This is a genomic window from Aeromonas sp. 84A (assembly GCF_051919345.1).
In the GTDB taxonomy this organism is placed as follows: Bacteria; Pseudomonadota; Gammaproteobacteria; order Enterobacterales; family Aeromonadaceae; genus Aeromonas; species Aeromonas veronii.
Map to the genome: position 1 here is coordinate 4,277,501 of NZ_JBQBEW010000001.1, position 57,671 is coordinate 4,335,171.

Annotated in this window: 48 protein-coding genes and 1 pseudogene (2 of these 49 running past the window's edge); 24 read left to right on the forward strand and 25 right to left on the reverse strand. The window is 50.0% G+C overall.

Annotated features, from left to right (window positions below; genetic code table 11):
- From ACTG20_RS19375 to ACTG20_RS19390, 4 genes are all read right to left on the reverse strand, one after another.
- Positions 1–763, reverse strand: the start of a protein-coding gene (locus tag ACTG20_RS19375; RefSeq protein WP_194494693.1) for a putative bifunctional diguanylate cyclase/phosphodiesterase. Its footprint begins 1,169 nt before the window's first position; only the first 763 of its 1,932 coding nucleotides appear in the window; its start codon is at positions 761–763; its stop codon lies beyond the left edge, outside the window.
- 23 nt (positions 764–786) lie between these two features.
- Entirely contained in the window at positions 787–1,287 is a 501-nt protein-coding gene (locus tag ACTG20_RS19380; protein WP_005349099.1) for a molybdopterin-binding oxidoreductase, read from the reverse strand.
- 102 nt (positions 1,288–1,389) lie between these two features.
- Complete coding sequence (gene groL, locus ACTG20_RS19385) at positions 1,390–3,024, reverse strand: chaperonin GroEL (protein ID WP_005340575.1); 1,635 nt, start codon at positions 3,022–3,024, stop codon at positions 1,390–1,392.
- A gap of 43 nt (positions 3,025–3,067) precedes the next feature.
- The gene (locus ACTG20_RS19390; RefSeq protein ID WP_005340573.1) at positions 3,068–3,361 is read right to left on the reverse strand and encodes a co-chaperone GroES; all 294 of its coding nucleotides are present in this window, start codon (positions 3,359–3,361) and stop codon (positions 3,068–3,070) included.
- A 260-nt stretch (positions 3,362–3,621) separates the two neighbouring features.
- Here ACTG20_RS19390 and ACTG20_RS19395 point away from each other — a divergent pair, with 260 nt between their 5' ends.
- Entirely contained in the window at positions 3,622–4,956 is a 1,335-nt protein-coding gene (locus tag ACTG20_RS19395) for an MATE family efflux transporter (protein ID WP_234915276.1), read from the forward strand.
- A gap of 34 nt (positions 4,957–4,990) precedes the next feature.
- Here the strand turns inward: ACTG20_RS19395 and ACTG20_RS19400 are convergent, their stop codons facing one another.
- The gene (locus ACTG20_RS19400; RefSeq protein WP_139747103.1) at positions 4,991–5,467 is read right to left on the reverse strand and encodes an FxsA family protein; all 477 of its coding nucleotides are present in this window, start codon (positions 5,465–5,467) and stop codon (positions 4,991–4,993) included.
- A 442-nt stretch (positions 5,468–5,909) separates the two neighbouring features.
- Between ACTG20_RS19400 and aspA the strand changes: the two genes are divergently transcribed.
- Both aspA and ACTG20_RS19410 read left to right on the forward strand, forming a co-directional pair.
- Positions 5,910–7,352, forward strand: a complete 1,443-nt coding sequence (gene aspA, locus ACTG20_RS19405) for an aspartate ammonia-lyase (protein WP_005340569.1) — start codon at positions 5,910–5,912, stop codon at positions 7,350–7,352.
- 125 nt (positions 7,353–7,477) lie between these two features.
- Positions 7,478–8,797, forward strand: coding sequence for an anaerobic C4-dicarboxylate transporter (locus ACTG20_RS19410; RefSeq protein ID WP_021229055.1), 1,320 nt, complete (start codon positions 7,478–7,480; stop codon positions 8,795–8,797).
- 242 nt (positions 8,798–9,039) lie between these two features.
- Here ACTG20_RS19410 and tsaD read toward each other — a convergent pair whose 3' ends face one another.
- A complete protein-coding gene (tsaD, locus tag ACTG20_RS19415) occupies positions 9,040–10,053 on the reverse strand; it encodes a tRNA (adenosine(37)-N6)-threonylcarbamoyltransferase complex transferase subunit TsaD (RefSeq protein WP_194494691.1) in 1,014 nt (337 codons plus the stop codon).
- 179 nt (positions 10,054–10,232) lie between these two features.
- Here tsaD and rpsU point away from each other — a divergent pair, with 179 nt between their 5' ends.
- The 4 genes from rpsU (at position 10,233) to rpoD (ending at position 14,862) form a co-directional block, all read left to right on the forward strand.
- On the forward strand, positions 10,233–10,448 hold the full coding sequence (gene rpsU / locus ACTG20_RS19420; RefSeq protein WP_005309452.1) for a 30S ribosomal protein S21: 216 nt from the start codon (positions 10,233–10,235) through the stop codon (positions 10,446–10,448).
- A 15-nt stretch (positions 10,449–10,463) separates the two neighbouring features.
- Complete coding sequence (locus ACTG20_RS19425) at positions 10,464–10,907, forward strand: GatB/YqeY domain-containing protein (protein WP_033136006.1); 444 nt, start codon at positions 10,464–10,466, stop codon at positions 10,905–10,907.
- Between the two features lie 88 nt (positions 10,908–10,995).
- On the forward strand, positions 10,996–12,783 hold the full coding sequence (gene dnaG / locus ACTG20_RS19430) for a DNA primase (protein WP_194494690.1): 1,788 nt from the start codon (positions 10,996–10,998) through the stop codon (positions 12,781–12,783).
- A gap of 183 nt (positions 12,784–12,966) precedes the next feature.
- The gene (rpoD, locus tag ACTG20_RS19435; protein WP_263718854.1) at positions 12,967–14,862 is read left to right on the forward strand and encodes an RNA polymerase sigma factor RpoD; all 1,896 of its coding nucleotides are present in this window, start codon (positions 12,967–12,969) and stop codon (positions 14,860–14,862) included.
- Between the two features lie 770 nt (positions 14,863–15,632).
- Here rpoD and ACTG20_RS19440 read toward each other — a convergent pair.
- Positions 15,633–16,196: a hypothetical protein gene (locus ACTG20_RS19440; protein ID WP_194494689.1), complete on the reverse strand. Its 564-nt coding sequence runs from the start codon at positions 16,194–16,196 to the stop codon at positions 15,633–15,635.
- A gap of 208 nt (positions 16,197–16,404) precedes the next feature.
- On the opposite strand from ACTG20_RS19440, the gene ACTG20_RS19445 reads away from it, so the two are divergent.
- The 3 genes and pseudogenes from ACTG20_RS19445 to ACTG20_RS19455 all read left to right on the forward strand — a co-directional run bounded on the left by ACTG20_RS19445 (position 16,405) and on the right by ACTG20_RS19455 (position 18,121).
- On the forward strand, positions 16,405–16,614 hold the full coding sequence (locus ACTG20_RS19445) for a DUF3289 family protein (protein WP_439987859.1): 210 nt from the start codon (positions 16,405–16,407) through the stop codon (positions 16,612–16,614).
- A 610-nt stretch (positions 16,615–17,224) separates the two neighbouring features.
- A pseudogene (locus ACTG20_RS19450) lies at positions 17,225–17,458 on the forward strand (DUF4172 domain-containing protein); the annotation flags it as partial.
- Positions 17,459–17,524: 66 nt separating this feature from the next.
- Complete coding sequence (locus ACTG20_RS19455) at positions 17,525–18,121, forward strand: Fic family protein (RefSeq protein ID WP_439987860.1); 597 nt, start codon at positions 17,525–17,527, stop codon at positions 18,119–18,121.
- Here the strand turns inward: ACTG20_RS19455 and ACTG20_RS19460 are convergent.
- Positions 18,052–19,214, reverse strand: a protein-coding gene (locus ACTG20_RS19460; protein ID WP_194494941.1) for an IS3 family transposase whose coding sequence is annotated in 2 segments (ribosomal slippage) — positions 18,052–18,959 and positions 18,959–19,214 — 1,164 coding nt in all. Because the reading frame shifts where the segments join, the coding sequence is not laid out codon by codon here. The genes ACTG20_RS19455 and ACTG20_RS19460 overlap by 70 nt on opposite strands.
- A gap of 176 nt (positions 19,215–19,390) precedes the next feature.
- On the opposite strand from ACTG20_RS19460, the gene ACTG20_RS19465 reads away from it, so the two are divergent.
- Positions 19,391–19,594 carry a hypothetical protein gene (locus ACTG20_RS19465; protein WP_376787905.1) on the forward strand — a complete coding sequence of 68 codons (204 nt, stop codon included), beginning with the start codon at positions 19,391–19,393 and terminating at the stop codon, positions 19,592–19,594.
- Positions 19,595–19,991: 397 nt separating this feature from the next.
- On the opposite strand, the gene ACTG20_RS19470 is transcribed toward ACTG20_RS19465, so the two are convergent.
- From ACTG20_RS19470 to ACTG20_RS19480, 3 genes are all read right to left on the reverse strand, one after another.
- On the reverse strand, positions 19,992–20,399 hold the full coding sequence (locus tag ACTG20_RS19470) for an H-NS family histone-like protein (protein ID WP_042024860.1): 408 nt from the start codon (positions 20,397–20,399) through the stop codon (positions 19,992–19,994).
- A 595-nt stretch (positions 20,400–20,994) separates the two neighbouring features.
- On the reverse strand, positions 20,995–21,186 hold the full coding sequence (locus ACTG20_RS19475) for a hypothetical protein (protein WP_042083548.1): 192 nt from the start codon (positions 21,184–21,186) through the stop codon (positions 20,995–20,997).
- 215 nt (positions 21,187–21,401) lie between these two features.
- Positions 21,402–22,564 (reverse strand): IS3 family transposase gene (locus ACTG20_RS19480; RefSeq protein WP_194494941.1). Its coding sequence is split into 2 segments (ribosomal slippage): positions 21,402–22,309 and positions 22,309–22,564, totalling 1,164 coding nucleotides; the frame shifts between segments, so codons are not numbered across the junction.
- An 80-nt stretch (positions 22,565–22,644) separates the two neighbouring features.
- On the opposite strand from ACTG20_RS19480, the gene ACTG20_RS19485 reads away from it, so the two are divergent.
- Positions 22,645–22,992: an antitoxin Xre/MbcA/ParS toxin-binding domain-containing protein gene (locus tag ACTG20_RS19485; protein WP_320628407.1), complete on the forward strand. Its 348-nt coding sequence runs from the start codon at positions 22,645–22,647 to the stop codon at positions 22,990–22,992.
- Positions 22,993–23,364: 372 nt separating this feature from the next.
- Here ACTG20_RS19485 and ACTG20_RS19490 read toward each other — a convergent pair whose 3' ends face one another.
- The gene (locus tag ACTG20_RS19490; RefSeq protein ID WP_194495198.1) at positions 23,365–24,930 is read right to left on the reverse strand and encodes a sensor domain-containing diguanylate cyclase; all 1,566 of its coding nucleotides are present in this window, start codon (positions 24,928–24,930) and stop codon (positions 23,365–23,367) included.
- A gap of 815 nt (positions 24,931–25,745) precedes the next feature.
- Between ACTG20_RS19490 and ACTG20_RS19495 the strand changes: the two genes are divergently transcribed.
- From ACTG20_RS19495 to ACTG20_RS19510, 4 genes are all read left to right on the forward strand, one after another.
- Positions 25,746–26,702 carry a diguanylate cyclase domain-containing protein gene (locus ACTG20_RS19495; RefSeq protein ID WP_439987338.1) on the forward strand — a complete coding sequence of 319 codons (957 nt, stop codon included), beginning with the start codon at positions 25,746–25,748 and terminating at the stop codon, positions 26,700–26,702.
- A 144-nt stretch (positions 26,703–26,846) separates the two neighbouring features.
- Positions 26,847–28,250, forward strand: a complete 1,404-nt coding sequence (locus ACTG20_RS19500; protein WP_194495195.1) for an amidohydrolase — start codon at positions 26,847–26,849, stop codon at positions 28,248–28,250.
- Positions 28,251–28,417: 167 nt separating this feature from the next.
- The gene (locus ACTG20_RS19505) at positions 28,418–29,218 is read left to right on the forward strand and encodes a transporter substrate-binding domain-containing protein (RefSeq protein ID WP_194495193.1); all 801 of its coding nucleotides are present in this window, start codon (positions 28,418–28,420) and stop codon (positions 29,216–29,218) included.
- A 204-nt stretch (positions 29,219–29,422) separates the two neighbouring features.
- Positions 29,423–30,382 (forward strand): sensor domain-containing diguanylate cyclase, encoded by a 960-nt coding sequence (locus ACTG20_RS19510; protein WP_194495191.1) that lies wholly within the window; start codon positions 29,423–29,425, stop codon positions 30,380–30,382.
- Positions 30,383–30,477: 95 nt separating this feature from the next.
- Here ACTG20_RS19510 and ACTG20_RS19515 read toward each other — a convergent pair whose 3' ends face one another.
- The 5 genes from ACTG20_RS19515 to ACTG20_RS19535 all read right to left on the reverse strand — a co-directional run bounded on the left by ACTG20_RS19515 (position 30,478) and on the right by ACTG20_RS19535 (position 39,502).
- Positions 30,478–31,995 (reverse strand): EAL domain-containing protein, encoded by a 1,518-nt coding sequence (locus ACTG20_RS19515; RefSeq protein ID WP_194495189.1) that lies wholly within the window; start codon positions 31,993–31,995, stop codon positions 30,478–30,480.
- Between the two features lie 697 nt (positions 31,996–32,692).
- On the reverse strand, positions 32,693–34,018 hold the full coding sequence (locus ACTG20_RS19520) for a hypothetical protein (RefSeq protein WP_194495187.1): 1,326 nt from the start codon (positions 34,016–34,018) through the stop codon (positions 32,693–32,695).
- Positions 34,019–34,376: 358 nt separating this feature from the next.
- Positions 34,377–34,982: a hypothetical protein gene (locus ACTG20_RS19525; protein ID WP_194495185.1), complete on the reverse strand. Its 606-nt coding sequence runs from the start codon at positions 34,980–34,982 to the stop codon at positions 34,377–34,379.
- A 7-nt stretch (positions 34,983–34,989) separates the two neighbouring features.
- Positions 34,990–38,163, reverse strand: coding sequence for a hypothetical protein (locus ACTG20_RS19530; RefSeq protein ID WP_194495183.1), 3,174 nt, complete (start codon positions 38,161–38,163; stop codon positions 34,990–34,992).
- A complete protein-coding gene (locus ACTG20_RS19535; RefSeq protein WP_194495181.1) occupies positions 38,156–39,502 on the reverse strand; it encodes a tyrosine-type recombinase/integrase in 1,347 nt (448 codons plus the stop codon). The genes ACTG20_RS19530 and ACTG20_RS19535 overlap by 8 nt, the downstream gene beginning before the upstream one ends.
- Before the next feature lie 565 nt (positions 39,503–40,067).
- On the opposite strand from ACTG20_RS19535, the gene ACTG20_RS19540 reads away from it, so the two are divergent.
- A complete protein-coding gene (locus tag ACTG20_RS19540; protein ID WP_194495179.1) occupies positions 40,068–43,601 on the forward strand; it encodes an SIR2 family NAD-dependent protein deacylase in 3,534 nt (1,177 codons plus the stop codon).
- Between the two features lie 436 nt (positions 43,602–44,037).
- Here ACTG20_RS19540 and ACTG20_RS19545 read toward each other — a convergent pair whose 3' ends face one another.
- From ACTG20_RS19545 to purH, 4 genes are all read right to left on the reverse strand, one after another.
- The gene (locus ACTG20_RS19545; protein ID WP_107683754.1) at positions 44,038–44,595 is read right to left on the reverse strand and encodes a cytochrome b/b6 domain-containing protein; all 558 of its coding nucleotides are present in this window, start codon (positions 44,593–44,595) and stop codon (positions 44,038–44,040) included.
- Complete coding sequence (locus ACTG20_RS19550) at positions 44,576–44,950, reverse strand: cytochrome b562 (RefSeq protein ID WP_005349056.1); 375 nt, start codon at positions 44,948–44,950, stop codon at positions 44,576–44,578. The genes ACTG20_RS19545 and ACTG20_RS19550 overlap by 20 nt, the downstream gene beginning before the upstream one ends.
- Positions 44,951–45,227: 277 nt before the next feature.
- Positions 45,228–46,514, reverse strand: coding sequence for a phosphoribosylamine--glycine ligase (purD, locus tag ACTG20_RS19555; RefSeq protein ID WP_005341242.1), 1,287 nt, complete (start codon positions 46,512–46,514; stop codon positions 45,228–45,230).
- Between the two features lie 114 nt (positions 46,515–46,628).
- Positions 46,629–48,221 carry a bifunctional phosphoribosylaminoimidazolecarboxamide formyltransferase/IMP cyclohydrolase gene (purH, locus tag ACTG20_RS19560; protein WP_439987341.1) on the reverse strand — a complete coding sequence of 531 codons (1,593 nt, stop codon included), beginning with the start codon at positions 48,219–48,221 and terminating at the stop codon, positions 46,629–46,631.
- Positions 48,222–48,636: 415 nt separating this feature from the next.
- On the opposite strand from purH, the gene zntR reads away from it, so the two are divergent.
- The 3 genes from zntR (at position 48,637) to ACTG20_RS19575 (ending at position 49,718) form a co-directional block, all read left to right on the forward strand.
- Positions 48,637–49,089: a Zn(2+)-responsive transcriptional regulator gene (zntR, locus tag ACTG20_RS19565; RefSeq protein ID WP_041209144.1), complete on the forward strand. Its 453-nt coding sequence runs from the start codon at positions 48,637–48,639 to the stop codon at positions 49,087–49,089.
- Positions 49,090–49,219: 130 nt separating this feature from the next.
- Positions 49,220–49,471 carry a hypothetical protein gene (locus ACTG20_RS19570; protein WP_194495175.1) on the forward strand — a complete coding sequence of 84 codons (252 nt, stop codon included), beginning with the start codon at positions 49,220–49,222 and terminating at the stop codon, positions 49,469–49,471.
- Positions 49,472–49,517: 46 nt separating this feature from the next.
- The gene (locus tag ACTG20_RS19575; RefSeq protein ID WP_144715055.1) at positions 49,518–49,718 is read left to right on the forward strand and encodes an alternative ribosome-rescue factor A; all 201 of its coding nucleotides are present in this window, start codon (positions 49,518–49,520) and stop codon (positions 49,716–49,718) included.
- Between the two features lie 215 nt (positions 49,719–49,933).
- Here the strand turns inward: ACTG20_RS19575 and hemW are convergent, their stop codons facing one another.
- On the reverse strand, positions 49,934–51,079 hold the full coding sequence (hemW, locus tag ACTG20_RS19580) for a radical SAM family heme chaperone HemW (RefSeq protein WP_194495173.1): 1,146 nt from the start codon (positions 51,077–51,079) through the stop codon (positions 49,934–49,936).
- A 90-nt stretch (positions 51,080–51,169) separates the two neighbouring features.
- A complete protein-coding gene (gene rdgB, locus ACTG20_RS19585; RefSeq protein WP_005340539.1) occupies positions 51,170–51,766 on the reverse strand; it encodes an RdgB/HAM1 family non-canonical purine NTP pyrophosphatase in 597 nt (198 codons plus the stop codon).
- Between the two features lie 238 nt (positions 51,767–52,004).
- Between rdgB and ACTG20_RS19590 the strand changes: the two genes are divergently transcribed.
- From ACTG20_RS19590 to ACTG20_RS19600, 3 genes are all read left to right on the forward strand, one after another.
- A complete protein-coding gene (locus ACTG20_RS19590; RefSeq protein ID WP_194495171.1) occupies positions 52,005–53,168 on the forward strand; it encodes a multidrug effflux MFS transporter in 1,164 nt (387 codons plus the stop codon).
- A gap of 135 nt (positions 53,169–53,303) precedes the next feature.
- Positions 53,304–54,353: an oxidoreductase gene (locus ACTG20_RS19595; RefSeq protein WP_194495169.1), complete on the forward strand. Its 1,050-nt coding sequence runs from the start codon at positions 53,304–53,306 to the stop codon at positions 54,351–54,353.
- A gap of 309 nt (positions 54,354–54,662) precedes the next feature.
- Positions 54,663–54,911: a hypothetical protein gene (locus ACTG20_RS19600; protein WP_005340533.1), complete on the forward strand. Its 249-nt coding sequence runs from the start codon at positions 54,663–54,665 to the stop codon at positions 54,909–54,911.
- Between the two features lie 62 nt (positions 54,912–54,973).
- On the opposite strand, the gene rimJ is transcribed toward ACTG20_RS19600, so the two are convergent.
- Both rimJ and ACTG20_RS19610 read right to left on the reverse strand, forming a co-directional pair.
- The gene (gene rimJ, locus ACTG20_RS19605) at positions 54,974–55,525 is read right to left on the reverse strand and encodes a ribosomal protein S5-alanine N-acetyltransferase (RefSeq protein ID WP_194495168.1); all 552 of its coding nucleotides are present in this window, start codon (positions 55,523–55,525) and stop codon (positions 54,974–54,976) included.
- On the reverse strand, positions 55,525–56,079 hold the full coding sequence (locus tag ACTG20_RS19610) for a GNAT family N-acetyltransferase (protein ID WP_005340529.1): 555 nt from the start codon (positions 56,077–56,079) through the stop codon (positions 55,525–55,527). The genes rimJ and ACTG20_RS19610 overlap by 1 nt, the downstream gene beginning before the upstream one ends.
- Before the next feature lie 346 nt (positions 56,080–56,425).
- Between ACTG20_RS19610 and ACTG20_RS19615 the strand changes: the two genes are divergently transcribed.
- A protein-coding gene (locus ACTG20_RS19615) for a M4 family metallopeptidase (protein WP_194495166.1) crosses the window boundary here: on the forward strand, positions 56,426–57,671 show its 5' portion. It continues 530 nt past the right edge of the window; only the first 1,246 of its 1,776 coding nucleotides appear in the window; its start codon is at positions 56,426–56,428; its stop codon lies off the right edge, out of view.

Below are 57,671 nucleotides of genomic sequence, written 5' to 3' on the forward strand. Positions count from 1 at the left end.
TGTCATAGCCAAACTTACTGTTGATATCTCTGAAGTCGTTGATGTCGACCAGCACCAGTCCAAACGGCACTTCCTGTGTGGCGTACAGCTCCATCCGTTCCAGTAGGGCAACCCGATTGGACAACCCGGTCAGCGGATCCCGTCTGGCCGCTCTGAAATGACGACGCCCTTCATATATAAGCAGCATGCTGAGCAGCAACACTGACATGACCAGACCGGAGACCATCAGCAACAAGGCATTGCGCAATTGGCCAAAATGACGATCGTTCTCGGAATAGACGTTAATGTTCTTCTGCATCACAGAAGCGAGGGAGTAGGAGAGCGGCTCTTGCAGCGGGGCAAGGCGCATCATGATCTGCTGATAGTCAGATGCCCCGCTTTGCAACTTGGTGATGTCGGGCTCTATTTGGCGAATATTGCTTTCAATCAGCTGCACCAGACGCAAGGTTTTCTGCTTGTCCTGCATGCTCTTGCGCAGCTGGCCGCTCAACAGGATGGGCGTTCTGCTCCAGAGAATGTCATAACGCAACATCAAGGTGTCATGATCAATCCCGCCATAGTGATAGACCTCTACCGCATTGAGGAAACGACCGAGCTCCAGCTGCAACTGCATCAGCGCCCAGGAGACATCATAGGTGTATTTCTCCATCGCTCTGGTCGCATTCTGGATCTGCATCAGGCAATAGAGGGTGCTCCCGGTAAACGACAGGATGGATACATACAGAATGACGAGCAGTGGCCACGCCCTAGTCTTTCCTTTCACCCCATGCTCCCGTGCTGTTTTTATCAGTGCTGAATGTCTATCAAATCCAGCTGCCAGATCATCATGTCGGTATATTCGGATCGCTTCAATTCCGGATATTGATCAAGAGGCAGCATAAACCAGACCGGCCCCTTGTCACGCACCCGCATGACAGCACCATTGTCTTCCCATGCGAGGATGGGCTCGTATTTGGCAACCTTGTCCCATTCAATGCGGATCTGGAAACTGTTCAGTGCCGTCAACGTAATGGTCTTGCCATCCGCACCGACTGCAGCCAATACATCGGCCAGTTTTGGGCCTCTGTAGGTGTGCGGCTTATCCACCCACGGGTTGCCTGTCACTATCTCATGTTGCGGCAGAGCCTGTAGTTTTGCCAGATCAAACAACACCTTGCCATCAACTTCGTCTGCCGACCTGATGTTACCACCGACTTTCAGGATCACCGGCCCCGTCAGCGCCTCAGCAGCCATCACCGGCATGATGACCAATGAACACAGTAGTGTCAGCCAACCAAACATTTTCATATCGCCCCCAGATTTGCTGTCTCAACAGACTCAGTTTAGCCAGATATAAAAAAACGGCTCGCCTTGAGCGAGCCGTTTGTCAAACAGAGCAAGGGGGGAGGATTACATCATGCCCATGCCACCCATGCCGCCCATGTCAGGCATGGCAGGGGTATCTTTCTTCGGCAGTTCGGTGACCATGCACTCGGTGGTGATCATCAGACCGGCGATGGAAGAGGCAAACTGCAGGGCGGAACGGGTTACCTTGGTCGGATCCAGGATGCCCATGGCCAGCATGTCGCCATACTGTTCGCTATAAGCGTTGTAACCGAAGTTGCCTTCGCCGTTCTTCACTGCGTTGGCAATGACGGAGGCTTCTTCACCGGCGTTGATGACGATTTGACGCAGCGGGGCTTCCATGGCGCGCAGGGCAACCTTGATACCGACGTTCTGGTCTTCGTTGTCACCACGCAGACCAGCCAGTTTGGCTGCAACGCGAACCAACGCAACACCACCACCGGCAACCACACCTTCTTCAACCGCGGCGCGGGTAGCGTGCAGGGCATCTTCAACGCGTGCTTTCTTCTCTTTCATCTCGACTTCGGTGGCTGCGCCAACCTTGATCACGGCAACACCGCCAGCCAGCTTGGCTACGCGCTCTTGCAGCTTCTCACGATCGTAGTCGGAAGAGGTCTCTTCGATCTGCTGACGGATCTGGGCAACACGACCTTCGATCACACCGGCATCACCCACGCCATCGATGATGGTGGTGTTCTCTTTGGTGATGACGATGCGCTTGGCACGACCCAGATCTTCCAGCGTCGCTTTTTCCAGCTCCATGCCAACTTCTTCAGAGATGACGGTACCGCCAGTCAGTACGGCGATATCCTGCAGCATGGCCTTGCGACGGTCACCGAAGCCAGGCGCCTTGACGGCAGCCACTTTCACGATACCGCGCATGGTGTTGACCACCAGAGTCGCCAGGGCTTCGCCTTCTACGTCTTCAGCAACAATCAGCAGCGGCTTGCCAGCTTTGGCAACGCCTTCCAGCACCGGCAGCATTTCGCGGATGTTGGAGACTTTCTTGTCAACCAGCAGGATGAACGGGTCGTCCAGTTCAACGGAACCGGTCTCTTGCTTGTTGATGAAGTAGGGGGACAGGTAGCCGCGGTCGAACTGCATACCTTCAACAACTGCCAGCTCATCTTCCAGACCCTGACCATCTTCAACGGTGATGACGCCATCGCGACCCACTTTGTCCATGGCTTCAGCAATTAGCTTGCCCACTTTCTCGTCGGAGTTGGCGGAGATGGTGCCCACCTGAGCGATGGCATTGCTGTCAGCGCACGGCTGGGACAGCGCCTGCAGTTCAGCAACAGCAGCCACAACGGCTTTGTCGATACCGCGCTTCAGATCCATCGGGTTCATACCGGCGGCAACGGCTTTCAGACCTTCGTTGACGATGGCCTGAGCCAGAACGGTTGCAGTAGTGGTACCGTCACCGGCGGCATCGTTCGCCTTGGAAGCCACTTCCTTGACCATCTGGGCGCCCATGTTCTGGAACTTGTCTTCCAGCTCGATTTCGCGCGCAACAGACACACCATCTTTAGTGATGGTCGGGGCACCGAAGGACTTGTCCAGCACCACGTTGCGGCCTTTCGGGCCCAGAGTCACCTTGACGGCATCAGCCAGGATGTTTACGCCTTCCAGCATCTTGATGCGGGCTTCGTTACCAAACTTAACGTCTTTAGCTGCCATTTTTCTTCAATCCTTAAATCAATTCGGGGAAAAGGAGGATGGATTACTCTTCGACAATCGCCAGGATGTCGGTTTCGGAGAGGATCAGGACGTCCTGACCATCCAGCTTCTCGGTCTTAACACCGTAGCCTTCGTTGAAGATAACCTTGTCACCAACCTTCACGGCCAGCGCTTTGACTTCGCCATTATCCAGGATGCGACCAGTCCCCACGGCAAGCACTTCACCACGGGTGGACTTCTGGGCCGCAGTACCAGTCAAGACGATACCGCCGGCAGATTTGGCTTCAGCTTCGATGCGCTTGATGATGACGCGGTCGTGCAGTGGACGAATTTTCATCGATAACTCTCCCAAAATGAGTCTCATTGTTGCTTTGAGGAATGGCCGTTCCAGGCCAAATTAGATATGTCCCTGATGTGGGGCAGAGTTGCTAACCCTTCAAGGGCAAATACAAAAAAAATTTTTTCACGTACTATAAACATCTTCGATGGTTCAGCCATATCCGCCCCCTGGTGCAAGGTCGGTTCAAGCCGCCCGTTTTCGATGCCAGAACCTTCAAAGCCAGCTGTAGAGACGAGCCCTTGACCCGCACCAACCCCATGCTGACAGCCCCTATTCCGGTCGTACTGCGCCAGATGACGGGCCCCATGATCTTCGGCATCATCGCCATTCTGGCCTTCAATCTGGTCGATACCTTTTTTATCGGTATGCTGGGAACCGAAGCTCTGGCCGCCATCAGCTTTACCTTTCCCGTCACTTTTGTGGTTACCTCGCTGGCGATGGGATTGGGCGCCGGATTGTCAGCGGTGATCGGTCATACCCTGGGGCAGGGCAAACACGATGAGGCAGCCCATCTCGCCACCGACAGCCTGTTTCTGGCGGTGATCATGGTGGCCCTGCTCTCCGCGGGGGGCGCTCTCACCATCAAGCCTCTGTTTACCCTGTTGGGCGCCAGTGCCGAGCTTATCTCCCTCATCCATGACTACATGCTGATCTGGTATCTCACCGTCCCCATGCTGGTGCTGCCCATGGTGGGCAATGCCGCCATCCGGGCGACCGGCGATACCAAAACCCCCAGTCTGGTGATGGCCGTAGCCGGGCTGGTCAACGGGGTACTGGATCCTCTGTTGATCTTCGGTATCGGCCCCTTTCCCGAGTGGGGGATCCGCGGGGCCGCCATCGCGACCTCTCTCTCCTGGTTGATGGCGATGCTGGTCAGCCTCTATATCCTGCGTCATCGGGAGGGCTTGCTGCTGTGGCGCCTCTCGCCGCGGGCCCGGTTGCTGTCCCACTGGCGGGCGCTGCTCCATGTCGCCGTCCCCGCCTCTTTTACCAATATGCTCAACCCCCTGGCCAATGCGGTGCTGATGACGATCTTTGCAGGACTGGGTACCGAGGTGGTGGCCGCTTACGGCGCCGCGTCGCGGGTCGAGGCGCTGCTGCTGATTGTGATGATGGCCCTTGCCTCCGTACTGGCCCCTTTCATCTCGCAAAACTGCGGCGCCGGCAATCCGGCCCGCGCCAAAGCCGCACTTCAGAGCTGCCTGCGCTTTGCCCTGCTGTTCCAGCTCGCCATCTATGGCCTGACCTGGCTACTGGCGCCACTCATCGCCAACCTGTTCAGCGATCATCCGCAGGTCATTCGCCTCATCATTCTCTATCTGCATCTGGTGCCGATCGGTTACGGCTTTCAGGGCATGGTGATGCTGCTGGCCTCGGCGCTAAATGGCGTGCGAGCATCCAGTATTTCGTTCTTGTTCAACGGATTGCGACTGTTTGGTTTTCTGTTGCCAGGAGCCTGGCTGGGGGCAAAGCTGGGGGGAGAACAGGGGATATATATGGGAATACTGCTGGCCAATCTGGCGGCGGGCACCCTCGCATGGTGGTATGCCCGACACCGCTTCGAGGCCTTGTGCCATCAGGGCAAACCCTGATTCAGTCACTCGCCTCGGGTTTTCGTCTCGTCGATTACTCTTTGCGCTCAAATTCGCCTTCGATGGTGGTGCCGCCCTGCTTGGCGTTCCCCAGATGATCATCGGACGGTGCGTTGCCAAACGGCGATTGAGTAGGCTGGAAACCGCCCATCTGCATCCGGAACTGGCTGCTGCCGATCAGCTTGTCAGCCAGTTTGTTACGCAGCCAGGGTTGCAGCAACAGCACACCGAAAATGTCGGTCACGAAACCCGGGATAACCAGCAGCAAGCCGGCCAACGCCAGCATCATGCCCCCCATCACCTCGCGGCCCGGCATCTCGCCCATCTGCATCTTTTGCTGGGCGCTGAACAGGGTTTTGATCCCTTCACTGCGCACCAGCGAGGAGCCCAATACCGCAGTCAGGATGAGCAAGCCGACAGTCGGCAGCGCCCCGATTACCGAGCCGACCTCGATCATCACGGTGAGCTCCAGCACAACCAGACCCACCAACAACAAAAACAACTTGCCCATATCCACTCCAGCACCGGTAAATTGAGAAAAAGTAGCGCCCATCCAACGATGGTCAGAGGCGATTTTGCCGCCCCGTCATCACCACTTTCTGCTCTGAATAAATGGGGGCAGCCCCCCTATTTTCAAGTTGGTCAACTGACTCCTACGTCATCAGCAATCTAAAAAATCAGCAAAAAGTCACAAAAACTTATAAAAATCATCATGATAAAAACTTCTTAACATATGTGTACTTTCCTCAAAGTAATTTGAAAATGTCGCAAATTTAGTGATCCACCTCTAATAACCGATACCTCAATTGGAGTAGTATATTGATTAGTTTTTCGGGAGGTCATTCTCCCAACCGCCCCACTCGATGTGTGGTGCTTCAGGATGAGCTGTGCGCAAGGAACTCGCGACCACTCGGTGAGGATTTTTCCATTTATCTGATTTCTGAGGCATTACAATGAGCGACATCAAGAACGTCCGCATTGAAGAAGACCTGCTGGGCACCAAAGAAGTTTCCAATGATCTCTACTACGGTGTGCACACCCTGCGCGCTGTCGAGAACTTCAAGATCAGCTCTCAGAAGATTTCTGACGTTCCGGAATTCGTCCGCGGTATGGTGCTGACCAAGAAGGCCGCTGCGCTGGCAAACGGTGAACTGGGTACCATCCGTCCTGAAATTGCTGACAAGATCGTAGAAGCCTGCGACCTGATGCTGAACACCGGAAAATGCTTCGACCAGTTCCCGGTCGACGTTTACCAGGGTGGTGCCGGCACCTCCGTCAACATGAACACCAACGAAGTACTGGCCAACATCGCCCTGGAAATCATGGGTCTGGAGAAAGGCCGTTACGACGTCATCAACCCGAACGACCACGTCAACAAGTGCCAGTCCACCAACGATGCCTACCCGACCGGTTTCCGCGTTGCTGTGGTCAACAGCACTGACGTGACTCTGCACGCGCTGGAGCACCTGATCGCGGCATTCGATGCCAAAGCGAAAGAGTTCAAAAACATCCTGAAGATGGGCCGTACCCAACTGCAAGATGCAGTCCCGATGACCCTGGGTCAGGAGTTCCACGCGTTCGCCGTGACCCTGCGTGAAGAGATCAAATCCATCAAGCGTTGCCAGGAGCTGCTGCTGGAAGTGAACCTGGGCGCGACCGCCATCGGTACCGGTCTGAACACTCCGCCCGAGTACTCTGCACTGGCCATCAAGCGTCTGGCCGAGATCACCGGTCGTGCCTATGTGCCGGCAGAAGACCTGATCGAAGCGACCTCAGACTGTGGCGCCTACGTCATGCTGCACGGCGCCATCAAGCGTCTGGCCATGAAACTGTCCAAGATCTGTAACGACCTGCGTCTGCTCTCCTCCGGCCCGCGCACTGCACTGAAAGAGATCAACCTGCCGGAAATGCAGGCGGGTTCCTCCATCATGCCGGCCAAGGTCAACCCGGTTATCCCGGAAGTGGTCAACCAATCCTGCTTCAAGGTATTCGGTAACGACATCACCATCACCTTCGCCGCCGAAGCCGGTCAGCTGCAGCTGAACGTCATGGAGCCCGTGATTGGTCAGGCGATGTTCGAATCCCTGAGCCTGATGGAAAAAGCCTGTATTTCCCTGCGCGAGAAGTGCGTGGAAGGTATCACCGCCAACCCGGAAATCTGCATGAATCACGTGCTGAACTCCATCGGTATAGTGACCTACCTGAACCCCTTCATCGGCCACCACGAAGGGGATATCGTCGGCAAGATCTGTGCCCAGACCGGCAAGAACGTCCGTGAAGTCGTTCTTGAGCGCGGTCTGCTGAGCGCCGAGCAGCTGGACGAAATTCTCTCCATCGAGAACCTGATGAACCCGCAATACAAAGCCAAGCGTTTCACCCGCGAAGCTGCCGTATAAGCGAGTGTGGGCCGGGATCTTCCCGGCCCATAAAGTCAGTTCCCGATTGGTCTTTATCCCCAGCCCGATCGGGAATTGGCTTTTTGCCAAATAAAAACCAAAAACTAAAAAATGGAGTTATCGCTATGATTGGAATCGAGTTACTTGTCGTGCTCGCCGCTATCTATCTGGGGGCCCGGATAGGCAGTATCGGCATCGGCTTTGCCGGTGGTCTGGGGGTACTGGTATTGACGTGGGGTCTGGGCATGCCCATCCCGAGCGATCAACTAGTCAGCTACATCCCTTGGGATGTGATCATGATCATCGCGTCCGTCATCTGCGCCATCGCCTGTATGCAACTGGCTGGCGGGATGGACTATCTGGTCTTCCTGGCAGAAAAAGCGCTGCGCAAGAACCCCAAATACATCACCTTCGCCGCTCCGGTGGTTACCTATCTGATGACCATGCTGGCCGGTACCGGTCATACCGCCTTCTCCACCCTGCCGGTGATCGCTGAAGTGGCCAAAGAGCAAGGGATCCGCCCATCCCGTCCGCTCTCCATCGCGGTTGTCGCCTCCCAGATCGCCATCACAGCCTCCCCGATCTCTGCCGCTGTGGTTGCCTTCTCCGGCATGCTCGAACCGTTTGGTGTTGACTACCTGACCCTGCTGGCCATCTGCATCCCCTCTACCTTCCTGGCCTGTATCCTGGGCGCCTTCATTGCCAACATGATGGGCAAGCCGCTGGAGCAGGACGAAGTCTATCTGGAGCGTAAAGCCAAGGGCCTGATCAAACTGCGTGGTACTACCAAGCTCGAGATCAAACCGTACGCCAAACTGTCGGTCTGGATCTTCATCGCCGCCATCGTTGCTGTCATGGCTTATGCCACTGCCATCTCCGGTAAAGTAGGCCTGATCACCAACCCGCCGATCCCCCGTGACGGCGCCATCATGGGCATCATGCTGGCCGCGGCCACCATCATGACCTTGGTGTGCAAACTGGACGCTACTCAAGTGACCAACATGCCGACCTTCAAGTCCGGTATGTCTGCCTGTATCTGCGTACTGGGTGTGGCCTGGCTGGGTAACGTCTTCGTAAAAGGCAACATGGACACCATCCAGCTGATCGCTGGCGACCTGCTGAACCAGTACTCCTGGCTGCTGGCCGTGGTGCTGTTCTTCGCCGCCATGCTGCTCTACTCACAGGGTGCAACCACCAAAGCACTGATGCCTGCCGCACTGGCACTGGGTGTCAGCCCGCTGACTGCGATTGCCTCTTTCGCAGCCGTGAGCGCACTGTTCGTACTGCCGACCTACCCGACCCTGCTGGCCGCGGTAGAGATGGACGACACCGGCTCAACCCGTATCGGTAAAGCGGTGTTCAACCACCCCTTCTTCGTACCGGGCACCGCCACCATCGCCATCGCCGTGGCGCTGGGCTTCTTCTTCGGCGGAATCTTGCTGTAATCTATTGCCTGCCGATTACCAAACAAAAATCCCCGCCAGTTGGCGGGGATTTTTTTATCTCTTTACTCTGTGCTTGGCTGTCTGGCAGCAAGAGACCTGACGCCTTATCCGGATGGCTCAACCACGGCGACAGCAGACACCACCACGGCGTGCCAGCGGCGCTATAACCACCGCTGCCGGATTGCAGGAGCAGTAGGCCACCATGGTACTCACCACCACGCCAGAAGGCGGGATCCATCGGATCAGACCGGATCCAGGGTATCAAGCGGCCAACGCGGCACGGCTTTGACCGCCAGCGGTTCAAACACACCCGCTTTCAGGCGCTGCATACCGGCGTAAGCGATCATGGCGCCGTTATCGGTGCAATATTCAGTGCGCGGATAGAACACCTCGCCCTTGAGGCTCTCCATCAGCTCGGCCAGCTGGGCACGCAGATGACGGTTGGCACTGACGCCACCGGCGACCACCAGACGCGTGAGACCGGTCTCTTTCAAGGCACGACGGCACTTGATAGCCAAGGTATCGACCACCGCATCTTCAAACGCTCGAGCGATATCGGCGCGGGTCTGCTCATCATCACCATTGGCGGCGATGGTGTTGGCGGTGAAGGTCTTGAGGCCGGAGAAGCTCATGTCGAGCCCGGGACGGTCAGTCATGGGACGGGGGAAATGGAAACGTCCGGTGGTGCCCTTCTCGGCCAGACGGGAGAGCAGCGGGCCACCCGGATAGTCCAGCCCCATCAGCTTGGCGGTCTTGTCGAACGCTTCGCCAGCGGCATCATCGATGGATTCGCCCAACAGCTGATAGCTGCCGATGCCATCAACCCGCACCAGCATGGAGTGACCACCGGAGACCAGCAGCGCCACGAAGGGGCACTCGGGGGCTTTCTCTTCCAGCATGGGGGCCAGCAGGTGGCCTTCCATATGATGGACGGCGATAGCCGGCTTGTTCCACGCCATCGCCAGCGAGCGGCCAATGGTCGCCCCCACCAGAATGGCGCCAACCAGACCCGGACCCGCGGTATACGCGATGCCGTCGATGTCATCTTTGCCCAGTCCCGCCTCTTGCAATGCGGCCTGGATCAACGGGATCGTCTTGCGAACATGATCCCGGCTGGCGAGTTCGGGGACGACGCCACCGTAGTCCGCATGCAGCTTGACCTGGCTGTATAACTGATGGGAAAGGATCCCTTTTTGATCGTCGAAGATCGCGATCCCGGTTTCGTCACAGGATGTCTCTATGCCCAATACACGCATTGCTAAAAAATTTCACTGCTAAAATGAGACGGCTATGGTAACCTTCGCGGGTTTTTTAAACCAGAGCGATCTCTGCGGGTTTACTTTCATTCCCTGTCCAGAGTATAATTTCGCACCATTTTAAGACATGCTGATCGATTGAAGGTCAGCTAACAATTTATCACTGAGGTGAAAGGCACATGCCAGTAATCAAAGTCCGTGAAAATGAGCCGTTTGACGTTGCTCTGCGTCGTTTCAAGCGTTCTTGCGAAAAAGCCGGTATCCTGTCCGAAGTTCGTAGCCGTGAGTTCTACGAGAAGCCGACTACCATTCGTAAGCGCGCCAAAGCGTCTGCTGTCAAGCGTCACGCCAAGAAGCTGTCTCGCGAAAACGCACGTCGTATCCGCCTGTACTAATCGGGAGATATTGCCGTGTCTCTGAAGGATCAACTCAAGGATCAACAAAAACTCGCCATGCTTGCCAAAGATAAGGCACGTCTGGGAGCGATCCGCTTGTTGATGGCAGAAATCAAGCAACGTGAAGTCGATACCCGTATCGAGCTGAATGATGAGGATATCCTCGCTGTCGTGACCAAAATGGTCAAACAGCGCCGCGATTCCATCAGCCAATTTGAAGCTGCCGGTCGCCAGGATCTCGCCGACAAAGAGTCCGCCGAGATCGTTGTGTTGCAGGAGTTCCTGCCGCAACAGCTGACCGCAGATGAAATTGCCGCTCTGATCGAGCAAGCCGTCACTGAAAGTGGTGCTGCCGTCATGGCTGATATGGGCAAGGTCATGGCTGTCTTGAAGCCGAAAATTCAGGGGCGTGCCGATGTCGGCGCCGTCAGTGCTCAGGTGAAAACCCGCTTGGCGTAACAGGCAACTCTCTTGTTTGGTCGAAGAAGCCGTGCTTCCCTTGGAATGCGCGGCTTTTTTATTTTCTCCGCAATGAAACAGGACGGTTATGGCAGGCAGGATCCCCCAATCCTTTATCGACGATCTGCTCGTACGCACAGACATAGTCGAGCTGATCGACTCGCGAGTGCGGCTGAAAAAAGCCGGTAAGAACTACCAGGCTTGCTGCCCTTTTCATAACGAAAAAAGCCCCTCTTTTACCGTCAGCCAGGAGAAGCAGTTCTACCACTGTTTCGGTTGTGGTGCCCACGGTAACGCCATCGGCTTTGTCATGGAGTACGACGGTCTCGAATTTCCCGATGCCATCGAAGAGCTCGCCAGCATGCAAGGCATGCAGGTACCTCGCGAGCAGAGCATCGGCGGCTCGGCCAATAGCCAGCCCGCAGTCAGCAAGGATCTGTTCGAGCTGATGAACCAGATCGCCCGCTTCTACGAGAGCAATCTCAAGAGTGCCCCCCACGCGGTGGAGTACCTCAAGGGACGTGGCCTGACCGGCGAAGTAGTCAAGCGCTTCAACATCGGTTATGCACCCAGCGACTGGGATCAGGTGCGCCGCCGCTTTGGTGCCAGCCGGGATCACGAGCAGTTGCTTATCTCGGGCGGCATGCTGATCACCCGTGACAATGGCCCGGGCAGTTATGACCGTTTCCGCGATCGCATCATGTTCCCGATCCGTGACAAGCGTGGCCGGGTCATCGGTTTCGGTGGCCGGGTGCTGGGTGATGGCACCCCCAAGTACCTCAACTCGCCGGAAACCCCCATCTTCCATAAAGGGCGGGAGCTGTTCGGTCTCTACGAGGTGAAGCAGGCACACAAGGATCCACGCCGGATCCTGGTGGTGGAAGGCTACATGGATGTGGTGGCACTCGGTCAGTACGACATCGACTATGCGGTGGCGGCGCTGGGTACTGCAACGACCAGCGACCATATCCACACCCTGTTTCGCACCACCGCCGAGGTAGTCTGCTGCTACGACGGTGACAACGCCGGTCGTGAAGCCGCCTGGCGCGCGCTGGATAATGCCCTCCCTCATCTGCAGGATGGCCGCGAGCTGAAGTTCGTGTTTCTGCCCGATGGCGAGGATCCCGACTCGCTGGTACGCCAGATCGGCAAGGAGGGCTTTGAAGCCTTGCTCGATGAAGCCCAGCCGTTCGCCGACTTCATGTTCGAGCGTCTCGGTCGCGATGCGGCGCTCTCCGGTGAGGCAGGCAAGTTCGAAGTGGCCAACAAGGCCGCCGAGCTTATTCGTCGCGTTCCGGAAGGGTTTACCCGCGAAGGGCTGATCACTCGTCTCTCCAGCATGATGCGCTGGGGCGAGAACAAGCAGCGCATCGCCGAGCTCTTTGCCCGCAACAGTCAGCCCAATGCCGAGGTCAACAAACCCAAGGCAGCCAAGCTGACGCCACTGCGGCGTGCGCTGGCACTGATGGTGCAATATCCGGCAGTAACGGCTGAGCTTCCCCCCATGCCGGAATTAGCCGGGCTACGCGTACAGGGCATCAAGTTCCTGCTGCAACTGCACCAGCAAATCCTGGCACAGCCCGGTATCACAACCGGTATCCTGCTGGAACACTGGCGTGGTACCAAGGAGGGAGAGATCCTTGCTCAGCTGGCCATGCACGACCTGTTCGAGGAGATCAAACTCGATCAGGAGCCGGATATTCTGGGAGAATTGCAGGACACTTTCGTCGGCTTCATCAACCAGTTTCTGAAACAGCGGATCGAAGAATTGCAGGCCAAAGTGGCTCAGGAAGGACTAAGCTCCGAAGAAACCCAAGAGCTGATGATGCTGATAAGAGAGGTGCAAATTGAGAAAAGAAATGAGAGTGGGGCTTGATATTTGAGTGATTAGTCCCAATATGGATAGCGTTGCCCGAATCGACGGGATGAAAAGCAAAATTTTTATAACCGCCTGGCCCCGACAATACTGCGGGCAGGGGTTTCTCATGACCGACGCCGCAACCAGACATAGCATGTCTGGCGGTTTTCTATTAGAATTGGCTATTTGCGCAGCAGCGCACTGTACGCGCAACCTAGCAACACCAACCGGATGAGTTCTATGGAGCAAACCCCGCAGTCTCAGCTTAAACTCCTCGTTGCCAAAGGTAAAGAACAGGGCTACCTGACCTATGCCGAGGTGAACGATCACCTCCCGCAAGACATTGTCGATTCAGACCAGATCGAAGACATCATTCAGATGATCAACGATATGGGCATTCAAGTGGTTGAAAACGCTCCGGATGCCGATGACCTTATCATGGCTGAAGGTGGTACCGCCGATGAGGACGCTGCCGAAGCAGCGGCCCAGGCTCTGGCATCTGTTGAATCTGAGATTGGTCGCACGACCGATCCCGTCCGCATGTACATGCGGGAAATGGGTACCGTCGAACTTCTGACCCGTGAAGGCGAAATCGACATCGCCAAGCGGATCGAAGACGGTATCAACCAGGTACAAAGCTCCGTAGCCGAGTACCCTGAAGCAATTACTTACCTGCTCGAACAGTACGACAAGTACGAAGCCGAGCAGCTACGTCTCTCTGACATCATTTCTGGCTTTATTGACCCGAACGAAACTGAAGACATGGCGCCTACCGCCACGCATATCGGTTCCGAGCTCGGCGAAGACGATCTGGCCGACGAAGATGAAGAAGACGAAGAAGACGAAGACGAAGATGGCGACAGCTCTGACGACGACGGTGACGGTGGTCCGGATCCGGAAGTCGCTCGCGAGAAGTTTGGTGAACTGCGTGCCCAGTATGAAGTGACCCGCCTCTCCATTCAGAAGAATGGTCGTGCGCACGAAGATACCCAAGCCGCCATCGCCCAGCTGGCCGATGTATTCCGTCAATTCCGCCTGATGCCCAAGCAGTTCGATCGCCTGGTCAACAACATGCGTGAAATGATGGAGCGTGTCCGCGTGCAGGAACGCATCATCATGAAGCTCTGCGTTGAGCAGGCCAAGATGCCGAAGAAAACCTTCGTCGCGGCCTTCACCAACAACGAGTGTGAAACTGCTTGGTTTGAATACCAGAAGCAGGCTGGCAAAGCCTGGTCTCCCCGTCTGGTTGAAATGGACGAGGATATCCAGCGCGCCATCGGCAAGCTGCAGCAGATTGAAGAAGAGACCGGTCTGTCGATTGCCCAGATCAAGGATATCAACCGTCGTATGAGCATCGGTGAGGCCAAAGCCCGCCGTGCGAAGAAAGAGATGGTTGAGGCCAACTTGCGTCTGGTTATCTCTATCGCCAAGAAGTACACCAACCGCGGTCTGCAGTTTCTGGATCTGATCCAGGAGGGCAACATCGGTCTGATGAAGGCTGTAGACAAGTTTGAATACCGTCGTGGCTACAAGTTCTCGACCTATGCTACCTGGTGGATCCGTCAGGCCATTACCCGCTCCATCGCGGATCAGGCCCGTACCATCCGTATCCCGGTACACATGATCGAGACCATCAACAAGCTCAACCGAATCTCCCGTCAGATGCTGCAGGAGATGGGTCGTGAACCGAACCCGGAAGAGCTGGCCATGCGCATGGGCATGCCGGAAGACAAGATCCGCAAGGTACTGAAGATCGCCAAAGAGCCTATCTCCATGGAGACGCCCATCGGTGATGATGAAGATTCCCACTTGGGCGACTTTATCGAAGATACCACCCTGGCTCTGCCAGCGGATGCGGCGACCAGCGAAAGCCTGCGCAACGCCACCCGCGAAGTGCTGGCTGGCCTGACCGCCCGTGAAGCCAAGGTACTGCGGATGCGTTTCGGTATCGACATGAACACTGACCACACCCTAGAGGAAGTGGGCAAACAGTTCGACGTTACCCGTGAGCGTATTCGTCAGATCGAAGCCAAGGCACTGCGCAAACTGCGCCACCCTAGCCGCTCGGAAGTGCTGCGCAGCTTCCTGGACGAATAGTCCTGACCCTGTGTCAAACTGCTCTGCCAAAGCCCCGCCATGCGGGGCTTTGTTTTGTCTGGCATTTACCCTTGCGACCGGCTTTGCGCCCTCAATCAAGCTGGACAATTAGTCGCCAAGTGGTTGATATGCCTATAGACTGCCCTTTCCTCTTCCCCTATAATCCACGCCGCTAAACGCACAATTTGGCCCCTTAGCTCAGTTGGTCAGAGCAGTCGACTCATAATCGATTGGTCGTGGGTTCTTATGTAAACCATGATTTCAGTGCATGCTTAAAGAAGTTGTAAGAGTCAAGTAAAGCTATGATTTTTAAGGCAGTTGAGTTCAGTTGCTTTAAAAATATGTGCTAGTAAAATGGTGCATAGATGAAACGGCCCCATAGCTCAGTGGTTAGAGCAGTCGACTCATAAGAAATTGTGACCTGTGTCAGTAATGACATACGGAAAAATCGGATGAATTGCTGGAAAGCTAAAAGATAGCGATATCTCATGCCAATCAGCAGCCAAGCTCTTCAAGCGTGAAGAGAAGGTTCAGAGACTAGATGGTTCAGCACGACCTTGCTGTGTAATACATCACTAGCGTCCGACATCCTATCGCTCTGCGAGGATGATGATATAGTCCAGGCCTTTACGAAAGTATCGGGTTAACTGAATCGATTGGTCGTCCGTTCAAGTCGGACTGGGGCCACCACTTTCCAAGCTGTATGTCGCTGTCAAAGCCCCACATGCCGCTGTATTGTTAGCAAGACGCAACCTTTCGTTTGCTGGCCTTCATGAAGAAGGCCGCATCCCAAACACCTTCAATATCCTCTCAACAGCCGCCAGCCTGCCCTGTAACTCCCAACTCTCCTCAACTGCATCACTGATAGCTTTGCCTATTGCAGGTTCCAGAAAAGGAAAGTCTATGAGCAACACACCAAGTTCATCGCGCATAGCATCTTGCTTCTCTAACTGAAGACGATAGTTTCGGGCTCTCTCATCCAACTCATCCAACAAAGAACCATTCGATTTCAAATTTTTTTCCTGTTTCAGTTCCGTCACCAGAGCCTCTGGCCCAATAAATTCCTCTTTGAAATGCACTTCATCGAACTTGGGAGTCTTGATGAAATGAGAAAAACGCTTCCCATCATCAACGTGCTTTCTCTTTAAGAGCCCCAAACGGACTAGCTTGATGAGATTCAAATAAATAATGCTATAACGCTTCCTATGTACCTTCGGTTCAGCCTTGGCACCAAAAACAGCACTTACGCACCCAGTCGCAGTGAAATCGTTCAGCTGCAACCGAATAAGAGCTGTGTAGAGTGCAGTTGGTAGCCACACAGTCTGGGAACCCATAAGTAATCCTCAGTTTCGAACGACCAAAATTAGTAGGAATTAAAATTAGGCCGCGGATTATAGTCCCTAGTTGTAGCTCAGACAACCTAGAAAATAACATCATGAACCTACTGTGTTACCCATAGCCCCTATTGGGGCCTAGGCCAAAGGCTTAAATATTTTTATTAAAAATAATTGTTCATATATAAATAAATAGATTTATAAACTAATTTGCTTATGTAATTCTCACTATCATACGGGTTCAGATCTCAATTATTTTGATACTGGCTTTGACCCCACGACCGGAAGAGTCAAGTTCTACGGCCTAGCGTCCGGTTTCAGAAGCTGGCTTGTTCTTCAACACTACAAGCGCTTTGCCTACAAGCCATTTTTGACAGTCATTGAACTCAGCTATCCATTCCAAGGGGAACTAAAGTGAGCGCAGCAGTGAAGACAGAGAGAACATGGGTATTCGTGTTGTTCATGCTCTATCACCTCTTGAATGCATCGATCCTGTTCATTCAGCCTGTCTATGATTGGTTTAACAATGAATACTCACTGACTGGCCTATATGTACTGCTCATGCCCTATCTCTGGGGCCTGATAACGATACTTGGTGCGATTTTGTTCTTGTCAGACCGTTCTTGGAAATACCTCGCAGGCAATCTACTCGGTGGTTCAATTCTTCTCTTCTGGTGGCTTAGACTGGCATTCCAATATTAGTGAGTATCGTCAGGCATATGAATGAGTAGACCGAACGGCATTATCTTGGGGGTGGATTCATGCAGCGCAAGCTGCAAGCTCACAAGAACCATTCAAAACGAAAACGAGCTTCCCGCCTCGTCTATCTACTGGTTGCTGTAGCGCCACACAGCAGCAATAAATCCAGTTTTTCGTCAGCTCCGGTCTGAGATTTTCAGCCTGGATCTCCATCCTCATTTCCAGCTCTGCTGGTCTGCTGCATGTGTTATATTCGGCTCAGATGTTGAGCCGAATGATGGGCTGGGTCGGCTCATTATTGAGACCCTAGCACGTTGGATGAGGAAATAATGGAACCATTTTGGATTTGGCAACAAGCTGATTGGCCCCATTTTCGTTGGCGGGATAGCGAGATATTGCCCAGATTACGGCAGGTTCAACGCAGGCAGGGAATTCTAATCGGTCGTCATTCCAGGTTGGGGAACCCCGACCAAACGTTGGACACGTTATTGGCTAACATCATCGCCTCGTCCGCTATCGAAGGCGAACGCCTCAATGCACAATCCGTGCGTTCCTCTCTGGATAGGCGGTTAGGAGGCTCACAAACTCAGTCCTATCCAGTATCAGAGCGCTCAGAGGGGCTCGCGGCCATGATGCTGGATGCCATCGACAATCATGGACAGCCGTTGACGATTGAGCGGCTTTACCAATGGCATCGTTGGTTGTTCCCCGTCAACGAATGGTCGGTGAAGCGGCTGCATGTAGGGCAGTTGCGAGGAGATGCGCCGATGCTGGTTGTCTCTGGACGTGTAGATCGCCCCACCGTGCATTTTGAGGCACCGCCCAGAGCAACTCTGGACGATCAACTGACCGAGTACACCCTCTGGTTTAACCAGACTCGACATGATCCAACGATGGATCCGCTTCTTCGTGCGGCGATTTGCCATCTCTGGTTTTTGACCCTTCATCCCGTTGATGATGGCAATGGGCGGTTAGCGCGGGCACTGACCGATCTCGCGTTGTCACAGGCTGACTGCCACAGCATCCGGCTGTATGCCATGTCAGCTGCTATTCTTGGACGGCGGGCAGACTACTATCGGGCACTGGAGTCAGCACAGAAAGGCTCGCTGGATATTACCTCCTGGATTTGTTGGTTTCTCGACACACTGTGTAGTGGTCAACTAAATCCGGACACTTGGTTAGGCCGTTCTTCGGCTTTTGCTGGCGGTATCCCGTCATTGTGTTGATGTGGACGCCGCCAGTTGTAGTAATTCATCAGGTAATAACTGATATCTCGTTTTGCCTCTCGCAAGCTCATATATCCCATAGCCGGGAGCCACTCTGACTTCAGGCTTCTGAACAACCGTTCCATCGGGGCGTTATCCCAGCAGTTGCCACGCCGACTCATACTCTGGGTCATGCGATAGCGCCACAGTCGTTGCCGAAATGCCCGACTGCCATATTGGCTGCCCTGGTCGGAGTGAAATAGCACACCGGATGGGCAACCCCGCTGCTGATAGGCCATCTCCAGTGCTTTGATGGCCAGCTCTGCATCAGGCTTATCAGACATCGCCCAGCCTACGACCCGCCGGGTATGCAGGTCGAGCACTGCGGCTAGGTAATGCCAACGACCACCGGCCCAGACGTAGGTGATATCGCCACACCACACCTGATTGGGCTGCTGGACATCAAATTCGCGGGCCAGCAGATTGGGAATGTCCGGTCGTTCAGACCGAGCGACCTGATAGCGATGAGCGCCCGGTTGCTTGGATACCAGCCCGGCTTCCTTCATCAGGTTACGTACTTTGAATCGACCAATCTGATACCCCAACTCCCGCATCATCGACATCAAGGCGCGGCTGCCCGCTGAGTTCTGGCTTTCTTTGAACAAACGGCGCAACTCACAGCGCTGTTGCATGCGCTCACGGTTAATCGTCCGCCTGCGAGCCAGATAATCGTAAAAACAGGAGGTGGGAACATCGAAGGCGCAGCAGACCAGAGTGATGGGGGCTTGCTCCCTTAATCGGTCTATCAGCGCGTACGTGTGAACTCGTCCGTCATCAAGAGAGCAGTAGCCTTTTTTAGAATGTCCTTTTCACGTTCGAGTCGATTGATACGGGCTTCTAGCTCCTGGATTTTCTGCTGTTCCGGGGTCAGAGCTTTACTAATCGGGGTTGTGCCGCAGCGTTCGGATTGGAGCTGCTGAACCCAGCGGCGCAGTACGGTTTCACCGACATCCAGTGAACGGCTGGCTTCGGGGACTGAATATCCCTGGTCGAGCACCAGGGATGCGGCTTCGAGTTTGAATTCGGCAGTAAATGAGCGACGTAATCTTGTCATTGAACACCTCAGGTCATGGTGGCGACTGTACCACCTAAAATGATGTCCGGGATGATTAGACCACTACACTGGATTACTCCATAGAGCTGGCATTACAGGTTATTGATCGTTCTCTCGCCAAGACATTTTTCTGGTTGCAGCACTGTCATGACGATCTGAGTCCAGATCAAACCAAAGTGCTGAATCGTTTACTGGATGGCGGCGAACAGGGTTTTGAAAATGGCATCAGTGCCAGTCAATATCAAAAAGTCGCCGGAGTCAGTAAGCCCACGGCCACACGCCATCTGGCTGCATTGGTGAAAAAGGGATGTATTGAGAAATTACCTGGTGGCGGACGCAATACACGCTATCAGATCCGCTTGCACACCGAGGGAGTTTGAAAAAGCATCGCCATGGGGCGTTAATTTCATCTGGTAGATGAAAGCTGCGATTGGTGTACAAATGACGCTATTTAGTTAAATGTTGACGCCATGATGTGTGCCGTCAGGCATATGAACGAATAGACTTAACCGACAGTCATGGCTCTCAACTAATCTTTTGAGTGATAACAAACTATCGAGAATATCGGGATCTATTGCAGGAACATCACCAGGCCCGAGATTTGAAAGCAGTTTGGTCACACTGAGACGTACCAGTTGCTCTTCGGCCAGAGCCTTGGCTCTCTGGACAACCTCGGGTGATTCGGATGAAATCATATCCTCCAATGTCCTCCCCATACGGTGCTCCTACTACAGATAGAATTAAAGGCCCACGCCGAGCTGGCATGGGCTCTCAGCACTAGATCAAAAACTCTTCCAATGCACGACCATTAGCCACTGCTTCTGCGATGGTCTTGGGCATGCGACCTTGGCCAGTCCAGGTTTTCTCCTGACCGTCTTCGGTGTATTTGTATTTTGCAGGACGAGGAGCGCGCTTGCTCTTTACTGTACCCTCTGCTTTTGCAGTGGTTGCAGTACCAACAAGCTCACTCGGATCTATGCCCGCTTGTTTCAGCAGCTCGGTAAACTCAGCCAGTTTTTGCAGGCGTTCAGCGGACTCTTCTCTCAATTTGCTCTCTTGCTGCTCACGCTCAGCAAAAATCTCTTCGAATTTTTCTCTGATTTCGACCAGCTGCTCGAAAGAGAGCTCGCGCAATGCAGCTCGCAGACTACGAATATTCATCAGTATTTTCAAAAAATCGTTCATTTTTATCCTCATGTATCACATTTTTATATCAGGAAAATTATCTCTCAATCCCAGCATCAGCTCCACTGTTTTTGGCACCAAGATGATTCGAAAAAGCATCATTTAAAAATCCTGAGCTAAATTGCGTTTGGATCTACTTATTGGCCTAGCTCCAATCTGCTATGAAAATATGTAGCTAAAAATTAAATCCAAGTGGTAGTGAGCGTTGAGACCACCTCACCAGATGAGCCGATGAAGGATCTTGTTCGGCTCACGAAATGAGCCGATAGGACAATATCATTGGCTCACAGAATGAGTCGATGATAAGAAATTTTAGATTTGCCCCTTGAGGATCCAGACACTTCGCCCCTCTTAACTTAAGAGGAAGTCTTGGATGACTAGGCCACTACACATCCATGTCTCCAGAAAGCAAAAAACCCCGCAACGAGGCAGGGTTTCAGCATTTTTTCAACTTCGCACTCAGGGTAGCGACTCTCCCTTGTTTCAACTTCGCACTTAGGGTAGCGAATCTCCCTGTGCCTTGATTCTATGAAAGGTGAAGCCGCTAGTCAACATTATTACTGGCATAACCAGCATTGAGCACTTATTTGATATGTTATTTTTGGATGCCTTTGCACTCAAATTTTGGAGGTGTTTTCCAACCTGTAACGCGCCCGCTGCGTTTGTTGACCCTTCGGTATTCATTCCCCAACAGGATTTCCCATTCAGAGCCGTTCTCCGATAGAACCTGAAAAGTAGTCCCCAGCTCAATGCCTAAACCTGGTTCAGTACAGACCAACTCGGTCATCAGCCCTCCTCAATGTAGGGGCATTTGGTTGTTAATTTTCCACTCAAAACGACAGTTTGGGGTAGGATAGCTCATGAGAGGTCGTGTTTGTACAATGAGGAGTGCTACATGATGCCCTATGCAACCTATCATCCTAGTAGTGACGCAGTTACTCCGAACCGTCTCCTAGAAGGTCTTGGTATTCCTCGTGACCCACTAGGAGCACATTGTAGTGGTCAACTAAATCCGGACACTTGGTTAGGCCGTTCTTCGGCTTTTGCTGGCGGTATCCCGTCATTGTGTTGATGTGGACGCCGCCAGTTGTAGTAATTCATCAGGTAATAACTGATATCTCGTTTTGCCTCTCGCAAGCTCATATATCCCATAGCCGGGAGCCACTCTGACTTCAGGCTTCTGAACAACCGTTCCATCGGGGCGTTATCCCAGCAGTTGCCACGCCGACTCATACTCTGGGTCATGCGATAGCGCCACAGTCGTTGCCGAAATGCCCGACTGCCATATTGGCTGCCCTGGTCGGAGTGAAATAGCACACCGGATGGGCAACCCCGCTGCTGATAGGCCATCTCCAGTGCTTTGATGGCCAGCTCTGCATCAGGCTTATCAGACATCGCCCAGCCTACGACCCGCCGGGTATGCAGGTCGAGCACTGCGGCTAGGTAATGCCAACGACCACCGGCCCAGACGTAGGTGATATCGCCACACCACACCTGATTGGGCTGCTGGACATCAAATTCGCGGGCCAGCAGATTGGGAATGTCCGGTCGTTCAGACCGAGCGACCTGATAGCGATGAGCGCCCGGTTGCTTGGATACCAGCCCGGCTTCCTTCATCAGGTTACGTACTTTGAATCGACCAATCTGATACCCCAACTCCCGCATCATCGACATCAAGGCGCGGCTGCCCGCTGAGTTCTGGCTTTCTTTGAACAAACGGCGCAACTCACAGCGCTGTTGCATGCGCTCACGGTTAATCGTCCGCCTGCGAGCCAGATAATCGTAAAAACAGGAGGTGGGAACATCGAAGGCGCAGCAGACCAGAGTGATGGGGGCTTGCTCCCTTAATCGGTCTATCAGCGCGTACGTGTGAACTCGTCCGTCATCAAGAGAGCAGTAGCCTTTTTTAGAATGTCCTTTTCACGTTCGAGTCGATTGATACGGGCTTCTAGCTCCTGGATTTTCTGCTGTTCCGGGGTCAGAGCTTTACTAATCGGGGTTGTGCCGCAGCGTTCGGATTGGAGCTGCTGAACCCAGCGGCGCAGTACGGTTTCACCGACATCCAGTGAACGGCTGGCTTCGGGGACTGAATATCCCTGGTCGAGCACCAGGGATGCGGCTTCGAGTTTGAATTCGGCAGTAAATGAGCGACGTAATCTTGTCATTGAACACCTCAGGTCATGGTGGCGACTGTACCACCTAAAATGATGTCCGGGATGATTAGACCACTACACATCTATGGATCGTGGCTGGCGTAGCTCCTGGCAGCATTCATCGACTGGCTGAATTGATGAGTGCAGACATAGGTTTGATATGCCGCTTAGTAAGCATTAGCCGCCACACTGTTGCTCGCAAGCTGAGGATTGGGGCTCCCCTATCAATCTCTCAGGGTGCCAGGGTATACGGCGTTGTACAGGCACTCGATGCGGCACTATCCCTCAACAAGAACGATACTGCCAAGGCGTTGTCATGGCTAAACAGACCAGCCTGGGGCCTTGGTGGCGTGGCTCCAGCCAGATTGCTGAATACACCGATGGGGGTTCAGGCTGTTGTGAATTTGGTGGGACGGATTCAGCATGGGGTGTGCAACTAAATCGAGGTTTCTGATAGGCGAATCCCTACAGAATGCTTCAAAAACAACCAATCTCATCATTTTTTGAAATTTATTTCATTTACCCCACTTGAAAAATTCGGAAAACTGTCCATTTACTAATTATGAGAGTTTCAATGAAATTTAAGCCGCTCACCATTATTCCGCTGCTACGCAGCGAAGATAAACCAGTTTTGTACACCCACGGCTATTATTTCATCAACAAACACTCATAATTGAAGGTCATAACAATCTAACAACGAACTCTATCGAAGGAGATACCCTCACAATAACTGGTTAAATTAGTGCCTAAGGCACTGAATAGTAAAACTTCAATTCATTTCTTGCATATATATCAATCATACGGGATTCACGCTACATGGTGTCATGAACAGTGGTTATTGATATGCACTCGTAAATTCGATTCTTACCATCGCGTTTAGCTTTGTACACCAGAATGTCAGCTGCATTTATAAGATCTTTTGCACTAATATCTTTTTTACTAACAGCAACTCCACCACTGAGTGTTACTCGAAGAGCATCTTCACGCCAGTCCAGATGCTCAACACCATGCCTTAGTGCCTCCAGTAAAGATATCGCTAAGTTCCCAGAGTCCACTTCAAACAATACCGCTAATTCTTCTCCACCATATCGACAGAACCAACCATGCTCATAAAAAATTGAATTTCCAAGTTTCGCTACTCTTTTTAATACAGAGTCACCAGTTTGGTGTCCGAACGTATCGTTCACTTTTTTAAAGTCATCTAAATCTAACAGTGCTAAATAAAATGGCTTTTGCTTTTTTAATAGCTGAGAAAGCTTTATGTCAAAAAATCTACGGTTGTATAAACCTGTCAGTTGGTCAACATTAGCCTGTAAGCGAGCTTCTGATAACTCATGTGTCGATTTTGCCACTTCGTCATACACATGTGATAACTCGACCATTCTATTCTTAGGTGATTTTAATGAGTTATTACGACTTGATCGAATAACATTTGATAGCTCATTGAGCATTTTTTGAAAATATTTAGACCAGGCCAAAGCTAGCAAGAGATAAAAAATGCAGGTCAGTGCAATGATACCTTGAACATTAAGCGACACACTCTCAATGACACCTTGCAATGTAGATTCTGGAACGACACTAACCAAAATCCAGTCTTGGCCATCGACTTTGTTATATGCCACAAACATCCCAGACTCTTTATCATGGAATACGCCTTTGTCTTTTGTGAACTTCGAAAGCCAAGTCATATCTTTCATGGGCGTAAACATTAGCTCTTTATCTGGATGAACTAACATCTTACCAGCCCCATTCACCAACATCTGATACCCAGCATCTTGCTTATAATTAAGCCACTTTGATATAGGTTGAAGTAATGTATCAATTGAAAAGACACCAACTAACTTCCCTGTCGGGTCTTCAATTGTTTTAGCTAATGAGAGTGATAGCGTTCCGTAAATGTAGTCGTAATATGGTTCAGTCCAAACCATCTTACCTTTATTTTTAACGGCAAGTTGATACCATGGCCTTATGCGTGGGTTAAAATTCGAGTCTGGTTGCCATTCAGGATGAACAAGTAATTGTCGATGCTCTGTGCCAACATAGATGTATTGTAGCCCAGCAGTTTCCTGATAACGCCGCCAGTCATGTAAGTATTCAGACTGATGTTTTATCTTGTTATCTATAAAGTCTTTATAATCAACCTTGCGATAGATAAGCTCAAACTGTGTTGTTAGGGTATCAAGATATGGCTTTATCAAAACATTATGAAGTTGATCATTCTTGGATACTAACTGTTGCTGCAAATCACGTTGCAGAGTGACGGTCATATGATAGTAATAAATGGCTCCGAGAATTAATATGGGGACGAAAAGCAGAACCAACCCAAGACGCATGCGGGAAATCAATGACCATGTTTTCCACTGGGTTTTATCACTCATTACACCGACATCCTGTCTGAAAAGGTCTGAGGGGCTAACTATACTAAAAAGATTTGAATGAGCCCATCATTGTGATCGCGCCCTCCAACCTGAACGACCACCTTTAGGGCACACATCCTCGATGACGGCTTACAACTGTGCATACCATCAGAACGTTAAGGTTTGTCTACAATGAAGGTTATCACCTAAGATATGGCAGTCATAAGCATATGAAAATATTATATTTTTAATTTAATTGGTCGCACAACATCAAATCTATAGTCACAATAGCCAAAGCCCCAAACACATCTACAGAAACACCTTCAGGCGCTGCGCTCAGGTCTAATCGCCTAGCATCACCAAACAACCTGTTGGTGTGCGCTTCCAGAGTCTCGTCCAGCTCTAAAGATGAGATGGCTCTTCTCCAGCTAGGGTGAACCTTAAAGTCCTCCATAACACAGTGTTGCAAGCATAAATGCGGGACTTCGACCCAACTGCCGGAGTCAACTGTGGTGTGAATTTTCGCTTGAAAAATGACTCTGACCATCGTGAAACATCCAGATGCCTAAACTGGTTGTCTTGATGATATGAGGTCGCTTCATTAATGACAAACAAGTTAACTGTGGAATGGCTTTTTGCTAGGATGCCCAAACAAACGCAAAGGATCCGTTAGGGGCCTCCTGTGGAGTAAGCAACTAAGACTGCTTCTGTCATCAAAGATGAGTTAGCTCGCAATCATGGGTCTATCTACTGTAATAAACTGTCAGTACATCAGGTCTAAAGACATGCAGTATTATGTTGGCAGCAGGCCATACCCATACAACAAGGAGATGTTGATGCAAAGCCCCGTAGTACCGGATAACGAACAGCTTCGCTTAGACGCATTGCGCCGTTTAGCGATACTTGATAGCCCCGCAGAGGAGCGTTTCGACCGGATTACCAGGATGGCTCGCAACATGTTTGATGTGCCCATCGCATTGGTTTCATTGGTGGATGAAAACAGACAGTGGTTCAAGTCATGTTGTGGATTGCCGGTATTGGAAACACCGAGAGATATCTCCTTCTGTGGTCACGCAATTCTCGGTGAAGAACTGTTTGTCGTTGAAGACGCAGCTCAAGATCCACGTTTTTTTGACAACCCCTTAGTCACAGGGGAGCCACACATACGCTTCTATGCTGGTCATCCACTAGAAGTGGGCACTGGCCTTAAACTCGGCACATTGTGCATCATAGACTCTAAGCCCAGAGTGCTTAGCCCACGAGATCAAGCATTGTTAGCCGACTTGGCATCCATGGTCGAGAGTGAGTTGCAAGCTGTTCAGAGAGCAACCATAGATGAATTGACGGGGATAACTAACCGTAGAGGATTCATGCTGCTTGCCGAAAAAAGTTTGAAATATGCATTTCGAGTAAAACACCCTGCGGCCTTACTGTTTTTAGACCTGAACCACTTCAAGATGATAAACGATAAGTTTGGTCATGATATTGGTGATGATGCATTGCGACAAATGGCAGGATTATTATGCCGCGTATTTCGAGATGCAGATATTTTCGCTCGTCTTGGTGGGGATGAATTCGTTGTCCTTTTACCTGGCACTGGTAGTGAACATTGCCAGAAAATTAAAGACCGCCTGAATCAGGCAATGAGTGACTTCAATAGTCATAGTGGTAAGCCATATCAGCTTTCATGTTCCTTAGGAATTGTTATTTACGATGCTTGCATGCCACCTGATTTAGATAAACTACTCCGGCAAGCAGATGAGGAAATGTATATATGCAAAGTGCAGCGATGATATTCCCCCCCCCAGCAATGATGCAATTAAGAATTATTTATAGGTAGGCATCACCAATGCTTATCCTGCCACCGTCAGTCATGCTTTCCCGATACATGGTTATGCCAGTAGTACAATTCCAACTATCCACTAAAGGGTATGTAGATGAAACAGTCTTCATGTTGTCAAGTAGCTGCAATTGCAGCGATGCTCGCATTATCCTCCACTGCAACGGCCATGAGCCCATCTGATAATCAGCTAGAAAATAATTCGAATACAGCACCATTTTCAAAGGAGTTGATAGCACAGATCAACGAAAGTGTTGCTAGTGATAGTGCGAGACTTATTGAGATTTACAAGGACTTACACAAACATCCCGAGATTGGCTACACAGAGGTACGAACTGCCAGCATCGTTAGCCAACAGTTACGTGAGTTAGGGTTTGTAGTAACCGAGGGGATCGCCAAGACAGGTGTTGTCGGGGTGCTAAAAAACGGTGAAGGGCCAACAGTTTGGTATCGGGCTGACATGGATGCATTACAGGTTCGCGAAGCAACGGGCTTGGAATATGCTGCCAACACCAAGCAAAAACTTGCTGACGGCCGTGAAATCGATGTGATGCATGCTTGTGGTCATGACGCCCATGTAACCTGGTTACTGGGTGTCGCTAAGGTCATGTCATCCATAAAGCCTATGTGGTCTGGGACACTTGTTGTCTATGCACAACCAGCCGAGGAGCCCGGCACTGGGGCGCAGAGTATGGTGGATGATGGGCTTTGGCTGCGTGACTTTCCCAAACCGGATTATGCGTTCGGCGCTCACGTTGTCCCTGGACCGACAGGCGTGGTAGCAAGTGCTCCAGGGGTGAGGATGGCTGGGACTGACCAACTAGACATCACTTTCTATGGTATTGGTGGGCATGGTTCTACCCCTGAACTGGCATTAGACCCAGTGGTGATGGCCGCTCAGGCTGTTCTTGCCTATCAGACAATTATCAGCCGCAACATAGATCCACAAAAACCAGCAGTGTTGACTGTGGGGGCCATAGAGGCAGGCCGTGATAACAATGTGATACCTGAGAGCGCTGTGCTTAGGCTTAATCTGCGTTGGTTCAGTCACGAGGTGCGCGACCTGTTGCTTCGCCGCATTGATGAGGTGAATCGTGGGATCGCGATAGCTTCTGGCGTACCGGAAGACAAACTGCCGACCAGAGTTATGAAGGGCAATGCCGATGCGGTGGTCAATGATGCCAAATTGATGGAAAAGGTCACACCCGCACTACGCCAGCTCCTAGGTGAGGATAAGGTAATTAGCAATTTCCCCTCGGCAATGGGCTCTGAGGATTTTGCTGAAGTATTTAAGGGAATGAATGTTCCTTATGCATATCAGTTTATCGGTATTGCACCACCCGACTTGTTTGCAAAAGCTCGGAAAGAGGGTAAATCGTTTCCCTATGGCCTGCATAATCCAGACTTCATCGTTGACCTGGATGCTATTCCTGTCGGTGTTAAAGTGAATGCTGCAACTATTCTTAGTGTGTTGGCAAAAACTAAGACAGAAACGGAATAACGGCATGAAAAAAGATGCCTCAAGCAGAGGCATCTTTTCATTATATAGGTATTGAGTGTTGAGTCATATATTCAAAGGCGTGAGAACTCTTGGTATTCCAAACGTGTAGCTGCATGCAGCTATATTACAAGTGGTTACAGGGCCTTTCATTTTAAAATGAAAAGGAAATGACTATAGGCTATATTATAAGAAGGGTTTATCAGTGTGAGTTCTATATGTCTTCACAAAGCTTTGTAAAAGTTATGCTTTCAATTTTGCTTATAACATTGTCGTCAGGTGTAAGTGCTATTGAAAACAGCATAGTCTTGGTTAGTTCAGAGGATACTTTCAAATCAAGATATGGATGCTGGCTGTATAGTATTTATAGCGAGGCATTCTCCAGATTAGGATATAAGCTAATTTATCGCGGTGTTCCTGGTGGGCGAGCACCAATTCTGGCTGAGGATGGAAGTGTCGATGGAGAGATACATCGCCCTCTGGAATATCAACAACAAACAAGAACTATGATTAGAGTAAATGAGTCACACTTTGATGTGACTATTGAGGCATATGTATATGATAAAAGGTTAAAATTTAATTCTTGGGATGACTTAAAAAATGGCGATTTAAGGATTGAGTTTAGGAGAGGCTCTAAGCGTGCCGGAGATGCTCTCTCAAAATTAATCAAACCATCTCTACTTACAGATGTGAATACAACAGAGCAAGGATTGAAAAAATTGATTAAAAGGCGTGTAGATATATTTATTGAACAAACTCTAGTTTTTGATAAAAACAAAAAAGAACTACTAGAGGCCTCACCTGAGTACGAAATGATAAATTCCGCAGGAATTGTGGATACTTTAAAAGGTTATGCTTATCTTAATAAAAAACATTCTAAGTTAGCTCAAAGATTAGCACTTACACTAAAAATAATGAAAGCAGAGAATACCATCGAGCTATTAAAAGAGCAGTATTGTTACCATGATTAACTAGAAGTATTCATTACATCTTACTGTAATGTTATCCTTTGCAATCTTTGTCTAAATGCTTCTCTCAACCCAAAGCCTAAGGGCTCAATAGAGCCCACTAGAGGTGAAAAATCAGTCATCTGTAATGCTACACTCTATTCTGTTGTATCCAAAAGAGTGCCATACTAGTTGCGTTTTAAACCAATATGAAAAAAGGCAGCAAGGATGCAACCTCTTCATGAAACCTCAGATCCCGACTTTCTACGTCTAGATGCGTTACGCCGTCTTCAAGCACTTGATTCCCCTACAGAGGAACGTTTCATTCGTATAACAAGAATGGCGCGTAGTATCTTTGACGTACCTATCGCTTTAATCTCCTTTGAGGATAATGAGCATGGATGGGCTAAACCTTGTTATGGCCTAAACATGCATGAGCCGCTTCCAAATATCTCTTTTTGTAGAAATGGGTTTCTCAACCAAAACATGCTTGTAATCGAGGATGCAACTCAAGATTCGCGCTATGCTGATAATCCAATGGTTATCGGGGAGCCATATATTCGATTCTATGCTGGACATTCATTGGTCATAACGAATGGATTACACATTGGTTCTTTGTGCATTATAGATAGGAAACCTCGGGTTTTTAGTGAGAAAGAACGTGTGTTATTTACTGATTTGGCTCGGACTGTTGAGAGCGAGTTACGTGCAGTGCAGATGGCTACTATAGATGAGCTGACAGGAATAACTAATAGGCGAGGGTTTATTCTGCTGGCCGAAAGGTATTTACAGCATGCATTCAGAGCCAAGAGGTGTTTATCGTTATTGTTTATAGACTTAAATCATTTTAAATCTATAAATGATCGCTTTGGTCATGATGTAGGTGATGATGCATTATGCCAAGCAGCCAACTTAATAAACATGATATTTAGAAATGCAGATATCTGTGCTCGATTGGGTGGTGATGAATACGTAGTATTATTGCCAGAAACTAGCAGTGAAAATTTTCAATCCATTAAGGAGCGCGTGTACAAGAGCTTTGAAGAGTTCAATCGATATAGTGGTAAAGAATATAGTCTATCTTGTTCAATTGGAATTGTATGTTATGATTCAAAATCGCCCCCAGATTTGAGTCTATTGCTTCGTTCGGCTGATGAGGCTATGTACCATAGCAAACATGACGCGTAATATAATGTAGTCGTTCATAACTTGGCATCGAGTTGATTAAAAAGCCCCGACTCATCATACGGGGCTTAGAAAGAAAAACCATCAATAAGGTCTATTCATTTTAGTTGTTTTTTAAAAGAGGATTCCCACTCTATTAGTTCATTTATTGGCATGGGTTTAGCATATACATAACCTTGTATTAAGTACACGCCCTGTTCATGCAGATATTCTAATTGCTCATTTGTTTCAACACCCTCGGCGATCATCTCCATGTTCGATTCGCGACCAAATGCAATAATTGCATCGAGTACATTTCGCTTGAGGTCGGTTGTGCCGATTGTATCAATAAACATTTTATCAATTTTGATGCAACGAATACCTAATTGCTGTAAATATGCAAAGCCGCCATAGCCTGTGCCGAAATCATCAAGTTTAAAGTGATACCCTCTCAAACCTAGAGTGGCGATTTCTCGTGTTGCAGCCTTTACATCAGAAATAGGAATACGTTCGGTTAGCTCGAACGTTAGTCTTTTAGGGTCAGGCCATTGTAATTTCTTCAACATATCTTGCAAATATGGCTGTTCTACGTGTGCTGCAACTAAATTGATACTGACCCACTGCATCTCATGAAGCTTATGCAAATCTGCTACAATTTGACTGACTAACTGGGTAGTCATCGGTATTATTAAACCTTGGCGTTCGGCATAATCGATGAACATTCCTGGAGGGATTAATTCGCCACCGCGGCGCCATCTTATTAAAGCCTCATAACCCACAACTTGTTTTGTTCGGCTATCAACTACAGGCTGATAAAATGGAATGAACTCATTATTTTTAAGTGCTATATTTAACATTCCACCTAATGAGTTGTTATGATTACGAAGTAGCAAGTACCCTGTTGCCAACAACATGCCGATGAAAGATGAGATAAATAAACCATAGTATCTTATTAGGTGAGTTGCATAGTTGCGCAACTCTTCTCCAGCCCAGATTTTTTGTTCAACGTTTCGTAAGTTATCAAAATTGGATGTTGATATGGCTTTATTTTGATGTTTTATCTTTGCGTCACCCCTGGGTATATTAACTTCATTAAAATGTGGGTCATTATAAGTGTACTCAAGATAAAAACAGTTTTTACATGGTTTAAGTAGTAAGTCATGTACGAAGCTATTATTGATTACCCAATAAACGAGGTTTCCACCACGCTTTGAATAAACTACAAATTCTTGTTCTGTACCAGTTGCACCTGGTGTTGTCGAAATGATGTAATCAGCAGTAGCTGGCATATCTTTAATTGCATCCGAGATAGGCAAACCTGCACCAAGAGTCGAGCAACTCTTTCCTTCTGCGGTTTGAATCCCTGCGAAACGAATATGACTGTTGTAATATGATGGATTGCGTAACAACGCCATATCTCCCGTGCCACAATCAAATTTAATTCGTGGTAACTGAGATACTATATTATGCTCCAATAGGTTATTTCTTTCTTCTGTGTGTGTAATTACTTCTTGTGCCTTCTGCTGTAGAAGGTAACTTGTGATTGGTGATGTTAGAAATGGAGTGAGCAATAGCATTATTAGTGTTGGAGAAATGAATAAACCTAAACATACCCCAAACGATTTGAATCGAGACATAGCCAACCTTCCTAGTTCGCAAAACCATGGACTCGATGACATTTTAACCACCTTTAATTAAAAAAGTCACTCTAAAAACAGCTACTCAGTTTTGAGATATCCCTATTGTGCTAAGTATCTTAAGTGCTGGACAGCTCAAAAAGAGCCAACATTTATGCAACACCCATGACAATAAATTATCAATCACAGAAACAAAGCCGTTCAACGACTTGCTGTTTTGAATGACCATTTGTATGGAGATGGTATTCACCTGACAGTTGCTCACCAAAGGGAGTGGTCATACGGGTTCAAACCGGATAACAAAACGCCCCCTATAGTATTATCTGGAGTCACCATATGCTCACACAGTAGGCTCCGCCGCCTCGTGTTCATCAAAAAACTTAATAACGTCAACAACACACGACTCGGTGGCAGCCGTCAAATCAGAACTATGGGCCAACGGTTTGCTAAACAGATTGCTTGGTTGTGAAGGGAGTCCTTGATTACTCCCTCACCAGGCCAACGGATGGCGCTTTAGGGGAAGTGTAGGAGCTGGCTGACCATCGAGTCAGGTTGATGGAGGACGCGTCCCTACAGCACGTTGAATGGGCTCTGGAATTGATACCAAAGGAAGGGCGCACGAAAGTAGCGTAAACAAGACACCTGTTTGAGATTTGTGTAAGGTGATAACTAGATCAGTAAAATCCATATGTGAAAATCACGGGATTTTGATAAATGAACTATATTTTCGCCTTAAATCATCAATATCTTTTTTTGCTTTCCTTTCTTTTTCCTCAAGTGCTTTTATCTCATTTGCTTTTTCTTTCAGTAACTGCTCAAACATTACTTTAGCCTGCTCTCTTGATTTAATATCTACGATGTTTGCCAAGTCTTTGGATCTTTCTGTTAGAGCATCTTCTCGTTCTTGTAGTGAGATGAGACTATCATTTAAATTTTTCTGTATTAGATCTAAGGAAGCTGAACGCCTGCGTATTTCGACTTCACTAGCATCAAGCTGAGCCTCTTTGGCTTTAATGGTTCTATTTACATCATCAACCTGTGAATAAAACTCAGCCTTAAGTTCATCCAAATTAAGAAGGTCACGTAGTAAATCTTGCTTTTGATCAACTTCATCTTGTATATGATAGAGACGGTCTTTCAATTCCATTTCAAAGCTTCTGTATTGATCTTCCAATAGGATTATTTTTTCCTGTGCCTCTAAAATGGACGACTCTTTTTCTTTTAATACTCTCTCCCATCTTTTTAAAATGGCGTTAGCCTTGCCTTCTGCATGCCGAGACTGTTGAATGACTCGTTGCATATCACTTAGCTCAGATTGACTTGTATTTTTTATCGCGTTGTATTCTGCATTAAGCCTTTTAACCTCTGCATCATGCTTTGAACGCAAAGATGAATACTGATGCTGTAAAGATAATAATTGTTGTCTATTATGGGAGTAAATCATTTCGGAGAAATTGCCAACAGGAGCCACAGACACCCATTTTTTAGGGCATTTTTTAAGATAATCTCTAATCTCTTCTTTTGAGATTATCTCTCCTTTCACACGAAATCCACTAAGGTCAAGTTCAACGCAGGTTGCATTCACCCTTTTTAATTCTTTAATTTTTCCTCGATCACAAAAGTGCGTAACTGCAACTTCGATGAGAACCTTCTCTCCCTCGATGAACCCAATTACATCTGGGATTACTCTGCCCTCATAAACCTCACATACCATCTCATCAAAAACTATGTTTTTATGGATTGGGTTTATAGTTCCAATCGGCAGTAACAACTGCCTATCCGTTGCTAAAACCTCTTTAGCCAAGATATGTATTTCTGTTTCTGGCTTCCAGCTACAGGCATTCTGTTCGATAGAATTAGGTTCATGAGAAAAATAATGGGCTTTAACTTGCCCCTTCATTGCCCAGACAGCCCCCTGGCAACCGATGCATGTGCAATTGCATCCTTTACCACTAACAACGTCTTTGACATCAACAATATGACCTTTGTCATCAAGGGCACGAGTCATCAGGATTCTTGCCATCTCTATCCTACCCGCAAACGGATCTATGTATAAAAGCACATCAGTTTATTCAGTTAAATTGGATGCTTTAACTACATCAGTAGTTACAACACTTTCATGAAAAATCATACACTTACATTTGATTGTTTTGAACTTCGTCAAGTTCCAATTGGATTTAGATGTATGACCACTCCCCAGGTGAGCTCATTGGGCTTTAGAGGGGGCGTAGGAACGGGCTGGTAATCAGGGAGGGGGGATGGATGCAGTACGGTGGAAGGCTCTGAAATTGATACCAAAGGAAGGGCGCACGAAAGTCGCGTAAACAAGACACCGGTTTGAGGCCGGTGTCAGGTGATAACTAGACCTGATATGCAGTCAGTCATATTTGCTGGTATTTTTCTATCCCAGACATAGCTAGAAGCTTTTTGGATACGACAACATTATCAAAAATATTTGATTTATCAATTATTCCATTATTAGTAATCACATACACTCCATTACTAGCCTCTAAAATCGATAAGATTATTTTATAACACGCATCCAAATTCGTAACGCTAAATCCATTATCATCGAAATTTGAATTTCGCTTTTTCTCTGCGAGCGCACTTTCAAGCTTTCTTATCTCTAGCTCTGCTTTCATTAGCGCATTTTTAATTCTCTCATTTTCTAGCCTGAGCTGTAGAGTTTCCGAGGTTGTTTTATTGTCACCAATTAGCTGAGTATCACCTAGATACAATCGTAACAATATACCCCGATATCTGGGGTTACGTAATATTGTGGTATTGGTAATTTTTTTACCGTGTGAGCATTCTGACTCATTAAATTTTTTTGCTACATAGTGAGACATAGAGGTTAACGATCTAAATAATATTTTAGACCGTTGAATATCTATTACTATAGACAACAGACGATCCTCCCGCTCAGTAGTACATAGCTCAACATGCTGACGGAACCTGTTCTCACCAATTTTGGCTCCTCTAGGCATAGTAAAATCACTCTAGTTGAATATGTACAGGGACTGGTTGCTCAGCCAACAAAATTTCTAGCGCTCGGGTATATCCAATTTTATGGACATCTGAACATGATTTAATTAGCCCTCGTAACTCGTCCAATATGGAGTAATCGCCAGCCCTAGAGAGCGCATTAGAAAATGCCTGGTGGTTCATCTTAATTTTGCTAGCGATTGACATAATCTGAGCTCTAAGATTCGGTGTATGATATTCAGAAAATTCCTTAGCATCATTTAGCATTAAAATGAACAGGCTCAGCTCATTTCTATCTCCCTCATTCTCCATAATTTTCATGGAAACTAGCTCTGGATTGGCCACAAAATATTGATCATGGGCATCCTTATTCTCAAAATTATTTTTTAGTATGCCATACGTGTGTATCCATGCAGCCAGTTCGTTAGCTAATTGCCGATACTCATAATCGAGAGGGGCAATAGCCTCATGGTCTGCTCCATCAGCTATAGCCGCCTCTATTCGGTTACGCAGCACAGATAAATCCAGATTCATTGACCGCATATGTGCCAGAATTCGTGGAATATGCGAAATAGTTTTAATCGATGCGTAACATTGCCCACACTGATACCGACCGGTTGTTTTAACAACATCCTCTGGACAGTCCTTATGATAGGGGCATATATGTGTCGTAAAAAATGATGCATCTGATACTACGTCAATTTTTATCTGTGTATTTTTTCCATTACTATCCGGTTCCTTAGAAAATGAAACTGGCGAATATAGATCGTAGAACGATGACGGATTTTTATTGATGACCTCATGTATCCGTTCATTAATTTTATCCGTTTTGAACGCATCCAGACTTTGAGGTGGAGATAGCTGCACCCCATTTTTATAGATAGATGTAGCGTCCAACATTTTTAGTATTGAGTCATCTAGTACGACATAATGTGATAATGCGTTAATTGTTTCATGACCAGTGACGTACTGTGCAAGTATATCTGGAGGGAGCATTGTTACTCGCTGTGACACAACGGATGCACGGATACCATGAGGTGTATATTTTGCGCTATAACTACGTGAATAATAAAATGTCTCGTTAATTAAATCATTTAACCTTGCCCCCTTTTTAGACAACCTATCATATACATCCTGAATGTTCCCCTCAAATTGATTAAGCTGTGTTATTTCAAACTCATTTTTAATTATGACGTTGTTATCCAACCATGTCTTAACATGTGAGCGCTGCCACAGGTCAAAAAATAACTGGAGAAGCTTAAATTGGTCTCGAATAGAATTATATGTAATTGGTTCGCCTTGTAAGTTTCCCAGTTCTTTCAAATGAAAAAGTGATCTTATTTTCCCGTGAACACTGTTTATAGACTCATTATACCATTTCTCAGGTATATCCCCGTCAAGTGCGGAGGAAAATAATTGCAGCCGTTTCAGCATCCTGATCACACGAGTGCTAACCAATGCCTCCCATGGATCCGTTTTCACCTTATCTGATGACACGACCATTTTCATTGCATCACATGACATCTCAGGTAAAACTGCAAGATCTCGATAATCTAACCAATCATTTTTACAGAATTTATCGAAATGATCATTACTCAACCATCGTATATGAGTTGTTCGAATCCCAGTTTCCATAGCCACAAACAATCCAAACAATGTTTGAAATATTGGATAAGAAAATTTATTTTTATCTATAGTAGCAATAGCCTCTCCAGTGAGCTTACATGGAATGTAGTATATTGGTAGTGCCCGACCCTCAATCCATACTATAGGTGTCATACCCAACGCTTGAGTGTCATAGGTATCCTTTCGTAGCGCTAGCCCTGAACGATATTTTTTATTTGTTACCAACCACCAGTAAAAATCACACAATGTTGATAGAAATGAATACAACCTAATAAATATACGTACAGGGGGTATGATCTTATTAGTCCCCTTGGGGCGTTTAGTAGTAGGATAATCAATTTTGCTGATAGGGTTAGAAAATCCTACAGCATGATCTAATTGTGTTTGAGTTGAGACCCAACTAAAAAAAATATCGATCCGCTTTAAAATCCCATACTTTACGTTATAATTAGATGACTTGACCTCATCTATAAATGCATCACTACTATTATTCCCAACAAAATCTTTTCTTGTAAAGTCTTTTGGGTAAATAATTCTTAAGGGGTCATCCTTGTACAAATATGACATAAATAGATTAAATGCATGCCTATATTGTTTTATAGTTGAACTCGCTCGTCCCTTTTTAGTCAGAGCTATAATGTAGTCGTCTAGTAGAGACTCCCAAATAATCCTAGAGTGGTTTTTGCATAATTCATCTGAATTTTGGATTTTAATTACTCTATATCGTTTGGATTTTGAAAACTCTTGAATATCAATCAAATTATAGCCGCATTTAGATGGATACATCGATAATAACAGCTTTAGCATAGGAATGACTGGTAGATTATTTTTGTAGCTAGAATCTCCAGCCGAAATTGAGCATGATATATCCTGTGCAATTTTAGACGCGTTTTCAATAGTAACATCCTCGACACATTCCCAGGTACTAGCTGTGATAATCTTATATGCATAATCACGCATTTGATATTCTGATACACCGCAGACTGAAAGATGTGGCCTAAAATCAGGCATGTTAATTTCGTGCATGCAATATGGTGCACGAAATACCTTCATCAAATCTGGGTAATAATTAAATAATGGTTCAGTACCATTTTTACCACGAGGATTCCTAGGGAATGAGAGTATAACTGGTAGCAGCAATGCATTATTAAATCGCAGAAAATATAACAGCCATTTCAACGACCTTTTCAACATATTATATGATGTTTTTTTCAAGTCGCCCTTAGATACGTAATCTGGAATCAAATCAATCATGAGAGAACAATCACGTTTATCTTTTTTTCGCAAACATATACTAAGGACTTTTTGAGCCCACTCATGAGTGAAAAATTCCCTATGTTTTTTTGCATCATGAAAATATTTATAAATGTTTAATTCCACGCACGTTTTAGATGTAATCACATCATGGCTTTTGGGGAATATCCCATCATAGTAAAAATCCACATGATATTGTATGCACATACTGATAGAGCGTATGACCGCGTCAAACCATTCCTCACCAGACTGCAAAAAAAGCAGATTATCTGTAGAGTTAAAGACAAAATCATTATTACTCATGACCATCCTCCAGTTTTTCTATTTGTGCTACCAAGCGGAAAATTTCATCCCTTAAATATTTAATTTGCACCTCTGATATGCTCGGAGGATTGTTGCTAAAAACGGTTTGATTACTATGAGCTACTATTGAAGAAATAAAATCCTCATCAGATTTTGCATAGATTTGTGTTGAGCTGATATCCGAATGGCCCATTAAAACTTTCACCCATACCAGGGGTAGGCCATAACTCCCATCTGATAATGGGAGGTAGTTCAGCGTGTATCTACCATATGCATGCCGTAATGAATGTGGAGATAATCCCTCGGTATCATTTATACCTGCTCTAATAAGATTACGCCGAAATGAGGTAATTAATGTTTGCCTGCTCGACGCAAAATATGGTCTTGCATTATTCCTATTTTGGAAAACATATCGATGATTAACGACTCCATTCCGCTCGTATCTGAAATAGCTCTCCAGATGTTTAAAGAACAGGCTTTTATATGGTTCAATTAAAAATGTTTTTGGAGTTGCTCGGCCCTTCCATGCGAGCTGACTGATCTCATTTGTTGTTAGCCCAACTAAGCGGGTCATATTATCCCTGTAGTCTGTCAGTTCTATACTAAAATCGGTTATGTTGATATCATCTAGGGTTAGCTGTAGAGCCTCATGTACCCTGCAACCAGAGGCTGCAAGTAGCGCATATAGAGCCCTATCTCGATAGCAGCTAGCTCCATTAATAAAATCCGTTATCCGCTCATATGGAAAATGCCGTTTTTGAAAAAATACAGATTTTTTTCTATGATATTCAAATATATTCGAGGTTGTCGTTTCCTTAGATTGATTTCTTGCTGATATCAATCCGCCAAAAAAGCTTCGTTTTTTTCTCTCGGTAGACTCAAACCTAGTAAGGTTTTTATATTCTCTAGGAAACATAGGGTGAATATATGAATCAGTCTCATTGAATTGCTCTAGTTCACCTAACTCTATATATTTGACAATCGCAGTCTCAATAACACCCATGGAGCGAATACCAGTTTTACGCCACCGCTGATTTTTCTGGGCAATCTGCCTAGCGATAAAATCATTGGCCTCGACACCATATAATAGATAGTCCCCATAAGATCCTATAATGTCTCGCCATCCATTGATGTTGAGCTCACCACTATATACGTCTACTGCCTGATTAACGTAGTTCAGGAATCGAGCAACATGTTGTCCGTAGGCGTTTATTGTATTTACTGCATATCCCTGGCGCCTCAGACAACCGATATATACTGAGAATGGTCTAAAAGCCACGCCATGCTCATCAACTAGAGTCCCATCCATAGGCATTCCTACAATTCTATATGTGCTCATAGGTCATCCCTCGCATTAATATGCGTTACGATACGAGGCTACATTTACATCTGCAAGAATCAAACGCCTTTATAAAAAATGAGGTAAGACATAAATATCTTCAATTACTGAATAGCATCCGCCTTATATTAATTTACATATAAATATTATATATCTCACTTGGTATTATTTAAGGCATAAATAAACATCCGATCTTTATGTTTGATACAACTAGTAATTTTTATAGTTAAAGACGAAAATTTACCTGAAATAGTAAAAAGTGATTATTTAATAACCTGAAAATAAATTGTGCATTTATTGAGCGCTTGGTTTTTTAGAACTCGCATTTATGCAATTTTCTATTCAAGTTTAACAATGACATGAGATGTTGTTTTTGTGAGCAACATCACGATTGTTATGTCACTCAACATAGAGGATGTGCGGAGAAACAGCATTAACCTGACAGTGCATTCACACACTCAACACGTGTAGCCCGTTTTGAATCTCAATGAATTTTATGACAGACTAATCAGTACTTTACTTTCTCTGCTGCTCCCGCATCACGACTGCATAAGGCCACCGTTAAATGACAGATATTTTTTCGCTACCCGATTACGTTACGCTGACTAAGCTAGCGGCAGCGCTTTGGCAACAAGATGGCTCTTATCATGGTGCCGCTGTAATGGTCGGGGCCGGTTTCAGCAGGTGCGCTGCCTCGACAGGTAATTCTCAAGAAAAAATGCCACTATGGAATGATTTTTCAAAGGAATTAGCCAGGGAATTAGATTCTAGAAGTTCTGATCCGCTACGCCTGGCAGAAGAGTACTCTGCATTTTTTGGTAAACAGGCATTGCATGACCTGATCAAGAAAGTGATCAACGATCCCGCATGGAAACCTGGTAACCTACATAAGGACTTGCTAGAGTTGCCATGGTCGGAAGTGTTAACAACAAACTGGGATACTCTGTTAGAGCGAGCATCCGCAAATGTATACCAACCCGCCTACAGTTTAGTCTCTAAACAAGAAGACCTATCTAGTGCTAGGTCTCCTCGAATTGTAAAATTACACGGGACAATAGACGTCACAAAAGACCTCATATTCACTCAAGAAGACTATAGAAAATACCCTCAGAACCACGCAGCATTCGTGAACTTTTCACGCCAAGTATTTATTGAAAATGAGCTATGCTTACTTGGGTTCTCTGGCGATGACCCTAATTTTTTACAATGGGCAGGTTGGGTTAGAGATCATTTATCTAGCCATACCAGAAGAATATATCTAGTTGGAGCACTGGGATTAAATTCAGCGAAAAGAAAATACTTAGAGTCAATTAATGTTGCCCCCATAGATTTAAGTGCACTTGTAGCTGAGCTTGATGAGCAGGATTCCAAGCATCTTGAAGCAATGAAGATTTTCATTAAGGCATTACAAGATCTTAGGCCGAAACAGAGTTGGGAGTGGACTCCGACAAGCCTACGCCAGAACATGACTACGATTGAAGAAGATACCAAGCTTCGTAAAGAGCCAGAATATGCAGCTAAAATACTTGAAGGCCATCTTCCATTACTAGAAAAAGATCGTGAGTCTTATCCTGATTGGATAGTATGCCCACCGAATATTGTATCAAGATTACAAAATCACATAGATACTCCATGGCCTACACCGAAAAATATCTATCTCATGCCTCCTGCAAAACGCGAGAAGCTTTTGTATGAAATATGCTGGCATTATAAAGTAACATTTTCAGTATTCCCAAATTGGTTAGTTCAAGAGCTACTAAAAATTTGCAACCCAGATAATCAATGCTCACTCACCAAAAGACAGCAATTAGAGATTGCCGTGCTCATTCATAAAAATACACGATGGATGAGCTCTTCTGAGGCAGAACAAATTATTGAGATAACCAAGCATATACTTAACAATGGTGACAAATACCATCCAGAGTGCAGTAATGAACTTTCATATCATAATGCTTTATTGGCTAGAGATTCGTTTGATTATAAAGAATTGGAATTACAAGTGAATAAAATCTCTACTAACTCTCCAATTTGGATGCTTAAAAAAGGGGGGTTACTGAGTGAACTAGGGCAATTTGATCATGCTACAAAATTAATTTCAGAAGCACACAAAGAACTTTTGCTGCAACATCGCAACAACAAAGCTTCAATTCACGCATTATCACGCCTCGCATGCGCACACTGGCTCATGAGGGGTATTAATATGCTATCAGATAGGAAAAGCTTTGAAAAATTCCCTACTATCTATGATGAATATCATTGTTCACCAAGCGAATATATGGATTACATCAATGGAAGAATTGATAATGCACTACAAGAACAGAGAAAAAACCAAGAAATTGAGCCATCGTTTTCCCCAGGGTATTATAAAGACAATTCTCAAACAGTAACTATTAGTAACGAGATACATCCTTTTATTTTCTTTGAGGGAGTACTTAATTCTATCGGCATGCCATTGAGATGGGAAAGTGTTAATTTCTGCGTAGATAAAGCCACAAGGTTAGCTGAACTAGAAGATCTCGACAATTTATATCGTTTTTCATTAGCCATTAGAGCTGCCAATAGTGGCGATTCACCAGTTCTGAAAAAACTATTTTCTAGGATTAATATCGCCTGTTTATCTGACAGAGAAATTTCATTTTTAGTCACTCAATGTAAGTTAGCTATTGACTATTGGTCTAAAAAAATTGATAGTCATGCAGTTAACCGCCTTGGTGTTTTTATTGAGGTTTTAGCGCGAGTATCTGTAAGAGTTTCGATAGAGCAAGCAAAAGAGCTCTTCAAATTTTCTGTTTCTCTAAGTAAAAATACAAACCTACGTTGCTTTTGGCTTTTTGACGCAATAGGTGACCTTGTAAATTTCACTTTAGACAGTATTCCTAAATCACAACATAAAGATGTTTTATTGGATGCCTTATCTTTTCCATTGCAAGTAGAACTTGGCATAGAAGACCATGGTAAATGGGTAAATCCAGTTATCTGGGAACCAGGAGATAGAATATCCAGTAGCACACTTGACCGGCGTATAGATGAAATTATTGATTCGGTAGTACCATCATCTAGCAAAGCTGCGCCTGCTTTAATTAGACTTTTATCACTCTCTACGTGTGGTTTTTTACTACCCGATGAAAAGCAAAGACTATCACAAAAAATATGGGGAGAGCATCCAGATTACTCGAACCTTCCAGAGACTGGTTTGCTTAAACATACATTCTTAACTCTGCCATCTGGAGATCCCTCCTTAGTTAAAAGTGCAGTCAGAAAATACCTTTTTGATGTTGACAATAATCATCTTTTGAATAGACATCATTTGAACGATATATGTCAAGCGACAAAAGTAATGCACGATGGTATTTATCCATCAGAAGAACAAGCCATCAAGCTATTTAATTTAATGGTTGATTGGAGGCCAAGGAATGATGAAGGTGATATTCTTGGTTGGTCGCAACAAGAAGATGAAATAATTGTTTCATTAATTGGAGATGCTTTGTCTCTCTCAATAGCGCCTTCGTTATCTAAAGAAGATCTAACAGAGGATAATTATAACAAACTGTTTGCTTTTTATAATGATACTGAAAGCCCAAATGCAATGATTGCATTTACTTATTTTGCTACGGCTAACCATACACTGATAGAGCGTGTTGAAAAAACAATTCGGCAAGGCTTTCATTCAAAGGGCAATTTTTTAGCTTTTTCCTCCCGAGCACTACTTAAGTGGAGGGGCATGATGGAGTTACCAGTAATTGAAAGACTAATTTTGCGGTTGGTATATCTTACTGAATCAGGTTTTAAATCTGGATTAAGTGTTCAACTTTCAGTAATAAAAGAAATGTTGAGTAATGGTTTTTTGAATAGTGAACATATTGATTCATTAGTCGAAATAATCCCTGTCATATTTGACAACAGCAATTATGTGAACATATCTCCATCAAGTAGAGAGTCTGTCAGTATCTCATTTGTTCGAGCTTCTTGCGTTGAGCTAGCTAAAGAATTGTTAAACAAGACAAGTCATAATAGCGAACTGATTCGTATATTGGATGAGGCACAACGAGACTCGCTTCCAGAGGTTAGGTTTGCAGTACTAGATGAATCTGTGGAGTAAGTCATAATGGGACGACTAGCTAAAAGTTAAAAGTGATGTCGTCCCACACACAATCTGTACACCAACAGAATGCCTCATATGAGACACTCATCATGCACTTTAGTAACTTTTAAGTGCGCATTGGTAGTGCATGCTATGAGTTAGTAGACCATCCAGAATGCAAAGCTAAAATTTAAATAAAATCAGCGCCTTAGATCATTTCCTTAGCTGGTGTTGTTTATTGTAGGTTTAATAAGTGCTACATAACGGTTCAAGTCCCCCAGGGGCCACCAAATTTAAAAAGGCCGCTCATGATGAGCGGCCTTTTTGCATCTGCTGATCGGGCAATGTCCAGTGGTGAGCTCGATGAGGTCATAGAAAAGACCCGCCATGGGCGGGTCTGGGCAGGGTCCGGATCAGGCGCCTCACTCAGAGACAAGGCGCCTAATGCTGAGCCTCAGGTTTGCTCGTTGCTGCCGCTCTGGATGGATGAGCGACGCCCGATGGCTGGCAGCATCCGGGTAACCAGATTGCTGCGCTGACGCCAGGAGGTGAAGACGATGGCCAGCAGATGCAGACCAATCAACCCCTGCAGCGCCACCACGCACCACTCATGCCACTCGTCAGCCCCCAGTTCAAATCCCGTCTCGGTATTTTGAAACCAGCCGCTGCCAGCAGTGGCCAGCACAACCAGCCAGAGCGCCCACACGGCCAGCTTGCCGCTACCGTGATGACCCGGTGCAGGAGGCTGCCGCTCACGCATCTCGCGCGCTTGCTGGCGAAAATCCTCACCACTGGGGATGAGGGCACCAAGGCGAGCGTAGCCACGGGCAAAAGTAAGCCCCCAGAGCAGACGCAAGGAGACCAGCCCAATGGCGCCGTAACCCAGCCACTCGTGCCACTCCTCGCCCGCTTCGTTAACCCAGAGATTGCTGATGCAGACCGCCACCAAGCCCCAGTGGGTCAGGCGAACCAGCGGATCCCAGCGAAAGGGCTCACCCTTTTTGCTTGGCATATTTGTGGTACTCCTTCTTCAGGTCGTTGACCTTGGCCAGATGTTCGCGCGCCTTGGCCTCATCACCCGCCTTGAGTGCGGCCAGGCTGGCGTCCAGCTCGGTCTGTACCTCGTTCATCCCTTCAAGGAATTTCTCTTTCTTGGCGGCCGGCATGTTCTTCTGCTTGGCCACATCCAGCTGGGCCTTCATCTCGTTGATGTGCTTCTCCATGGTGGCCGCATCATCAGCCTTGACGGCCTGCTTGTAGTTGAAGCCAATCTTCTTCATCGGCTGTTCCAGATCACCCGCCACGGCAGGCAGGGTCATCAGGCCAAACATCAGGGGCAGCAGCAGGGGGCGGACGGTTTTCAACATGGGATTTCCTTATATAACGACATGCTCGAATTGTTAGGGGTACTTATGAATCCAAACAAGAATTCATCACCAGCATGATGCCATGACTCATGGTGAAACGTTTGTGAAAAATGCTGTTTTTTGTGGCAAATAGTGACAGATATGCCGCGCTTGTTTACGCTTGGTAACTGACTGAACGCAGGTGACGCGCAGCATGAGGATGGTTGAAAGCGGTAAACAGGGACAAAAAACCCCGCCGTAGCGGGGTCTGAATCAGCTGGCCATTTGCTGGCGTCAGTTACTCCTGTTCGCGAGCAATGGCGCGCCAGCCTATATCCTTGCGGTAGAAGACGCCATCCCACTTGATGCGGCCAGCGAGCTGATAGGCACGCTGCTGGGCTTCTGCCACAGTATGGCCGAGGGCGGTTGCGCACAACACGCGGCCGCCAGCGGTCAGGCTGGTATCGCCCTCCAGGCGGGTACCGGCATGGAACACCTTCTCACCCGCCACTTCATCCACCGGCAAGCCGCTGATGGGGTGGTTGGTGCTGTAATCGCCGGGATAGCCACCCGCCGCCAACACCACGCCGATAGCGGCGCGGGGATCATAGATGGCCTCTTTCTGATCCAGCTTGCCTGCGCAAGCGGCCAGGCAGAGCTCCACCAGATCGGATTGCATCCGCAGCATGATGGGCTGGGTCTCGGGATCGCCGAACCGGCAGTTGAACTCGATCACCTTGGGATTGCCTGCACCGTCGATCATCAGACCGGCGTAGAGGAAACCGGTGTAGACGTTGCCCTCGGCCGCCATGCCGCGCACGGTCGGCATGATCACCTGCTCCATCACGCGTCGATGTACCTCGGCGGTCACCACAGGCGCCGGGGAGTAAGCCCCCATGCCGCCGGTGTTGAGGCCGGTATCACCGTCGCCAACCCGCTTGTGATCCTGACTGGTAGCCATCGGCAGCACGTGCTCGCCATCGACCATGACGATGAAGCTCGCCTCTTCACCCTCCAGAAACTCCTCAATCACCACCCGGGAGCCCGCTTCGCCAAAGGCATTGCCGGAGAGCATGTCGCGCACCGCGTCTTCCGCTTCCTGCAAGGTCATGGCGACAATCACCCCCTTGCCCGCCGCCAGACCATCGGCCTTGATGACGATGGGAGCCCCCTTCTCGCGCAGATAAGCGAGTGCAGGCTCCACTTCGGTGAAGTTCTGGTACTCGGCGGTCGGGATGGCGTGACGAGCCAGGAAATCCTTGGTGAAAGCCTTGGAGCCTTCCAGCTGGGCAGCGGCAGCGGTCGGGCCAAAGATCGGCTGGCCGGCGGCGCGGAAAGCATCCACCACCCCTTTCACCAGCGGCGCTTCCGGCCCGACGATGGTGAGGCCGACCTGTTTCTCTTTAGCAAAGGCCAGCAACCCTTCGATATCGGTCGCCTCGATGGCGACGTTCTCGACACCCGGCTCAAGCTGGGTGCCCGCATTGCCCGGCGCCACAAAAACGTGACGTACCAGTGGGGAGTGTTTGGCCTTCCAGGCCAGAGCGTGTTCGCGGCCACCGTTGCCAATGATCAGTACTTTCATCGTATCGCTCGCTTCTATTTGTGGTCACTGGACGGCCACTCGGGCCGTCAGTCAGTGGAAATAGTCAGTTGAAAAGAGACAACAAAAGGGCCGCCATCGGCAGCCCCTGACCCATCAATGACGGAAATGGCGCATGTTGGTAAAGACCATGCACATACCGTGCTCGTCGGCGGCGTCGATCACCTCCTGATCGCGCATCGAGCCACCCGGCTGGATCACGCAGGAGATACCGGCCTGCGCGGCAGCATCGATACCGTCGCGGAACGGGAAGAAGGCATCGGAGGCCATCACGGAGCCCGCCACGGTCAGTCCTTCATCCGCCGCCTTGATACCGGCGATTTTGGCCGAATAAACACGGCTCATCTGGCCGGCACCGACGCCGATGGTCTGGCCATCTTTGGCGTAGACGATGGCGTTGGATTTGACGAACTTGGCCACTTTCCAGCAGAACAGCAGATCTTGCAGCTCGGCCTCGGTCGGCTGACGCTTGCTGACCACGGTCAGGTAGCCCAGCGTCACCATGCCGAGATCCCGCTCCTGCACCAGCAGGCCGCCGTTGACGCGCTTGAGGTCAAAGCCTTGCGCTGGTGCCGTCCACTGCTCGCATTCGAGCAGACGCACGTTCTGCTTGGCAGCGACCGCATCGCGGGCCTCCTGGCTGACGGTCGGGGCAATGATCACTTCGACAAACTGGCGGGCCACGATGGCTGCCGCAGTGGCGCCATCCAGCTCGCGGTTGAAGGCGATGATGCCGCCGAAGGCAGAGGTGGGGTCGGTCTGGTAGGCGCGATCGTAGGCACTCAGCAGGTCGTTACCGATGGCCACGCCGCAGGGGTTGGCATGCTTGACGATGACGCAGGCCGGCTCGTCGAACTCCTTCACACACTCCAGCGCCGCATCGGTATCGGCGATGTTGTTGTAGGAGAGCGCCTTGCCCTGCAGCTGGATAGCGCTGGAGACAGAACCCGGCGCGGCATGCTCCTCGGCGTAGAAGGCGGCAGCCTGATGGCTGTTTTCGCCGTAACGCATGTCCTGCTTCTTGATGAACTGGCTGTTGAAGGTGCGCGGGAAGCGGGACTCCTCGTCACCCTCCTTGTTTGCACCGTAGGAAGGAACCATGGTACCGAAGTAGTTGGCGATCATGCCGTCGTAGGCAGCGGTGTGCTCGAAGGCTGCGATGGCCAGATCGAAACGGGTCGCCAGTTTCAGACTGTTGCCGTTGGCATCCATCTCGCGAATAACCCGATCATAGTCGGCAGCTTTGACGACGATAGCGACATCTTTATGGTTTTTGGCGGCAGAACGCACCATGGTCGGACCGCCGATGTCGATGTTCTCGACCGCATCGGCCAGAGTGCAGCCCGCTTTGGCCACGGTTGCAGCAAAGGGGTAAAGGTTGACGACAACCATGTCGATGGGGGAGATAGCGTGCTGGGCCATGATAGCGTCATCCTGATCCCGACGACCGAGGATGCCGCCATGAACCTTGGGATGCAGGGTCTTGACCCGGCCATCCATCATTTCAGGGAAACCCGTGTAGTCAGAGACCTCGGTCACCGGCAGACCCGCCTCGCCAAGCAGCTTGGCGGTACCGCCCGTGGAGAGCAGGGCAACACCACGCTCGTTGAGTGCCTTGGCAAATTCCAGAATGCCGGTTTTGTCAGACACACTCAGCAGTGCACGGCGAATGGGTCGAGCTTGTTCCATCACACTATCGTCCTCAACATAACGGGGACCGTTCCATGGGAGGCGAGGCTCAACACAGAGAGTCCCCAAATAAATGGAAGTGGGGGATTTCGCAAACCACTCTCGCCCCGGCATCCGGCAAAAGCGTTTTAGGAAATGCCCGCTTGGTGCGGCGCTCTGTTATGGGCGCGTATTCTACACAAAAAATGTGACCTGTGGTGGATTTTTTGAAACAGCAAAGCCTTATTTGGCGAGGCGTTAAACGTTTTCCACTTGATTTTCTCGAAACGTTTGCACTTTCAGTGTTTTATGGGAAAAAGGGGCGCCAGGAGATGTTTATCTGCCCCTTTTATGCCCTTGGCTGGCAATCCATGGGCAAAGGGGTGATAGTGGATTCCGGTTTTTGTGGCGGCATACATTCAAGGGGAGAGAGAGCATGTATCGGATCGGTGAACTGGCCAAGGCGTGCGGGGTCAAGGCAGATACCCTGCGTTTTTACGAGAAGAACGGGCTTATCTCACCGGGGATCCGCAACGAATCCGGCTACCGCCTCTACAGTGAACAGGACAAGCGGCGGCTGGAGTTCATCATTCGCGCCAAGTCGGTGGGCTTCTCGCTGGCCGATATCGGCGAGCTGCTCGATCTCGATACCAACAAGGCCAAAGTCACCTGTCAGGAGGTAAAAGCGGTAGCTGACACCAAGCTGGCCCAGGTGGAGCAGAAGATCATCGAACTGACCCGCTTTCGCGACAACCTGCGCGAGCTCTCTAATATCTGCTGCGGCGGCCCCCGCTCGGCGGAGCACTGCGCCATTCTGGAAACGCTGGAGTCGGGAGCACCCGCTCATCACGAGCATCATAACCACGATGAGCATGACCACGTTGGCTGACGGCACCAGCCCGCTCATTGCTCCAGCGGCTATTTGGTGACAAAATCGCCGCGTTTTTAACCTCTTCCGCAATCAAAAATCGAGATCTTTGCCAAATGCAAAGTCTCTTTAACTAAGGGTTATGAAATAGATGAATGCTCAAGCTTATCAGTTAGCTCAATCTGCAATTGCTGATTTAAAAAGTGCAGTTTATTTAGCCCTTGAAGCATCAGGTGATACTGGGCTCACGAATGCAGAACTGGGTCGTTCGTTAGGCATTTATGGCGGACATGTGGGGCATGAGGGCCATATTTCAAGAACGTTACTGGAACTCTTAGAAAATGAAGGTGTAGTGGTTCAAGTAGCAGACACTAAACGCTGGTTTTTGAAGAAGTTTAAGTAGGCAAAACCAATGAGGATTAGTTGTGACTAAGAACAGAAATAAACAGATGAATGAAACTACCGATATCATCTATGCCCATCAGCGCGGCGAGATAAAGGATAACCATCTGCACGCCCTGCTCTCCGATCCGCTGTTTCGCAGCCGGGTCGAGCGCAACAAGAAGGGCAAGGGAAGTTACCAGCGCAAGGCCAAATTTGGCAAGCGGTGGGAGCCCGGCCAACAGCAGATGATCAGCGTCTGCTGCTGAGCGGGCTTCTACCGACCATAAACAATCAGGGCGCCATTGGCGCCCTGATTGTTATCTCGAAACACGGTTAGCCAAAACAGGCTCACGACCTGTCGCGAGAAGCTGTCAGCAAGGTGAAGAGCCGCGCAGGAACCGGAGCGTATAGACATACGTGAGGCTTCCGAGCAGCGCATGAACCTTGATCACGGCTTCGCAGCCAGATCGCGAACCCGTTTTCACTCATCCATAAAGAGTTCGAGCAATACGTTCAGATAGCGATGGCCGAGAGAAGTGAGCTGCCAGCTATCTCCCAGATCCTCGATCAGCTCCTTGCTTTGGGCAATGGTCAGCACCGTCTCCACCCGCTCCAGCGGCAGGCCGGTATAGGCCTCGAACTCCGCCTTGGGGGCCGGTTCAAACAGGCGGAAGCGGTTCATAAAGTATTCGAGCGGCAGATCGTCTGCCGTCACCTGCCACTGCTCGTCCAGATAGGGGCGACTCTTGTCCAGATACCCTTTCGGATGCTTCACCTTGGCAGTGCGCAGGATCTGCTGATCCGCGAGATCGGTCACCTTGCCGTGGGCGCCACAGCCAATCCCCAGATAGTCGCCGAAACGCCAGTAGTTGAGGTTGTGATGGCACTGGTAGCCCTCTTTGGCATAAGCCGAGATTTCGTACTGGCGATAACCGCTGGCAGTGAGCATGGCGTGGCCCTGCTCATAGATGTCCCACAGGGTGTCATCTTCCGGCAGTTTGGGCGGTTTGGAGGCAAACGCCGTGTTCGGCTCTATGGTGAGCTGATACCAGGAGAGGTGCGGCGGGGCGCAGTCGATAGCCTGCTGCAGGTCGTAAAGGGCGTCATCCAGACTCTGATCCGGCAGACCGTGCATCAGATCCAGATTGAAGGTAGGCAACTTGATGGCATGGGCCAGTGCAGCGGCCTTGCGCGCCTCTTCCGGGCCGTGAATGCGGCCGAGGCGGGTCAGCTTCTCCTGCTGGAAGCTCTGCACCCCGATGGAGATGCGGTTGATGCCGGCGCGCTGGAACCCGGCGAACTTGTCCGCCTCCACCGTGCCCGGGTTGGCCTCCATGGTGATCTCGCAATCTGCGGTGAGCGGAATGCGGGCCCGAACCCCGTCCAGCAAGGCTTGCATCGCCTCCACCGTCAACAGGCTGGGGGTGCCGCCGCCGATAAAGATCGAGGAGATCGGCCGCCCCTGTGCCCACTTCAGATCCTGATCCAGATCCTCCAGCAGGGCGGCGACATATTCTAGGTGAGGCAACTCCCCCTTCTGGGCATGGGAGTTGAAGTCACAATAAGGGCACTTCTGGACGCACCAGGGCACATGAATATAGAGAGAGAGCGGCGGCAGTTGCAGCATGGGGCTTCCAATAAAACGGGGGCTCAAGGCCCCCATTGTAGATGACTATGTGTAATTGACCGTGTGTAACCGACAAGGTGGCGAATTGGCTCAGTGCGCCGCAGCCAGCGCCGCTTTGAGCTTGGCCAGCGCCTGACCGCGATGGCTCAGCTGGTTCTTCAGCTCGGCGGGCATCTGGGCGGCGGTGCAGTCGTGATCCGGCACGAAGAAGACGGGATCATAGCCAAAACCGTGCTGACCGCGCGGCTCGTCGATGATCATCCCTTCCCAGCTCGCCTGACAGATGATGGGAGTGGGATCGTCGGCGTGGCGCATATAGACCAGCACACACCAGAAGCGGGCGCTCTTCAGATACTCGGGGGCACCTTGCAGCTCGCCGAGCAGCTTCTCGATGTTGGCCTTGTCGCCGGCACCCACACCGGCAAAGCGGGCGGAGTAAACGCCGGGGCGCCCTTGCAGCAGATCAACTTCCAGACCGGAATCATCGGCCACAGCGGGCAGACCGGTAATACGGGCAGCGTGGCGGGCCTTGATGATGGCATTCTCGACGAAGGTGGTGCCGGTCTCATCGGCATCGGAGACCGCAAACTCGCTCTGTGGGATCACCTGGATCTTCATATCGGCCAGCATGGCGGCCAATTCCTTCACCTTTTTCTGGTTACCTGTTGCCAGGACAAGCTTGTTCATCGAGCACCTCCGCAAAAATAATCTGCGCATTCTATGCGGCGCAAGCGTTTAGTAAAAGCGTCAATTACACCCGCTGTGATGGGGTTACGGGGGATTTGCCGCCATCGAATAACCAGCTTTTTAATACATGTTTCCATAATGGAATAACCAAAGTGATTAAATACCATTTCTATTCATTACTGTGAGTCAGTAGACTCGCGCCCCAATTCATTAACCTGGCTGACTAAAGAGGTGACAGATGCCATTGATACTTTTGCTCGTACTACTGGTGCTGTTCAGTCCGCTGGCTATCGACATCTACCTGCCCGCCATTCCGCAGATGGCCGAGCAGCTGGGCGCCGAAGTAACTCTGATGCAGGGCACCATCACCTGGTTCCTGTTCAGCATGGGACTGGGACAACTGCTTGTTGGCCCGCTGGCCGATCGCTACGGTCGCAAGCCCATCGCGCTGGGCGGCGTGCTGCTCTATGGCATGAGCGCGCTGGGGGCCGGTTTTGCCGCCAGCCTCGGCGAATTGATGCTGGCCCGGGTGCTGCAGGGCTTCGGCGCCTGCGCCACCTCGGTCGCCGCCTTCTCGGTGGTACGTGACAGCTACGGCCCGAAAAAGAGCGGCCAGATGATCTCCTATCTCAATGGCGCCATCTGCTTTATTCCTGCGCTGGCCCCCCTGCTCGGTGGCTGGCTCACCGCCAAGGCGGGCTGGTCTGCCAACTTCTGGTTTATGGCCGGTTATGCGCTCATCGTCGGCAGCTGGCTGCTATGGCGGATGCCGGAGACCCGCCCGGAGGAGACCCGCAGTGAAGGGGCCCTCATCAGCTGGTCCCGCTACAGCCCGGTGCTGCGCTCCCCCAGCTTCCTGTTCAACGCCTCCCTGTGCATGCTGGCGATGGCGGTGATCCTTGCCTATGTCACCGCCGCACCGGTGCAGCTGATGGTGAAGCTGGGGCTGGATATGAGCGGCTTTAGCTACTGGTTTACCGCCAACGCCGCGCTCAACATTCTGGCCTGCTTCATGGCACCGCGCTTTATCGCCAAGGTGGGGCCAAGACGCACCCTGCGCATCGGCCTGCTGGTGTTGATGCTCTCGGCTATCACCCTGACACTGGCCATGCACATCGAACATCCGCTGGCGATGATGGGGCCGGTATTCCTCTCCAGCATCGGCTTTGCCATGATTCTGGGCGCTGCCGCCGGGATGGCGCTGGCACCGTTCGGCCACTGCGCCGGTACCGCCGCGGCCCTGCTCGGCCTGTTCCAGATGAGCGGCTCCGGCGCGTTGGTTGGCCTGACCGGCGCCCTGATGCACGACCCGCTCAGCCAGCTGGCACTGCATATGTGGCTGCTGCTGCCGCCTCTGGTGATGCTGATGACCCGCCGCGGTCGCCGCTTGTGTTTGCAATAAATCCTGTGCTCTGATGGGCACACTCAGGGGGCCATCGGCCCCCTTCTCGTTTGTATCGCCTTTACAGCACATGGCCATCCGGCAGAGAGCCTGCGATGGCAACCCCACTCACTCGATGTCAGCGGAGAACTCCCGATGAGCCACACTCTCAACGCAGCCCTGGTGGGCTATGGCTTTGCAGGCAAGACCTTCCACGCCCCCTTCCTCTCCACCACCCCGGGCTTGTCCCTCAGTTGGGTGGTGAGCCGCGATGCCGTCAAGGTGCAGGCCGATCTGCCCGGCTGCCGAGTCGGTTCACTGGAGGAGGTGCTAAGCGATGAGACCGTCGATCTGGTGGTGATCGCCACCCCCAACGACACCCATGCTCCTCTGGCCCGCCAGGCGCTGCTGGCAGGCAAACATGTGGTGATCGACAAACCATTTGCACTGGATCTGGCAGAAGCGAAAGCACTGGTCGAACTGGCCGAAAAGCAGCAGCGACTGCTCAGCATCTTCCACAACCGCCGTTGGGACGGAGATTTTCTTACCGTGCGCCGTTTGATTTCCGAAGGGACTCTGGGGCAGATCGCCCAGTTCGAATCCCACTTCGATCGCTATCGCCCAGAAGTGCGCCAGCGCTGGCGCGAAGCGGGTGGCCCGGGTTCCGGCCTCTGGTTCGATCTCGGCCCTCACGTGCTGGATCAGGCATTGCAGCTGTTCGGCCAGCCGGACTGGCTGCAGGCAGACCTTGCCGAGCAGCGCCCCGGCGCACTGGCAGACGACTACTTCCATGTGGTGCTGGGTTACGGTGCTCTGCGGGTTATTCTGCATGGCAGCTGTCTGGTTTCAGCCACCATGCCGCGCTTTGTCATTCACGGCAGCCAGGGATCGTTCGTGAAATTCGGTATGGATGTGCAGGAAGATCAGCTCAAGCTGGGCAAGCGGCCACCGGCGGCGGATTGGGGCATGGATAGAGAACCCGGTCAGCTCAGCCGCATTGTCGATGGTCAGTTACAGCAGCAGAGCGTGGTGGGTGAGGCGGGGGATTATGGCGCCTACTATCGCGGTGTCTGCGCCGCCATCAAGGGCGAATGGAGCAACCCGGTGCCAGCAAGTGAAGCGCTGGCGGTGATGGCGCTGCTGGATCTGGCCCGTCAGAGCCACCTTGAGGGTAAACGGCTGCCCTGTCAGAAGCTGTCTGACTAAAGTGCGGGTCATCGGCCACTATTGACCAACCTTGACCTTGTTAAACCGCCACAAGATGGCAGCAAAGCGGTGTTTTATTGTACGATCAGTGCCATTTAACGGCATCTTGTATTGATATCAGTCGTTGCAGTGGAGCTTTTTATCCACGGCACGAAAAAATGTCATTGTGATATCCGTTTTCATCGGTAACTAATGGGGCTATATTGCGCCCGCCTGCTGCCTCCCGGCTTCTTGTTTCAATACCGGGCAACGGTGGGCGCTGTGATGGTTGCACAGACCATCTCTCCATCTTTTTTTGAGGGAATGCACATGAACAAAGTACTGGTAGCCGGTATCCTGGGTCTGATGTTGACTGCTTGCGGTCAGAAAGAAGAAAAAGCTGCCGCTCCTGCTGCTGCTCCGGCCGCCGAAGTTGCTGCCACTGTAGAAAAAGCCGCTAGCGAAGCCACCTCTACCGTAGAGAAGGCCACCTCCGAAGCGACTGCAACCGTAGAAAAAGCTGCTACCGAAGCCGCTACCAAGGTTGAAGCTGCAGTGAGCGATGCCAAGGCCAACTAAGCCTGCACCTCATTCGAAGACGGGTCCGAAGGCAACTTCGGGCCCGTTTTTTTATCTGTCGTTCAGGAGGCCGGATTAATCAGCGAGGTGAGGATGTGATCCTCCCAGCGGCCATTGATCATCAGATACGCCCGCGCGAATCCCTCCCGCTCGAAGCCGAGCCGCTCCAGCAAGGCGCCACTGCGCTGATTGGCAGGCATATAGCAAGCCATGATGCGATGCAGATCGTGCTCCCGAAACAGGTAGTCAATGGCAGCTGACAGCACCTCTCTCATCACCCCCTGCCCCTGATGCTGCTGGTCGATGGCGTAGCCCAGATGACACGCCTTGAAGACCCCCATCAGGATATTGCTGAAGTTGCAGGTGGCGATCACCCGCTCGCCAGCCGGATCGAGGGCCACCAGATTGACACCGGTGCCGTTGAAGAACTGACTGTAACTGTCCTGCAGCCGAGCATGCCAGTAAGAGAGGGTGTAAAAGTGCTCGTCCCGAAGCGGCTCCCAGGGGGCGAGATGGTCACGGTTGCGCCGGTAGAAGTCGAGCATCATGGGGGCCTGATCCGGCGACAGTATGGTCAGGTGGGTGCGGGCCGTCTTGATATGTGCCAGCGCCATCAGGACTCCCTCTGTCTTAGCCACTCATCGCGCAGCAAGCTGTAGTGGGCATGGTCCACAATCCGGTTGCCCAGCCGCTCTGCGCGCCGGGTCACCCCCTCCAGCTGCATCCCGAGCCGCTCACAGACGGCTCTGCTGGGCTCGTTATCGGTGGCGGCGCTGATCTCCACCTTCTCCATCCCCATCTCCTCGAAGGCGTGGTGGATCAGGGCCTGACAGGCCCGGGTGATGATGCCGTTACCCTGCCAGCGCTCCGCCAGCCAGTAGCCGATGACCACCTTGCCAAGGTCATGATCGATGCTGTTGTAACCTATGACCCCCACCACCTCCCCCTGATACTCGATGGCGGTGGTGAGCCCCTCGCCGCGGGCGAACTTCTCGATGGCACTGCGAATGAAAAGGGCACTGTCGACAGGGCGCTGGATCAGTGGCGGCCAGGGTAGCCACTGGGAGAGGTACTCCCGGTTGTCATTGCAGAGGGCAAACAGTTCGCTCGCCATATCGGGCTGCAAGAAGAGCAGCGCAAGCTCGTCGTCCAACTGCCATGAAAACATGGGATTCTCCTTTCAAATCAGTGATCAAATCGAAAGCCAGCACCCAATGTAGCCAATCGCCACTGGCCGCGCCAGCCACTTTTACGGCCCTCCTCCAGCAGGCATCGCAGAGGGTGACAGCGCACGGACTCTCCTCCCTCAAAAGAGGAGGGTGGGTGTCTGAAACCGGATAATGCTCTCCACATGGCGCCGACGAATACCCCCAAACGGCACTTTGGCAGATCCTGCTACCCCTTTGTGCTGCGCTGTCACTTTTGACAGGGGGCACTTTCCCCCACCGGCACTAGCTTCAAAACGCCCGACCTTCGGTCGGTTTATCAACCTCATCGATTTAAGGAAAGAAGAGATGAATAAAATTTATCTGGCCGTTGCGCTGGCCTGCTGGGGAAGCGCCGCACTGGCGGCGCAAGAGGTAGAGATCAACGTAACGGCAAACGGCATCCGGGCCATGACAGGCCTCAGTGCCGCGAGTGGTACCTTGCAGCTGGAAGATGGCGAGTTTCGTCAGGTGCGGGTAGTCAAGCTGCCCAACGGCCAGCAGCGGATCCGCTACGAGCAGGTCTGGAACGGCATCCCGGTAATGGGTCAGGTCGTCGTGGCTGACAAGAGCCTGAACGGCCAGCTGCAACAGGCCAGCGGGCGCATGCTGCGCCAGATCGATCAGGATGTGGCAAGCCCGGTCGCCACCTTCTCGCCACAGGATGCCGCCAGCAAGGCCAAGGCGGGCAGCAAGGGGAGCAACGAGCAGGTCAAACTCTACGTGATGCAGGATGAGAACGGGCTGGCCCGGCTGGTTTATCAGGTCTCCTTCATCGCCGAAGGTGACAAGCCAAGCCGCCCCTTCGTCATTCTTGATGCCCAGAGCGGTGAGGAGCTCAAACGCTGGGAGGGGATCAACCACAAGGACGCCAGCGGCCCCGGGGGCAACATCAAGACCGGCAAATACTTTTACGGCACCGACTTTGGCCCGCTCATCGTGGATGACAACTGCCGGATGACCAGCCCCAACGTCGATACCATCAACCTCAACCACGCCACCTCAGGCGGTGCCATCCACCAGTTCACCTGCCCGGAGAACCGGGTCAAGGAGATCAACGGCGCCTACTCGCCCCTCAACGATGCCCACTACTTCGGCAACGTGGTGTTCGACATGTACCGCAACTGGTACAACACAGCGCCCCTCACCTTCAAACTGAAGATGCGGGTTCACTACAGCAAGAATTACGAAAATGCCTTCTGGGATGGCAGCCAGATGACCTTCGGTGACGGCGCCACCACCTTCCACCCGCTGGTAAGCCTCGATGTGGCGGCCCACGAGGTGAGCCACGGCTTTACCGAGCAGAACTCCGGGCTGATCTATTCAGGACAATCCGGCGGCATCAACGAGGCCTTCTCCGATATGGCGGGGGAAGCGGCCGAGTTCTACATGAAGGGGAGCAACGACTGGCTGGTCGGTGCCCAGATCTTCAAGGGCAACGGCTCCCTGCGTTACTTCGAGGATCCGACCCGGGATGGCAGATCCATCGGCCATGCCGCGGATTATCAGGAGGGGATGGATGTACACCACAGCTCCGGGGTCTATAACCGCGCCT

What these genes read in the sequence shown, in the direction of transcription:
- ACTG20_RS19520 (WP_194495187.1), bottom strand. Translation starts at nt 34,018, where the DNA reads ATGGCAAGAATCCTGATGACTCGTGCCCTTGATGACAAAGGTCATATT.
- ACTG20_RS19515 (WP_194495189.1), bottom strand. Translation starts at nt 31,995, where the DNA reads ATGTCTCGATTCAAATCGTTTGGGGTATGTTTAGGTTTATTCATTTCT.
- ACTG20_RS19600 (WP_005340533.1), top strand. Translation starts at nt 54,663, where the DNA reads ATGAACAAAGTACTGGTAGCCGGTATCCTGGGTCTGATGTTGACTGCT.
- rdgB (WP_005340539.1), bottom strand. Translation starts at nt 51,766, where the DNA reads ATGAACAAGCTTGTCCTGGCAACAGGTAACCAGAAAAAGGTGAAGGAA.
- ACTG20_RS19475 (WP_042083548.1), bottom strand. Translation starts at nt 21,186, where the DNA reads ATGACCGAGTTGGTCTGTACTGAACCAGGTTTAGGCATTGAGCTGGGG.
- ACTG20_RS19490 (WP_194495198.1), bottom strand. Translation starts at nt 24,930, where the DNA reads ATGAGTGATAAAACCCAGTGGAAAACATGGTCATTGATTTCCCGCATG.
- ACTG20_RS19575 (WP_144715055.1), top strand. Translation starts at nt 49,518, where the DNA reads ATGAATGAAACTACCGATATCATCTATGCCCATCAGCGCGGCGAGATA.
- ACTG20_RS19470 (WP_042024860.1), bottom strand. Translation starts at nt 20,399, where the DNA reads ATGAACGATTTTTTGAAAATACTGATGAATATTCGTAGTCTGCGAGCT.
- ACTG20_RS19390 (WP_005340573.1), bottom strand. Translation starts at nt 3,361, where the DNA reads ATGAAAATTCGTCCACTGCACGACCGCGTCATCATCAAGCGCATCGAA.
- ACTG20_RS19570 (WP_194495175.1), top strand. Translation starts at nt 49,220, where the DNA reads ATGAATGCTCAAGCTTATCAGTTAGCTCAATCTGCAATTGCTGATTTA.
- ACTG20_RS19505 (WP_194495193.1), top strand. Translation starts at nt 28,418, where the DNA reads ATGACTATAGGCTATATTATAAGAAGGGTTTATCAGTGTGAGTTCTAT.
- ACTG20_RS19495 (WP_439987338.1), top strand. Translation starts at nt 25,746, where the DNA reads ATGCAAAGCCCCGTAGTACCGGATAACGAACAGCTTCGCTTAGACGCA.
- ACTG20_RS19455 (WP_439987860.1), top strand. Translation starts at nt 17,525, where the DNA reads ATGATGCTGGATGCCATCGACAATCATGGACAGCCGTTGACGATTGAG.
- ACTG20_RS19595 (WP_194495169.1), top strand. Translation starts at nt 53,304, where the DNA reads ATGAGCCACACTCTCAACGCAGCCCTGGTGGGCTATGGCTTTGCAGGC.
- groL (WP_005340575.1), bottom strand. Translation starts at nt 3,024, where the DNA reads ATGGCAGCTAAAGACGTTAAGTTTGGTAACGAAGCCCGCATCAAGATG.
- dnaG (WP_194494690.1), top strand. Translation starts at nt 10,996, where the DNA reads ATGGCAGGCAGGATCCCCCAATCCTTTATCGACGATCTGCTCGTACGC.
- aspA (WP_005340569.1), top strand. Translation starts at nt 5,910, where the DNA reads ATGAGCGACATCAAGAACGTCCGCATTGAAGAAGACCTGCTGGGCACC.
- ACTG20_RS19525 (WP_194495185.1), bottom strand. Translation starts at nt 34,982, where the DNA reads ATGCCTAGAGGAGCCAAAATTGGTGAGAACAGGTTCCGTCAGCATGTT.
- ACTG20_RS19500 (WP_194495195.1), top strand. Translation starts at nt 26,847, where the DNA reads ATGAAACAGTCTTCATGTTGTCAAGTAGCTGCAATTGCAGCGATGCTC.
- ACTG20_RS19590 (WP_194495171.1), top strand. Translation starts at nt 52,005, where the DNA reads ATGCCATTGATACTTTTGCTCGTACTACTGGTGCTGTTCAGTCCGCTG.
- ACTG20_RS19395 (WP_234915276.1), top strand. Translation starts at nt 3,622, where the DNA reads ATGCTGACAGCCCCTATTCCGGTCGTACTGCGCCAGATGACGGGCCCC.
- rimJ (WP_194495168.1), bottom strand. Translation starts at nt 55,525, where the DNA reads ATGGCGCTGGCACATATCAAGACGGCCCGCACCCACCTGACCATACTG.
- ACTG20_RS19535 (WP_194495181.1), bottom strand. Translation starts at nt 39,502, where the DNA reads ATGAGCACATATAGAATTGTAGGAATGCCTATGGATGGGACTCTAGTT.
- ACTG20_RS19400 (WP_139747103.1), bottom strand. Translation starts at nt 5,467, where the DNA reads ATGGGCAAGTTGTTTTTGTTGTTGGTGGGTCTGGTTGTGCTGGAGCTC.
- tsaD (WP_194494691.1), bottom strand. Translation starts at nt 10,053, where the DNA reads ATGCGTGTATTGGGCATAGAGACATCCTGTGACGAAACCGGGATCGCG.
- ACTG20_RS19545 (WP_107683754.1), bottom strand. Translation starts at nt 44,595, where the DNA reads ATGCCAAGCAAAAAGGGTGAGCCCTTTCGCTGGGATCCGCTGGTTCGC.
- ACTG20_RS19410 (WP_021229055.1), top strand. Translation starts at nt 7,478, where the DNA reads ATGATTGGAATCGAGTTACTTGTCGTGCTCGCCGCTATCTATCTGGGG.
- ACTG20_RS19540 (WP_194495179.1), top strand. Translation starts at nt 40,068, where the DNA reads ATGACAGATATTTTTTCGCTACCCGATTACGTTACGCTGACTAAGCTA.
- zntR (WP_041209144.1), top strand. Translation starts at nt 48,637, where the DNA reads ATGTATCGGATCGGTGAACTGGCCAAGGCGTGCGGGGTCAAGGCAGAT.
- hemW (WP_194495173.1), bottom strand. Translation starts at nt 51,079, where the DNA reads ATGCTGCAACTGCCGCCGCTCTCTCTCTATATTCATGTGCCCTGGTGC.
- ACTG20_RS19440 (WP_194494689.1), bottom strand. Translation starts at nt 16,196, where the DNA reads ATGGGTTCCCAGACTGTGTGGCTACCAACTGCACTCTACACAGCTCTT.
- rpsU (WP_005309452.1), top strand. Translation starts at nt 10,233, where the DNA reads ATGCCAGTAATCAAAGTCCGTGAAAATGAGCCGTTTGACGTTGCTCTG.
- ACTG20_RS19550 (WP_005349056.1), bottom strand. Translation starts at nt 44,950, where the DNA reads ATGTTGAAAACCGTCCGCCCCCTGCTGCTGCCCCTGATGTTTGGCCTG.
- ACTG20_RS19610 (WP_005340529.1), bottom strand. Translation starts at nt 56,079, where the DNA reads ATGTTTTCATGGCAGTTGGACGACGAGCTTGCGCTGCTCTTCTTGCAG.
- ACTG20_RS19380 (WP_005349099.1), bottom strand. Translation starts at nt 1,287, where the DNA reads ATGAAAATGTTTGGTTGGCTGACACTACTGTGTTCATTGGTCATCATG.
- ACTG20_RS19530 (WP_194495183.1), bottom strand. Translation starts at nt 38,163, where the DNA reads ATGAGTAATAATGATTTTGTCTTTAACTCTACAGATAATCTGCTTTTT.
- ACTG20_RS19510 (WP_194495191.1), top strand. Translation starts at nt 29,423, where the DNA reads ATGCAACCTCTTCATGAAACCTCAGATCCCGACTTTCTACGTCTAGAT.
- purH (WP_439987341.1), bottom strand. Translation starts at nt 48,221, where the DNA reads ATGGAACAAGCTCGACCCATTCGCCGTGCACTGCTGAGTGTGTCTGAC.
- purD (WP_005341242.1), bottom strand. Translation starts at nt 46,514, where the DNA reads ATGAAAGTACTGATCATTGGCAACGGTGGCCGCGAACACGCTCTGGCC.